Source organism: Polymorphospora sp. NPDC050346, from assembly GCF_040655695.1.
GTDB classification, from domain to species: domain Bacteria; phylum Actinomycetota; class Actinomycetes; order Mycobacteriales; family Micromonosporaceae; genus Polymorphospora; species Polymorphospora lycopeni.
On record NZ_JBFAKM010000024.1, the window covers coordinates 1 to 56,928 of the forward strand.

51 protein-coding genes (1 of these 51 only partly in view) are annotated in these 56,928 nt (G+C 73.6%); 34 read left to right on the forward strand and 17 right to left on the reverse strand.

Features of this window, described 5'->3' with window-relative positions; translation table 11 throughout:
• Window positions 1–320: 320 nt before the first annotated feature.
• On the forward strand, window positions 321–524 hold the full coding sequence (locus tag AB0I42_RS23230) for a cold-shock protein (RefSeq protein WP_007075740.1): 204 nt from the start codon (window positions 321–323) through the stop codon (window positions 522–524).
• A gap of 358 nt (window positions 525–882) precedes the next feature.
• Here the strand turns inward: AB0I42_RS23230 and AB0I42_RS23235 are convergent, their stop codons facing one another.
• Window positions 883–1,083, reverse strand: coding sequence for a hypothetical protein (locus AB0I42_RS23235; RefSeq protein ID WP_357539919.1), 201 nt, complete (start codon window positions 1,081–1,083; stop codon window positions 883–885).
• Between the two features lie 125 nt (window positions 1,084–1,208).
• Here AB0I42_RS23235 and AB0I42_RS23240 point away from each other — a divergent pair, with 125 nt between their 5' ends.
• Complete coding sequence (locus AB0I42_RS23240; RefSeq protein ID WP_357539921.1) at window positions 1,209–1,994, forward strand: trans-aconitate 2-methyltransferase; 786 nt, start codon at window positions 1,209–1,211, stop codon at window positions 1,992–1,994.
• A gap of 31 nt (window positions 1,995–2,025) precedes the next feature.
• Entirely contained in the window at window positions 2,026–3,045 is a 1,020-nt protein-coding gene (locus AB0I42_RS23245; RefSeq protein ID WP_357539923.1) for an adenosine deaminase, read from the forward strand.
• 50 nt (window positions 3,046–3,095) lie between these two features.
• Here AB0I42_RS23245 and AB0I42_RS23250 read toward each other — a convergent pair whose 3' ends face one another.
• The 3 genes from AB0I42_RS23250 to AB0I42_RS23260 form a co-directional block, all read right to left on the reverse strand.
• On the reverse strand, window positions 3,096–3,668 hold the full coding sequence (locus AB0I42_RS23250; RefSeq protein WP_357539925.1) for a hypothetical protein: 573 nt from the start codon (window positions 3,666–3,668) through the stop codon (window positions 3,096–3,098).
• A 327-nt stretch (window positions 3,669–3,995) separates the two neighbouring features.
• Window positions 3,996–5,363: a HAMP domain-containing sensor histidine kinase gene (locus AB0I42_RS23255; RefSeq protein WP_357539927.1), complete on the reverse strand. Its 1,368-nt coding sequence runs from the start codon at window positions 5,361–5,363 to the stop codon at window positions 3,996–3,998.
• A gap of 50 nt (window positions 5,364–5,413) precedes the next feature.
• Window positions 5,414–6,103 (reverse strand): response regulator transcription factor, encoded by a 690-nt coding sequence (locus AB0I42_RS23260; RefSeq protein ID WP_212817084.1) that lies wholly within the window; start codon window positions 6,101–6,103, stop codon window positions 5,414–5,416.
• A gap of 117 nt (window positions 6,104–6,220) precedes the next feature.
• Between AB0I42_RS23260 and AB0I42_RS23265 the strand changes: the two genes are divergently transcribed.
• Window positions 6,221–7,141: an ADP-ribosylglycohydrolase family protein gene (locus AB0I42_RS23265; protein WP_357539929.1), complete on the forward strand. Its 921-nt coding sequence runs from the start codon at window positions 6,221–6,223 to the stop codon at window positions 7,139–7,141.
• Here AB0I42_RS23265 and AB0I42_RS23270 read toward each other — a convergent pair.
• Complete coding sequence (locus tag AB0I42_RS23270) at window positions 7,138–8,286, reverse strand: class I SAM-dependent methyltransferase (protein ID WP_357539931.1); 1,149 nt, start codon at window positions 8,284–8,286, stop codon at window positions 7,138–7,140. The two genes, AB0I42_RS23265 and AB0I42_RS23270, sit on opposite strands and share 4 nt — an antisense overlap.
• A gap of 158 nt (window positions 8,287–8,444) precedes the next feature.
• Here AB0I42_RS23270 and thrS point away from each other — a divergent pair, with 158 nt between their 5' ends.
• Together thrS and AB0I42_RS23280 are read left to right on the forward strand one after the other, a co-directional pair.
• Complete coding sequence (thrS, locus tag AB0I42_RS23275) at window positions 8,445–10,502, forward strand: threonine--tRNA ligase (RefSeq protein WP_357539933.1); 2,058 nt, start codon at window positions 8,445–8,447, stop codon at window positions 10,500–10,502.
• 110 nt (window positions 10,503–10,612) lie between these two features.
• Window positions 10,613–11,095, forward strand: a complete 483-nt coding sequence (locus tag AB0I42_RS23280) for an HIT domain-containing protein (RefSeq protein WP_357540132.1) — start codon at window positions 10,613–10,615, stop codon at window positions 11,093–11,095.
• A 715-nt stretch (window positions 11,096–11,810) separates the two neighbouring features.
• Here the strand turns inward: AB0I42_RS23280 and AB0I42_RS23285 are convergent.
• Complete coding sequence (locus AB0I42_RS23285) at window positions 11,811–13,973, reverse strand: elongation factor G-like protein EF-G2 (RefSeq protein ID WP_357539935.1); 2,163 nt, start codon at window positions 13,971–13,973, stop codon at window positions 11,811–11,813.
• A 142-nt stretch (window positions 13,974–14,115) separates the two neighbouring features.
• Here AB0I42_RS23285 and pgsA point away from each other — a divergent pair, with 142 nt between their 5' ends.
• The 10 genes from pgsA (at window position 14,116) to AB0I42_RS23335 (ending at window position 23,763) form a co-directional block, all read left to right on the forward strand.
• Window positions 14,116–14,751 carry a phosphatidylinositol phosphate synthase gene (gene pgsA, locus AB0I42_RS23290; RefSeq protein ID WP_357539937.1) on the forward strand — a complete coding sequence of 212 codons (636 nt, stop codon included), beginning with the start codon at window positions 14,116–14,118 and terminating at the stop codon, window positions 14,749–14,751.
• Window positions 14,748–15,713 (forward strand): phosphatidylinositol mannoside acyltransferase, encoded by a 966-nt coding sequence (locus AB0I42_RS23295; protein WP_357539939.1) that lies wholly within the window; start codon window positions 14,748–14,750, stop codon window positions 15,711–15,713. Before pgsA ends, AB0I42_RS23295 begins: the two co-directional genes overlap by 4 nt.
• Before the next feature lie 43 nt (window positions 15,714–15,756).
• Window positions 15,757–16,911: a glycosyltransferase family 4 protein gene (locus tag AB0I42_RS23300; RefSeq protein ID WP_357540134.1), complete on the forward strand. Its 1,155-nt coding sequence runs from the start codon at window positions 15,757–15,759 to the stop codon at window positions 16,909–16,911.
• A gap of 54 nt (window positions 16,912–16,965) precedes the next feature.
• Entirely contained in the window at window positions 16,966–17,460 is a 495-nt protein-coding gene (locus AB0I42_RS23305) for a hypothetical protein (RefSeq protein ID WP_357539941.1), read from the forward strand.
• A gap of 171 nt (window positions 17,461–17,631) precedes the next feature.
• A complete protein-coding gene (gene pdxS / locus AB0I42_RS23310; protein WP_357539943.1) occupies window positions 17,632–18,549 on the forward strand; it encodes a pyridoxal 5'-phosphate synthase lyase subunit PdxS in 918 nt (305 codons plus the stop codon).
• Window positions 18,546–19,154 (forward strand): pyridoxal 5'-phosphate synthase glutaminase subunit PdxT, encoded by a 609-nt coding sequence (gene pdxT / locus AB0I42_RS23315; protein WP_357539945.1) that lies wholly within the window; start codon window positions 18,546–18,548, stop codon window positions 19,152–19,154. The genes pdxS and pdxT overlap by 4 nt, the downstream gene beginning before the upstream one ends.
• A 186-nt stretch (window positions 19,155–19,340) precedes the next feature.
• Window positions 19,341–20,090 carry a YebC/PmpR family DNA-binding transcriptional regulator gene (locus tag AB0I42_RS23320; protein WP_357539946.1) on the forward strand — a complete coding sequence of 250 codons (750 nt, stop codon included), beginning with the start codon at window positions 19,341–19,343 and terminating at the stop codon, window positions 20,088–20,090.
• Window positions 20,091–20,102: 12 nt separating this feature from the next.
• Window positions 20,103–21,137, forward strand: coding sequence for an aminotransferase class V-fold PLP-dependent enzyme (locus tag AB0I42_RS23325; protein WP_357539948.1), 1,035 nt, complete (start codon window positions 20,103–20,105; stop codon window positions 21,135–21,137).
• A gap of 307 nt (window positions 21,138–21,444) precedes the next feature.
• Window positions 21,445–23,001, forward strand: a complete 1,557-nt coding sequence (locus tag AB0I42_RS23330) for an MFS transporter (protein ID WP_357539950.1) — start codon at window positions 21,445–21,447, stop codon at window positions 22,999–23,001.
• A 12-nt stretch (window positions 23,002–23,013) separates the two neighbouring features.
• Complete coding sequence (locus AB0I42_RS23335; protein ID WP_357539952.1) at window positions 23,014–23,763, forward strand: TetR/AcrR family transcriptional regulator; 750 nt, start codon at window positions 23,014–23,016, stop codon at window positions 23,761–23,763.
• Between the two features lie 44 nt (window positions 23,764–23,807).
• Here the strand turns inward: AB0I42_RS23335 and AB0I42_RS23340 are convergent, their stop codons facing one another.
• From AB0I42_RS23340 to AB0I42_RS23350, 3 genes are all read right to left on the reverse strand, one after another.
• Complete coding sequence (locus AB0I42_RS23340) at window positions 23,808–25,727, reverse strand: helix-turn-helix domain-containing protein (protein ID WP_357539954.1); 1,920 nt, start codon at window positions 25,725–25,727, stop codon at window positions 23,808–23,810.
• Window positions 25,728–25,745: 18 nt separating this feature from the next.
• Window positions 25,746–26,528 carry a 3-hydroxybutyrate dehydrogenase gene (locus AB0I42_RS23345; protein WP_357539956.1) on the reverse strand — a complete coding sequence of 261 codons (783 nt, stop codon included), beginning with the start codon at window positions 26,526–26,528 and terminating at the stop codon, window positions 25,746–25,748.
• A gap of 67 nt (window positions 26,529–26,595) precedes the next feature.
• On the reverse strand, window positions 26,596–26,937 hold the full coding sequence (locus AB0I42_RS23350) for a cupin domain-containing protein (RefSeq protein ID WP_357539958.1): 342 nt from the start codon (window positions 26,935–26,937) through the stop codon (window positions 26,596–26,598).
• A gap of 274 nt (window positions 26,938–27,211) precedes the next feature.
• Between AB0I42_RS23350 and ruvC the strand changes: the two genes are divergently transcribed.
• From ruvC to AB0I42_RS23390, 8 genes are all read left to right on the forward strand, one after another.
• On the forward strand, window positions 27,212–27,742 hold the full coding sequence (ruvC, locus tag AB0I42_RS23355) for a crossover junction endodeoxyribonuclease RuvC (RefSeq protein ID WP_357539960.1): 531 nt from the start codon (window positions 27,212–27,214) through the stop codon (window positions 27,740–27,742).
• Window positions 27,739–28,341: a Holliday junction branch migration protein RuvA gene (gene ruvA, locus AB0I42_RS23360; protein WP_357539962.1), complete on the forward strand. Its 603-nt coding sequence runs from the start codon at window positions 27,739–27,741 to the stop codon at window positions 28,339–28,341. Before ruvC ends, ruvA begins: the two co-directional genes overlap by 4 nt.
• 4 nt (window positions 28,342–28,345) lie before the next feature.
• Window positions 28,346–29,410, forward strand: a complete 1,065-nt coding sequence (gene ruvB, locus AB0I42_RS23365; protein ID WP_357539964.1) for a Holliday junction branch migration DNA helicase RuvB — start codon at window positions 28,346–28,348, stop codon at window positions 29,408–29,410.
• A gap of 179 nt (window positions 29,411–29,589) precedes the next feature.
• The gene (gene yajC / locus AB0I42_RS23370) at window positions 29,590–29,922 is read left to right on the forward strand and encodes a preprotein translocase subunit YajC (RefSeq protein WP_357540136.1); all 333 of its coding nucleotides are present in this window, start codon (window positions 29,590–29,592) and stop codon (window positions 29,920–29,922) included.
• A 171-nt stretch (window positions 29,923–30,093) separates the two neighbouring features.
• Window positions 30,094–31,995: a protein translocase subunit SecD gene (gene secD / locus AB0I42_RS23375; RefSeq protein WP_357539966.1), complete on the forward strand. Its 1,902-nt coding sequence runs from the start codon at window positions 30,094–30,096 to the stop codon at window positions 31,993–31,995.
• An 81-nt stretch (window positions 31,996–32,076) separates the two neighbouring features.
• Entirely contained in the window at window positions 32,077–33,297 is a 1,221-nt protein-coding gene (gene secF, locus AB0I42_RS23380; protein ID WP_357539968.1) for a protein translocase subunit SecF, read from the forward strand.
• Window positions 33,298–33,628: 331 nt separating this feature from the next.
• A complete protein-coding gene (locus AB0I42_RS23385; protein WP_357540138.1) occupies window positions 33,629–34,147 on the forward strand; it encodes an adenine phosphoribosyltransferase in 519 nt (172 codons plus the stop codon).
• A gap of 651 nt (window positions 34,148–34,798) precedes the next feature.
• Window positions 34,799–37,219 (forward strand): bifunctional (p)ppGpp synthetase/guanosine-3',5'-bis(diphosphate) 3'-pyrophosphohydrolase, encoded by a 2,421-nt coding sequence (locus AB0I42_RS23390; protein ID WP_357540140.1) that lies wholly within the window; start codon window positions 34,799–34,801, stop codon window positions 37,217–37,219.
• A gap of 154 nt (window positions 37,220–37,373) precedes the next feature.
• Here the strand turns inward: AB0I42_RS23390 and AB0I42_RS23395 are convergent, their stop codons facing one another.
• Window positions 37,374–38,207 (reverse strand): peptidylprolyl isomerase, encoded by an 834-nt coding sequence (locus tag AB0I42_RS23395; protein ID WP_357539971.1) that lies wholly within the window; start codon window positions 38,205–38,207, stop codon window positions 37,374–37,376.
• Between the two features lie 51 nt (window positions 38,208–38,258).
• Window positions 38,259–39,143 (reverse strand): peptidylprolyl isomerase, encoded by an 885-nt coding sequence (locus AB0I42_RS23400; RefSeq protein WP_357539973.1) that lies wholly within the window; start codon window positions 39,141–39,143, stop codon window positions 38,259–38,261.
• A 283-nt stretch (window positions 39,144–39,426) separates the two neighbouring features.
• Between AB0I42_RS23400 and AB0I42_RS23405 the strand changes: the two genes are divergently transcribed.
• The 3 genes from AB0I42_RS23405 (at window position 39,427) to AB0I42_RS23415 (ending at window position 42,542) form a co-directional block, all read left to right on the forward strand.
• Window positions 39,427–40,140: an MBL fold metallo-hydrolase gene (locus AB0I42_RS23405; RefSeq protein ID WP_357539975.1), complete on the forward strand. Its 714-nt coding sequence runs from the start codon at window positions 39,427–39,429 to the stop codon at window positions 40,138–40,140.
• Window positions 40,141–40,186: 46 nt separating this feature from the next.
• A complete protein-coding gene (hisS, locus tag AB0I42_RS23410; protein ID WP_357539977.1) occupies window positions 40,187–41,515 on the forward strand; it encodes a histidine--tRNA ligase in 1,329 nt (442 codons plus the stop codon).
• Window positions 41,516–41,591: 76 nt separating this feature from the next.
• Entirely contained in the window at window positions 41,592–42,542 is a 951-nt protein-coding gene (locus AB0I42_RS23415; protein WP_357539979.1) for an acyl-ACP desaturase, read from the forward strand.
• A gap of 175 nt (window positions 42,543–42,717) precedes the next feature.
• On the opposite strand, the gene AB0I42_RS23420 is transcribed toward AB0I42_RS23415, so the two are convergent.
• Window positions 42,718–43,239: a PaaI family thioesterase gene (locus tag AB0I42_RS23420; RefSeq protein ID WP_357539981.1), complete on the reverse strand. Its 522-nt coding sequence runs from the start codon at window positions 43,237–43,239 to the stop codon at window positions 42,718–42,720.
• Window positions 43,240–43,294: 55 nt separating this feature from the next.
• Here AB0I42_RS23420 and AB0I42_RS23425 point away from each other — a divergent pair, with 55 nt between their 5' ends.
• Window positions 43,295–43,768 (forward strand): helix-turn-helix domain-containing protein, encoded by a 474-nt coding sequence (locus AB0I42_RS23425; protein ID WP_357539983.1) that lies wholly within the window; start codon window positions 43,295–43,297, stop codon window positions 43,766–43,768.
• Window positions 43,769–43,878: 110 nt separating this feature from the next.
• Window positions 43,879–45,483 carry an MFS transporter gene (locus AB0I42_RS23430; RefSeq protein ID WP_357539985.1) on the forward strand — a complete coding sequence of 535 codons (1,605 nt, stop codon included), beginning with the start codon at window positions 43,879–43,881 and terminating at the stop codon, window positions 45,481–45,483.
• Between the two features lie 29 nt (window positions 45,484–45,512).
• Here the strand turns inward: AB0I42_RS23430 and AB0I42_RS23435 are convergent, their stop codons facing one another.
• The 4 genes from AB0I42_RS23435 to AB0I42_RS23450 all read right to left on the reverse strand — a co-directional run bounded on the left by AB0I42_RS23435 (window position 45,513) and on the right by AB0I42_RS23450 (window position 48,108).
• On the reverse strand, window positions 45,513–46,379 hold the full coding sequence (locus AB0I42_RS23435) for a CPBP family glutamic-type intramembrane protease (protein ID WP_357539987.1): 867 nt from the start codon (window positions 46,377–46,379) through the stop codon (window positions 45,513–45,515).
• A 249-nt stretch (window positions 46,380–46,628) separates the two neighbouring features.
• The gene (locus AB0I42_RS23440) at window positions 46,629–47,009 is read right to left on the reverse strand and encodes a DUF5713 family protein (protein WP_357539989.1); all 381 of its coding nucleotides are present in this window, start codon (window positions 47,007–47,009) and stop codon (window positions 46,629–46,631) included.
• A gap of 131 nt (window positions 47,010–47,140) precedes the next feature.
• A complete protein-coding gene (locus AB0I42_RS23445) occupies window positions 47,141–47,344 on the reverse strand; it encodes a hypothetical protein (RefSeq protein ID WP_357539991.1) in 204 nt (67 codons plus the stop codon).
• A gap of 152 nt (window positions 47,345–47,496) precedes the next feature.
• Entirely contained in the window at window positions 47,497–48,108 is a 612-nt protein-coding gene (locus AB0I42_RS23450; protein ID WP_357539993.1) for a DUF998 domain-containing protein, read from the reverse strand.
• 145 nt (window positions 48,109–48,253) lie between these two features.
• Between AB0I42_RS23450 and aspS the strand changes: the two genes are divergently transcribed.
• The gene (gene aspS, locus AB0I42_RS23455; protein WP_357539995.1) at window positions 48,254–50,059 is read left to right on the forward strand and encodes an aspartate--tRNA ligase; all 1,806 of its coding nucleotides are present in this window, start codon (window positions 48,254–48,256) and stop codon (window positions 50,057–50,059) included.
• Window positions 50,060–50,162: 103 nt separating this feature from the next.
• A complete protein-coding gene (locus AB0I42_RS23460) occupies window positions 50,163–50,984 on the forward strand; it encodes a sugar nucleotide-binding protein (protein WP_357539998.1) in 822 nt (273 codons plus the stop codon).
• Between the two features lie 104 nt (window positions 50,985–51,088).
• Here AB0I42_RS23460 and AB0I42_RS23465 read toward each other — a convergent pair whose 3' ends face one another.
• Window positions 51,089–51,838, reverse strand: a complete 750-nt coding sequence (locus tag AB0I42_RS23465; protein WP_357540000.1) for a GNAT family N-acetyltransferase — start codon at window positions 51,836–51,838, stop codon at window positions 51,089–51,091.
• A gap of 148 nt (window positions 51,839–51,986) precedes the next feature.
• Here AB0I42_RS23465 and AB0I42_RS23470 point away from each other — a divergent pair, with 148 nt between their 5' ends.
• The 3 genes from AB0I42_RS23470 to AB0I42_RS23480 all read left to right on the forward strand — a co-directional run.
• Window positions 51,987–52,175 carry a hypothetical protein gene (locus AB0I42_RS23470; protein WP_357540002.1) on the forward strand — a complete coding sequence of 63 codons (189 nt, stop codon included), beginning with the start codon at window positions 51,987–51,989 and terminating at the stop codon, window positions 52,173–52,175.
• 74 nt (window positions 52,176–52,249) lie between these two features.
• On the forward strand, window positions 52,250–53,944 hold the full coding sequence (locus AB0I42_RS23475) for a replication-associated recombination protein A (RefSeq protein WP_357540004.1): 1,695 nt from the start codon (window positions 52,250–52,252) through the stop codon (window positions 53,942–53,944).
• A 2,573-nt stretch (window positions 53,945–56,517) separates the two neighbouring features.
• A protein-coding gene (locus tag AB0I42_RS23480) for a hypothetical protein (protein ID WP_357540142.1) crosses the window boundary here: on the forward strand, window positions 56,518–56,928 show its 5' portion. It continues 279 nt past the right edge of the window; only the first 411 of its 690 coding nucleotides appear in the window; it begins with the start codon at window positions 56,518–56,520; the stop codon falls past the right edge of the window.

Here is a 56,928-nt window from a genome sequence, read left to right on the forward strand (position 1 = left end):
TCTACTCCGCATCACAAACACTCTCTCCCTACCCCCCGCTCTTCCTTTCTGGTCTGCCGGCGCGCCCGGCGGCGCCCGTCGTGGCGTGCCGCCACCCGCCGCGACGAGACGGAAAATCGGGCCGCCGCAGGGCTCATCTCGGAGAAAATCGTCAGGTAGGCTGTGCGAAGTTTTTGCGTACGTGGTTTGCTGTTCCCCGCTGTTGGAAGACGGCGGGGGTGAGAAGTCCTCCTTCGTGGGGGCCGACTCAAGCGCCGCTGCTCGAAAACGGCCAACCGGCCGCACGGCGTGCTCGGCCGCAGTTTCAGAAGGAGATACACATGGCGCAGGGAACCGTGAAGTGGTTCAACGCAGACAAGGGCTTCGGCTTCATCACCGTCGACGGCGGGGGTGCTGACGTGTTCGTCCACTTCTCGGCGATCCAGACCAGCGGCTACCGCACGCTGGAGGAGAACCAGCGGGTGGAGTTCGAGATCGCCCAGGGCCAGAAGGGCCCGCAGGCTGAGCAGGTCCGTCCCATCTGATCAGCCGTGGCCGGCGGTCGCCGGCCACGAACTCGATCCCTGATGGGATCAGCGTCGAGCCCCGCATCGCCGTTCCGGCGTGCGGGGCTTCTCGTCGTCCGGCGTACCGCCCCCGGATGGGCACGCGCCAACCGTGCCGGCGGGCACCCCGTTCTTGTCGGCGATGCCCCGTAAATCAGTCTTATCGGATTGATCCGGGTGTTAGTGCATGATCGCTTGTGATCCGTCGCCGCCGGCCCCGGCCACCACGGTCGCGTGATCCGGAACGTCTATGTCCGGAAGCGGTACAGGCCGGTTCGCACACGTGCCCCGCCGATGCGCGGCCGCAACCGTGGGGGAGGCGCCGACCCGGCCTCGATCAGGAGGGGCGGTTGCCGCGGGCGCGCAGACCGAGGACGATCGCGGCGAGACCGGCCACGGCGACGACCGGGCCGACGACCGCCCACACCGCGCTGCCGGACATCACGCTGCCGCTGATCTCGCCCAGGCCCTCGAGTGTCCACAGGATGCCGACGGCGACCCCGAACAGACCGAGCGCCAGGGGTAGCCAGCCCTTCACGTCACGCCTCCATCTTCCGGCCACGGTGGCCGGCCGCCCCAGCCTAGATGACCGGCGGGCCGGCCGGCCCGCGCGACCGGGTGGCGGTACCCGGCCCGGTCGCGGGGCCGGCGTACGGTTCGGGAATGACCACCTGGGATCCGACGACGTACCTCCGCTACGGCGACGAGCGGGCCAGGCCGTTCCTCGACCTGGTCGCCCGGATCGACGCGGACCGGCCGAGGGCGGTCGTCGACCTCGGCTGCGGACCCGGCAACCTGACCGCGACGCTGGCCGCCCGGTGGCCGAACGCCCGGGTCGAGGGGATCGACTCGGCGCCGGAGATGGTGGATCGGGCCCGCCGCGAGGTTCCGGGCGTCGACTTCGGGCTCGGCGACGTACGGGACTGGCGACCGGCCCCCGACGTCGACGTACTGGTCTCCAACGCCGCCCTGCAGTGGGTGCCCGGCCACGAGGAACTGCTGACCCGCTGGGCCGGCGAGCTGCCGGCCGGTGCCGTCATCGCCGTGCAGGTGCCCGGCAACTTCGGCGCACCGTCCCACCGGGCGCTGCGCGAGCTGGCCGCCGAGCCGGCGTGGGCGCCGCTGGCCGGCCTGCTGCGCGAGTCGCCGGTGAGCGACGCGGCCGGCTACGCGACGCTGCTGACCGCGGCCGGGTGTGCCGTCGACGCCTGGGAGACCACGTACGTGCACCTGCTGCCGGCCGAGCCGGGCGCCGACCATCCGGTCCTGCGCTGGATGGACGGTACGGCGCTGCGGCCGGTCCGGGCCGCGCTCGACGACGAGGCGTTCGCCGCCTTCCGGCGGCAGCTGGCCGTACGCCTCGAAGCCGCCTACCCGGCCCGCGATAGCCTCGTCTACTTCCCGTTCCACCGGATCTTCGTCGTCGCCCGTACCGGCGTCGGCGGCTGACCGCCGGCGTCCCCCTGAAACGAGGAGCACCGTGACCGACCTGGCCACCTTCATCGCCGGACTGCCGAAGGCCGAACTGCACGTGCACCACGTCGGTTCGGCGTCACCGCGGATCGTGGCCGAGCTGGCCGCCCGGCACGAGGGCCGCACCCCGGTGCCGGCCGATCCGGCGGCACTCGCCGAATACTTCGTCTTCCGCGACTTCGCCCACTTCATCGAGATCTACCTGAACGTCGTCGATCTCATCCGCGACCCGGAGGACGTCCGCATCCTGACCTACGAGGTGGCCCGGGAACTGGCCCGCCAGCAGGTCCGCTACGCCGAGCTGACGATCACGCCTTACTCGCACGTGAGCCGTGGCATCCCCGCCCCGGCGTTCTGCGAGGCGATCGAGGACGCCCGCAGGCACGCCGAGGCCGAACTCGGCATCGTGCTGCGCTGGTGCTTCGACATCCCCGGCGAGGCGGGCCTGCCTGCGGCGGACGAGACCCTGCGGATCGCCCTCGAGGAGCGGCCGGACGGGCTGATCAGCTTCGGGCTGGGCGGTCCCGAGATCGGCGTACCCCGGCCGCAGTTCAAGCCGTACTTCGACCGGGCGCGGGCGGCCGGGCTGCGGTCGGTGCCGCACGCGGGCGAGACCACCGGGCCGGAGACGATCTGGGACGCCCTGCGCGAGCTGGGCGCGGAACGGATCGGGCACGGCATCTCGGCCGCCGGCGACCCCGCCCTGCTCGCCCACCTGGCCGAGCACCGGATCCCGCTGGAGGTCTGCCCGACCTCCAACCTGCGGACCCGGGCCGTCGCCTCGCTCGACGAGCACCCGCTGCGGGCGCTGGTCGACGCCGGGGTGCCGGTGACCATCAACTCCGACGACCCGCCGATGTTCGGCACCACCCTCAACGACGAGTACGCGGTCGCGGCGCGGCTGCTCGGCTACGGCCCCGACGGCGTCGCGGACCTGGCCCGCGCCGCCGTCACCGCGTCGTTCCTGCCGGTACCCGCCCAGGCCCGGCTGATCGCCGAGATCGACGCGTACGCCGCCGCGAACTGACACCGGTGGCGCCTGCCCGGTGCCGCCGGCCCCGACGGGCCGGCCGCGGCTCAGTGCCCGGCGGCCCGGCGGCGCAGCAGCGCGCCACCCATCACCGCGGCGAACAGCAGGCCGACCGCCCCGGCGGTGATCGCCAGCGGACGGCTGTCCGCCAAGCCGCGCCCGCCGGGCACCCCGGCCGGCGTGGTGACCAGCGGCGCGCAGACGACCGACTCCGCCGGCTCGTCCGGGCCGACGGTCAGCGTGGCGGCGCACGAGCCGTCCGGGGACGGGGCACCGTCCACCGTGACGTCGATGTCGACGGTCCACCGCCCCGGCGGCAGGGTGCCGTCGAGCACCAGCGAGCCCGCCGAGGTGGCCCGCATCGGCCGCGGGTCGACGGTGCCGCCGGCGAACCCGCGGGCCCGTACGGTCGCGGCGACCTCGCCGTCGGGCGGGCCGCCGCCGGCCCGGGCGACATCGAGCCGTACGGTGCCCCGGCCGTCATGGGCGATCGTCAGCCGTAGCTCGTCGCGGGCATATCCGGGGTCCTGCCAACAGGCCAGCGTCGCGATGATCGAGGCGGTGACGATCGTGATCCAGCGGGCCAGCCGGGCCGGTGAGAGGCTGCGCGTGTCGGGCATGGACTCACCTCGAACGGGTGGCGCCGACGTCGGACAGGTCGAGGGTATCCCGCCCGGTCGATGTGTGGGGTGGTTCCCGGGAACCGGTCGCTCTGCCGGCATGACATCCGCCTCGTCAACCCAGAGTTGGTGTGCGCGCGGCGGGTCCGGAGTTGGGGGGACCGGCCCGCCGCGCGCGACGTTCCATCGGACCCGGATGCGGGTGGGGTGGTCCGGGGAACATCTGGAGTGGATCGACTCCGATGCTGGCACCGGGAGTGGCCACGATGGAACACCGTTAAAACAGACCTAAGGAAGACTTGCGTCGGCCGACAGGTTTCCGGCCGGTCAGCCGTCGCCGCGCCGCTGGCGCGGCCACCGGCGTCCCGACTGGTCGCGTTCCCGGGCCAGCCGGCCGACCAGCCCGAACCGGTTGACCTGCCGGGGCTTCGCCTCGGCGTCGGCCAGCAGCATCACGACACTCGCCCCGCCCAGCCGGGCCCGGTCCAGGCTCACCGAACCGCCGGCCTGCTGCGCCACCCGGCGGGCGATGTCGAGGCCGAGCCCGGTGGAGCCGCGCCCGCTGGTGCCGCGCCGCAACGCCTTGTCCGGATCGGCGATGCCGGGGCCGGCGTCGTCGACGCGTACCGCGACGTAGCCGTCCCGGCGCGACACCGCGACCTCGAACGCGGTGCCCTGCGGGGTGTAGCGGAAGACGTTGCCGAGGACCGCGTCGAGCGCCGCGGCGAACTCGGCCCGGGGCACCGCGACCGGGATGCGCAACTGCGCGCCGGTGACCCGGTGCGGGCGGTTCTGGTCGCCGGCCAGGGCCGCCCAGAAGACCATCCGGTCGCGGACCACCTCGCTGATGTCGCACAGGTCCGGCTCGGTCTCCTGCTGCACCGTCTTGCGGGCCGTGTTGATCAGTACGTCGATCTCGCCCTCAAGGGTCACGATCGCCTGCCGGATCCGGCGGATGGTGCGCCGCCGGTCGAGTTCGGCGTCGCTGAACGAGCCGACGCTGGTGTCGTCGGAGTCCAGCGCGTCGGCGTCCAGGCGCAGCACGGTCAGCGGCGTACGCAGCCGGTGCGACAGGTCGGCGACGAGTTCACGTTCGTCGGTGCGGGAGGCGACCAGCCGGTCGGCCATCCGGTTGAAGGCGTAGCCGGCCTCGGCGAGCTCGCGCGGCCCGCTCGGCTCGACGCGCACGCCGAGGTCGCCGCCGCCGACGGCGAGAGCGGCCTGGACCAGGCCGCGCGCCGACCCGACGGCCCGGGCGGCGATCCGGTCGACGACCACGACCGAGGCGACCACCAGCCCGACGGCCAGCGCCGCCAGCGTCAGCCAGGTGCCGGTCGAGCCCGCCGAGAGCGCCGACTCCGCGACGAAGACCTCGACGACCATGATCTGGTCGCCGGCGGTGGCCCGCTCCAGCCGCACCACCCCGCCGGGTACGTCGACGACGACCGGTCCGCCCTCGCCGGCCCGCGCCACGTCCGGCGCGCCGGCCCGCGGGGTGCCACCGGTGTCGAGGCCGTGCACGACCGGCTGGTCGGCCGGGTCACCACCGGTCGAGGCGATCGCCTGCCGGACCGTGTCGGGGTCGGTGGTGACCGCGAGCGCCCCGGCGACCACCGCGCTGCGGCGGGCCGCCTCGGCGAGCGCCTCGTCGCGGGTCTCCGCCTGCAGGGTGAGCCCGAGCGGGATGAGGAACACCAGCGCGACGATGCCGGTGGTGGCCGCCGTGAGGTAGGCCAGCGCCAGCCTCAGTCCGGTGGAACCAGCCGGAAGCCGACCCCCCGCACGGTGCGCAGGTAACGCGGCTTCGCCGCGGACTCGCCCAGTTTGCGGCGGAGCCAGTACAGGTGAACGTCGATTGTCTGGTCCTCGCCGACCGACGGCTGCCGCCATACCTCCTCCAACAGTTCCCGGCGGGAGACTACCCGTCCCGGGCGGGCGGCGAGATAGGCCAGCAGGTCGAACTCCTTGCGGGTGAGCGCGAGCGGCACCCCGTCGAGGGACGCGCTGCGCTCACCGACGTCGACCCGCAGCCCGCCGACCTCGTGCACGGCCGGCTGCACGGCGCGGCTGGCCCGGCCGGCCCGGCGCAGCACGGTGGTGATCCGGGCGTCGAGGTGCGCCCCGGTGAACGGCTTGATCATGTAGTCGTCGGCGCCGGCCCGCAGCAGCCGGACGATCGCCTGCTCGTCGTCGCGGGCGGTGGCGATGATGATCGGCACGTCGGTGATGCCGCGCAGCATCCGCAGCGCGTCGGAGCCGTCCAGGTCGGGCAGGCCGAGGTCGAGCACGACCAGGTCCGGGGTCTCGGCGGCGACCCGGCGCAGGGCGTCGAGCGCCGTGCCGACCGCGTGCACCGCGTGCCCCCGGTCGGCCAGGGAGCGCAGCATCGCGCCGCGAATGACGTGGTCGTCTTCAACCAGCAGGACCGTGGCCACGAGATGACGGTACTGCCCGTGGCAAGTCGGCGCGTCCCGCGCGTTGCGCCGACGCTACCGCCGTGGCGAAAACAGGGCGTTGCGCCGGCGGTCGCCGGGCGGCATGATGCGCGGGCCATGCCATTCACCCTCTACGCGCAGGCCCGCACCGCGCTGGCCCGCGACAGCCTGGCCGGGCTGTCGGTCGGCGACGCCCTGGGCGCGCAGTTCTTCGTACCCGGCCGGCGGCCGGCCGACCTCGCCGCCGGCCGGCTGCCCGATCCGGTCTGGGAGTGGACCGACGACACCGAGATGGCCTGCTCGGTCTTCGCCGAACTGGTCCGCGCCGGCCGGGTCGACCGGGACGCGCTGGCCGCCGCGTTCGCCGACCGCTGCGAGCCCAACCGCGGGTACGGACCCGGCGCGTTCACCGTCCTGCGGCTGATCCGCGGCGGCACGCCGTGGCCGGTCGCCGCCGCCACCGCCTTCGACGGGCAGGGCTCGCTCGGCAACGGCGCCGCGATGCGGGTCGCGCCGCTCGGGGCGTACTTCGCCGACTCGGTGACCGAGACGGCGGCCCAGGCGGCCGCGTCGGCCGAGGTGACCCACGCCCACCCCGACGGCATCGCCGGCGCGGTCGCGGTGGCGGTCGCCGCGGCGCTGGCCGCGCGGGCCCGGCTGGACGGCCGGCGGCCGTCCGCCACGGACCTCGTCGCCGCCGTCGCCGCCGCCGTCGACCGGGCCAGCCCGGTCCGGCGGGGCCTCGACCGGGCCGGCACGCTGGTCGGCCGGCCGGTCGCCGAGGCCGCGTACGAGCTGGGCAACGGGTCGCGGGTGACCGCCGGCGACACGGTGCCGTTCACGGTGTGGGTGGCGGCCCGCCACCTCGACGACTATCCGGCGGCCGTGCGCGCCTGCGTCGAGGCCGGCGGCGACGTCGACACCACGGCCGCGATCGCCGGCGGGATCGTCGCCGCGCACACCGGGGTCGGTACGCCCGGCGGGGTGCCCGACGCCTGGCTCGCCGCCCGCGAACCGCTGCCGGACTGGGTCGGCTAGCCGGGCAGCCGCAGCACCCACCGGTACGCCTGCACCATGCCGGTGTCGAAGCCGGCCGCCGAACCCCACAGGAACAGCCGGAACCGGCGGTAGAGCGGCTCGCCCCAGCGGGCCACGATCTCGTCGCGGGCGGCGTCGAGCCGCCGGCCCCACTCCCGGCAGGTCAGGTAGTAGTTGTGCCGGTCGTCCTCGACCCGCAGCAGCTCGAACGGTGAACGCGCCACGTGCCGCAGGTACTGGTGCAGCAGCAGCGGCGCCGAGTTACCCGGATAGATGTAGCGCTTCATGAACGTCGACGCGACGTGCTTGCGGCGCATCGCCAGCGCGTCGAGGTAGACCCGGCCGCCGGGACGCAGCAGTTCGGCGTACTTGCGCAGCGTGGCCCGGTAGTCCGGCAGGTGCTCGGTGACCCCCATGTTGACGATCGCGTCGTACGGCCGCTCGTCGCGGAAGGCGTAGATGTGCTGGCGGACGACCCGCACCGGCAGGCGCTCCCGCTCGAAGAACCCGGTCAGGAAGCGCTCCGACTCCCGCGACAGGGTGGTGGTGGTCACGTCGACGCCACGCCGGGCGGCATGCTCGGCGAACGCCCCCCAGCCGCCGCCGACCTCCAGCACCCGGTCGCCGGGCTTGACCCCGATCACGTCCAGGGCGAGGTCCATCTTGCGGGTCATCGCGTCCTCGAGCGGCTCGTCGTCGGCGGCGAAGACCCCCTCGGTGTAGCAGCGGTGCCGGCGGTCGAGGAAGGTCAGGAAGAACTCGCTGTCCTCGTCGTAGTGGGCGGAGATGGCCCGCCGGTCGTCCTCGCGCCGGCCGCGCAGCAGCGCCCCCGGGGTGAACCGGGACAGGTAAGCCAACGGGTGGAAGTCGTTGAAGAAGGCGCGCATCCGCAGCGCCGCCGCGAGGTCGCCTTCGACGTCGAGCCAGCCCTGGAGGTAGGCGACGGCGACGCCGAACTGGTCGAGACCGGCGAGCGCTTTCGCACCCCGGTCGTCGGTGACGACGATTGTGAAGAGCGGGTCGCCGGCGCCGAAGGTGTGCGCCGGCCCGCCGGCCGGAGCCACGGCGAACGGCACCGCCGGTCGCGTGGCGAAGAACGTCTGATATCTGCGCCCGAGCGCGGTGAGCACGTCCGCGGGTGTCACGGCGCCAATGTAACGCCGGCACCGCGTCCCCGGCGGGCGAAGACACCGGGACCGATAACATCTAGTCGGCCCGGACCACCGGGTCAGCCGACCCGCACACGCCGAACGTGCCGCAGTCCCACCGACGCGGCGCCCGCGTACGACCGAAGGAGCCGTCCGTGTCCGCATCCCGTACCCCTGCCGTGGCCGACCCCGTCGTCGTCCCGGCCGGTACGACGGCGGCCGACGCGGTGGCCGCGGCCGGCCTGCCGACAGCCGGCCCGAAGGCGGTCGTCGTGGTCCGCGACGCCGACGGCCAGCTCCGCGACCTCGACTGGACCCCGGCCGACGACGCCACCGTCACCCCGGTCGCGATCGACGAGCCCGACGGCCTGAACGTGCTGCGGCACTCGACCGCGCACGTGCTCGCCCAGGCGGTGCAGGACATCTTCCCCGAGGCGAAGCTCGGCATCGGCCCGCCGATCGACAACGGCTTCTACTACGACTTCAGCGTCGCCAAGCCGTTCCAGCCCGACGACCTCGCCAAGCTCGAGAAGCGGATGCAGGAGATCGTCAAGTCGGGGCAGCGGTTCCGGCGGCGGCGCTTCGACAGCCTCGACGAGGCCCGCGCCGAACTCGCCGACGAGCCGTTCAAGCTGGAACTGGTCGACGTCAAGGGCCAGGCCGGCGACGCCGGCTACGACGCGGGCGAGGTGATGGAGGTCGGCGCCGGCGAGCTGACCATCTACGACAACCTCGACGCCGACAGCGACAAGGTCTGCTGGTCCGACCTGTGCCGGGGCCCGCACCTGCCGAACACCCGGCTGATCGGCGCGTTCCGGCTGATGCGTTCGGCCGCCGCCTACTGGCGCGGCTCCGAGAAGAACCCGCAGCTCCAGCGGGTCTACGGCACCGCCTGGCCGACCCGGGACGCGCTGAAGGCGTACCTGAAGCTGCTGGAGGAGGCGGCCCGCCGCGACCACCGCAAGCTCGGTGCCGACCTCGACCTGTTCAGCTTCCCCGAGGAGATCGGCTCCGGCCTGGCCGTCTTCCACCCCAAGGGCGGCATCATCCGGCGCGAGCTGGAGAACTACTCGCGGCAGCGGCACGAGCAGGCCGGCTACGAGTTCGTCAACACCCCGCACGTGACCAAGGGCCACCTCTTCGAGACCTCCGGCCACCTGCAGTGGTACGCCGACGGCATGTACCCGCCCATGCAGGTCGAGGGCGCCGACTACTACCTCAAGCCGATGAACTGCCCGTTCCACAACCTGATCTACCGGGCCCGCGGCCGGTCCTACCGCGAGTTGCCGCTGCGGCTGTTCGAGTTCGGCACCGTCTACCGCTTCGAGAAGTCCGGCGTCGTGCACGGCCTGACCCGGGTCCGCGGCATGACCCAGGACGACGCGCACATCTACTGCACCCGCGAGCAGATGGGCGGCGAACTGAAGTCGCTGCTGCGGTTCGTCCTCGACCTGCTGCGCGACTACGGCCTCGACGACTTCTACCTCGAACTGTCGACCCGCAACCCGGAGAAGTCGGTCGGCTCCGACGAGGACTGGGCCGAGGCGACCGAGGCGCTGCGGTCGGCGGCCGAGGAGTCCGGCCTCGACCTGGTGCCCGACCCGGGCGGCGCCGCCTTCTACGGGCCGAAGATCTCGGTGCAGGCCAAGGACGCCATCGGTCGCACCTGGCAGATGTCGACGATCCAGGTCGACTTCCAGCTGCCGCAGCGCTTCGACCTCGAATACCAGGCCGGCGACGGCAGCCGGCAACGCCCGATCATGATCCACCGAGCGCTTTTCGGGTCGATCGAGCGGTTCTTCGGCGTGCTCACCGAGCACTACGCCGGCGCGTTCCCGGCCTGGCTCGCCCCGGTGCAGGTGGTCGGCATCCCGATCCGCGACGACCACGCCGAATACCTGGCCGGATTCGTCGCCGCGCTGCGCGCCGAGGGCATCCGCGCCGAGGTCGACAGCTCCACCGACCGGATGCAGAAGAAGATCCGCACCGCGCAGCAGCAGAAGATCCCGTTCATGGCCATCGCCGGCGACGACGACGTGGCCGGGGGCACCGTGTCGTTCCGCTACCGGGACGGGTCGCAGCGCAACGGCGTACCGCTCGCCGAGGCGGTCGCCCACGTCGTCGAGGTGGTCCGGTCCCGTACGAACACCGGTCCGAGCGCCCCCGCCGTCCCGGCGGCCGCGGTGGACCCAGCCGCACCGGCCGCGCCGTGAGCGTGGCCGGCGACGAGATCGGCCCGCCCGACCTCCCGGCCGGCCCGCCCGTCGAGCCGGCGACCACCGGCACGCCGGACGGGCTGGACCGGCTCTGGACCCCGCACCGGATGACGTACATCTCCGGCCAGGACCGGCCGGAGGGCGGCTACGAGAAGCCCTCCGGCTGCCCGTTCTGCCGGGCACCGGCGCAGACCGGCGACGACAGCCTCGTCGTCGCCCGCGGCGAGACGGTATACGTGGTGCTCAACCTCTACCCGTACAACCCGGGGCACCTGCTGGTCTGCCCCTACCGGCATGTCGCGGACTACACCGACCTGGATCCCGCCGAGACCGGCGAGCTGGCGGTCTACACCCAGACGGCGATGCGGGTGATCCGGCAGGTGAGCAGCGCACACGGGTTCAACCTCGGGATGAACCAGGGCGGGGTGGCCGGTGCCGGCATCGCCGCCCACCTGCACCAGCACGTGGTGCCGAGGTGGGGCGGCGACGCCAACTTCATGCCGGTGGTCGCCCGCACCAAGGTCCTGCCGCAGCTGCTGACCGACACCCGCGACCTGCTCGCCGCCGCCTGGCCCACCAACCCCCGCTGACCGCGCCGCCGTGGGCGAAGCGACTCGCGTGGCCGCGCTGATCGGCGCCCTCACGCCGCCGCGCTGGTCAGCGCTCACGCCGCCGCGCTGATCGGCGCGCTCACGCCGGCGCGCTGATCAGCGCTCGTGCCGCCGCGCCGATCAAGGAGAAACCCGCGCCGGAGCGCTGATCAAGGACTAGTTGCGCGACAAATGCCGTGGAACGGGCATGCATTCTCCTCGATCGCGGGGCGAGGGCGACTTTCTCCTCGATCGCGACGGTTCGCCGCCGCGGAGGGGGCGTCGGTCGACGAGGGCGGTCGGGCGCGACGGTTCGCCGCCGTGGAGAAGGCGTCGGTCGACGAGGGGCGTCGACCATGCTGCGCGGGCTCGGTCGTCGAAGCCCGTAGCCGCCCCGACAGCCCTCCGCGAGCGCCAGATCGCTGCGCGCGGCGGTGTCGGCGTGGCTGCCGCCGCGATCACGGAGTAGGTGTGCCCGTCCTGCCGCTTTTGTCGCGCAATTTCTCCTTGATCAGCGCTCCGGCGCGAGTTTCTCCTCGATCAGGGCGCCCACGCCGGCCCCGGGCGCCGGGCGTGACGCCCTCCACGGCCCCGGGGCGTCGGGGCTTCGGGCGTGACGCCCTCCACGGCCCCGGGGCGTCGCGTGGCGGCCTCCACGGCCCCGGGGGCCGGGCGCGGTGCCCTCGGCCGCCCCGGGGCGGGATGGGGGGACGGGTCAGGACGTCGGGCCGGGGTGGGCGGTGCGTAGCCCGTCGGTCAGGTGGGACGGGACGGGCTCGTAGCGGGCGAACGCGCGCCGGAACGTACCCGCCCCCGACGTCATCGAGCGCAGCTCGACGGCGTACCGGACCAGTTCGGTCGCCGGGACCTCGGCGCGTACCAGGGTGGCGCCGCCGGCACTGTCCGGCTCGGTGCCCAGCACCCGGCCGCGCCGTCCCGACATGTCGCTCATGACCGAGCCGACGTAGCCGTCCGGCACCCGGACCGTCACCTCGTCGACCGGCTCCAGCAGGTTGATCTGCCCCTTCTCGGCGGCCTCCCGCAGGGCCAGCGCGCCCGCCGCCTGGAATGCCGCGTCCGACGAGTCGACGCTGTGCGCCTTGCCGTCGGTCAGGGTCACCCGTACGTCGACGACCGGGTGGCCGCTGAGCAGGCCGCGTTCGAGCTGGGCACGTACGCCCTTCTCCACCGACGGGATGTAGTTGTGCGGCACGGCGCCGCCGACGACGCGTTCGTGGAACTCGAAGCCGGCGCCGGTCGGCAGCGGCTCGACCTCGATGTCGCAGACGGCGTACTGGCCGTGGCCGCCGGACTGCTTGACGTGCCGGCCGTGGCCCTTCGAGGCGGCGGCGAACGTCTCGCGCAGCGCGACCCGGACCGGTTCGGTGTCCAGTTCGACGCCGCCGGCGCGCAGCCGGTCGAGGACCACCTCGGCGTGCGCCTCGCCCATGCACCACAGCACGAGCTGGTGGGTTTCGGGGTTGCGTTCCAGCCGCATCGTCGGGTCGCCGGTGACGAGTCGGGCCAGGTTGCGGGCCAGCGCGTCCTCGTCGGAGCGGGACCGGGCCACGACCGCGATCGGGAGCTGCGGCTCGGGCATCTCCCAGGGGGCGATCAGCAGCGGCTCCTCGCGGGCGGAGACGGTGTCGCCGGTCTCGGCGCTGCCCGACTTGGTGAGCGCGCAGATGTCGCCGGCGACGCAGTACGGCACCTCGCGCAGGGTGGCGCCGAGCGGCGAGTAGACGTGCGCGACGCGCTCGTCGGCGTCGTGGTCGGGGTGGCCACGGCTGGCGAGGCCGTGCCCGGAGACGTGCACGGTCTGTTCGGGCCGCAGGGTGCCGGAGAAGACCCGGACCAGCGACACCCGGCCGACGTGCCGGTCGATCGCGGTACGGACCACCTCGGCGACCAGCGGCCCGTCCGGGTCGCAGGTCAGCGGCGGCCGGGGTGAGCCGTCGATTCCGGTGACCACCGGCAGGTCGTGTTCGAGCGGGGTCGGGAACGCCGCGGTGAGAAGTTCGAGCAGTACGTCGAGGCCGACCCCGGTCGGGGCGCAGACCGGTACGACCGGGTAGAAGTGGCCGCGGGCGACCGCCTTTTCCAGGTCTTCGACGAGGATGCCGGACTCGATCGTCTCGCCGCCCAGGTAGCGGTCCATGAGGGTCTCGTCCTCGCTCTCGGCGATGATCCCCTCGATGAGTTCGGCGCGGGCCTCGGCGATGGCCGGCAGGTGCTCGGGGTCGGGGTCGCGGACCTGCGCCGGATGGCCCTGCGTGTAGTCGAAGACCCGCTGGCTGATCAGGCCCATCAACCCGACGGTGGAGACGCCGTCGTCGCCGAGCATCGGCAGGTGGAGCGGCAGTACGTTGTCGCCGAACACCCGCTGGCACAGGGCGACGGTCTCGTCGAAGTCGGCGCGGGCGTGGTCGAGGCGGGTGACGGCGACGGCGCGGGGCATGCCGACGGCGGCGCACTCCTCCCACAGGGTGGCGGTGGCGGCGTCCATGCCGTCGACGGCGGACACCACGAACAGTGCGGCGTCGGCGGCCCGCAGGCCGGCGCGCAGCTCGCCGACGAAGTCGGCGTAGCCCGGCGTGTCGAGCAGGTTCACCTTGACGCCGTCGTGGGTGAGCGGGGCGCAGGCGAGGGTGACGGAGCGCTGCTGGCGTACGGCGGCGGGGTCGTGGTCGCAGACCGTGGTGCCGTCGGCGACGCTGCCGGCCCGGCCGACCGTGCCGGTCGCCTCGAGTAGCGCCTCGACCAGGGTGGTCTTCCCCGCTCCGGAATGGCCTACCAGCACCACGTTGCGTATTTTGCCGGGTTCGTCCACCATCGGCGCACCGCCGGTGCCTGCCTTGTCGTGGTTCTTCTGCGCCATCGGCGCACCTCCCAGGGACGTGGTGGATGCAGGACGCATTCTGATCCCACACCCGCGACGGGGTGTAATCAACCCCGACGCGCGAAGTGGACGCCCCCGGCCGCACCACGGCGCAACCGCGGACCGTTACTGTGGGACCGCCATGGCGAAGATCTTCCAAGTGACCGCGCGTGCGGGCATGACCCGTGTCATCGAGCCGATCGCCCGCACCCTGCTGCGCTGGGGGGTGACCCCGAACGCGGTGACGGTGACCGGGACGGCCGGTGTGCTGGTCGGCGCGCTCGGGTTCGGGGCCCGCGGCCACCTGGTGGCCGGTGCCCTGATCGTCACCGTGTTCGCGCTGACCGACCTCCTCGACGGGACGATGGCCCGGATGCGCGGCGGGTCGACCCGGTTCGGGGCGTTCCTCGACTCGAGCATGGACCGGGTCGCCGACGGCGCCGTGTTCGGCGCGGTCGCCTACTGGCTGGCGACGCAGGACGACCACTGGGGCGTGGCGGCGGCGCTGATCTGCCTGGTCGGCGGCGGGCTGGTGTCGTACGTCAAGGCCCGCGCCGAGGGGCTGGGCCTGACCGCCAACGTCGGGATCGCCGAGCGCACCGAGCGTCTGATCATCGTCGGGATCGGTGGCCTGCTCAGCGGGCTCGTCGTGCCGTGGGGACTGACCGCGGCGCTGTGGTTCCTCGCCGCGCTGTCGCTGTTCACCGCCGGCCAGCGGATCGTCCACGTGTACCGGCAGGCGAGGCTCGCCGACGAGGGCGCGGACGTGAGCGGGTGAACCTCGTCGAGTTCGGCTACGCCGCCGCCTGGCGTCTGGTGCGGATGCTGCCGGCGCCGGTCGCGGCCGGCCTGTCCCGGGCCGGCGCGGACCGCGCCCACCGCAAGGGCGGCCGGGGTACGGTCCGGTTGAGGGCCAACCTGCGCCGGGTGGTCGGCCCGGCGATGCCGGAGGCGGAACTGGACGAGCTGGTCCGCGACGGGCTGCGGTCCTACGCCCGCTACTGGGTGGAGATGTTCCGTCTGCCCTCGCTGTCGCGCGAGGCGGTGCTGGCCGGGTTCCGGCTCGACGGCGAGGAGCTACTCGCCGCCGACGTGGCGGCCGGGCGGGGCGCCGTGGTGGCGCTGCCGCACGCCGGCAACTGGGATCTGGCCGGGGCCTGGGTCGCGGCGAAGGGCTGGCCGATGACGACGGTGATGGAGCGCCTGAAGCCGGAGGGGGTCTTCGAGCGGTTCGTCGCCTTCCGGCAGGGGATCGGGATGGGGATCATCCCGCTCACCGGCGGGCAGAAGCCGCCGTTCGGCGTTCTCGAGGAGAAGATCGGGCAGGGGCACGTGGTGCCGCTGCTGGCCGACCGGGACATGTCGGCGCGTGGCGTCGAGGTCGACTTCTTCGCCGGCCGCACCCGGATGCCGGCCGGGCCGGCGCTGCTGGCGCTGCGTACCGGGGCGCCGCTCTACGTGGCCTCGATGTGGTTCGAGGACGGGATCGCGCGGGCGGCGCTGGACGGCCCGCTGGAGATCCCGGACCCGGACGGCGCACCACTCGACCAGCGGGTGCGGGCGCTGACCCAGCAGGTCGCCGACCGCCTGGCGGCCGGCATCGCCCGCCATCCGCAGGACTGGCACATGCTCCAGCGGATGTGGCTGGACCAGCCGGCGCGACCCGCGCCCACGGCGACGGACGCGTCGTCCGCAGCTGGTCGCAGGGGTGGCAGCGGCCCCGCGACGACGACACCGTAAGGGGAGTGGGAGCGTGCGGCTGGCGGGATCCGGGGGCGGCAGGCTGCGCATCGGCATCGTCTGCCCGTACTCGTTCGACGTGCCGGGCGGCGTGCAGAACCACGTCATGGACCTCGCCGAGGCGCTGATCGGGCTGGGGCACGAGGTGAGCGTGCTCGCCCCGGCCGACGACGATTCGCCGCTGCCGCCGTACGTGGTGCCGGCCGGCCGGTCGGTGCCGTTCCCGTACAACGGTTCGGTGGCCCGGATCACGTTCGGCCCGGTTTCCACCGCCCGGGTACGGCGTTGGCTGGCCCGGGGCGAGTTCGACATCCTGCACGTGCACGAGCCGTTCGTGCTGAGTGTGTCGCTGCTGGCGGTGCTGTCGGCGCGCGGGCCGGTGGTGGCGACGTTCCACACCGCGATGACCCGGTCCCGGGCGCTGGCCGTGGCGCAGGGGATGCTGCAACTGGTGCTGGAGCGGATCACCGCCCGGATCGCGGTCAGCGAACTGGCCCGCAAGGTCCAGGTCGAGCATCTCGGCGGCGGCGCGGTCGAGATCCCGAACGGGGTGGCGGTGGCGAAGTTCGCCGGGGTGGAGCCGCTGCCCGGCTGGCCCGGCCCGTGCGCCGTCGGGTCCGGCGGCACCCTGGGGTTCCTGGGCCGGTTCACCGAGCCCCGCAAGGGCTTCCCGGTGCTGCGGGACGCGTTCGTGTCGCTGGCCCGCCGCCGGCCCGGCCTGCGGCTGCTGGTCGCCGGCCCGGGCGACGCCGACGAACTGCTCGGCGAGATTCCGGCCGACCTGCGTGACCAGGTGGTTTTCCTGGGGCTGGTCTCCGAGCCGGACAAGGCCCGGATGCTGCGCAGCGTCGACCTGTACGTGGCACCGAACATCGGCGGCGAGTCGTTCGGCATGATCCTGACCGAGGCGATGGCGGCCGGCGCCGCGGTGGTGGCCAGCGATCTGGACGCGTTCCGGCGGGTGCTCGACGGCGGCCGGGCCGGGCGGCTGTTCCCGACCGGTGACGCGGACGCGCTCGCCGACGCGATGGCCGAACTGCTCGACGACCCGGACCGCCGGGCCGCGCTGGCGGCGTGCGCGCAGCAGGTCGCGGCGACCTTCGACTGGCCGGTCGTCGCGCGGCGGGTGCTGGAGGTCTACGCGACCGCGATCGAGGCGACGGACGGCCGGGTGATGCACGAGGAGTGGGCCGGCTGACTCTGCCGGCGGACGGGCCGTCGCCGGGTACCCGGTCGGTCGTACGATGCCGGGATGCGGTGGGTGATCGGTGGCGTCGTCGCCCTGGTGCTGGTCTCGGCTTACCTGACCTGGACGGCGGCCCGCGTCGAGCGACTGCACCTGCGGGTGGTGGCGGCGACCCGGGCCCTGGAGGCGCATCTGCTGCGCCGGGCCGCGGCGGCGGCGGTGCTCGACGACGAGCGCTACCCGTTCGAGGTGTACGCGGCGGCGCGGATCGCGCTGGACGCCTCCGACGAGGACCGTGAGGTGGCCGAGAACGACCTGACCCGCCAGTTGCGGGCCACGACGCTGCCGGACGACGATCCGCAGGCCCAGGCCGTGATCGTCGCGAGCCGGCGGCTCGCGGTGGCCCGCCAGGTGCACACCGATCTGGTACGCGACGCGCTGGCGGCGCGCCGCCGGCCGATCGTCCGGTTGCTGCGGATGGCGCGGCGGCACCCGCAGCCGGCGTACTTCGACATCGACGATCCGACCATCAACGCCCACACCGACCTTCCGGTGCCCTGAACCCCCGGTCCGGCCTGATCTTCGCGTTCGGGCTGGAACGGTGAGGCGGGCCACAGGGCAGGCCACCGGTGGGTCGATTGGCTGTCGGCCGGCACCCGCGCGCGGCGTAGCATCGCAGCCAGTTCACTTTTGGGTAACAATCCGCCACCGCCGTGCGAGGAGTCGAACGCCGTGTCCGAGTCCGCTGTCCCCACCAGCACCGCCCCCGCAGTCACCGGCACCGCCCGCGTCAAGCGTGGCATGGCCGAGATGCTCAAGGGTGGCGTGATCATGGATGTGGTCACCCCCGAACAGGCGAAGATCGCCGAGGATGCCGGCGCGGTCGCGGTCATGGCGCTGGAGCGCGTACCGGCCGACATCCGCGCCCAGGGCGGCGTGTCCCGGATGAGCGACCCGGACATGATCGACGGCATCATCAACGCCGTCTCGATCCCGGTGATGGCCAAGGCCCGCATCGGCCACTTCGTCGAGGCGCGGGTGCTGCAGGCGCTCGGCGTCGACTACGTCGACGAGTCCGAGGTGCTCACCCCGGCCGACTACGCCAACCACATCGACAAGTGGGCGTTCACCGTGCCGTTCGTCTGCGGCGCCACCAACCTGGGCGAGGCGCTGCGCCGGATCACCGAGGGTGCGGCGATGATCCGCTCCAAGGGTGAGGCCGGCACCGGCGACGTCTCCAACGCCACCACCCACATGCGCAGGATCGGTGGCGAGATCCGCCGGCTGACCTCGCTGTCGCCCGACGAGCTGTACGTCGCCGCCAAGGAGCTGCAGGCGCCGTACGACCTGGTCAAGGAGGTCGCCGAGGCCGGCAAGCTGCCGGTGGTGCTCTTCACCGCGGGCGGCATCGCGACCCCCGCCGACGCGGCGATGATGATGCAGCTCGGCGCCGAGGGCGTCTTCGTCGGCTCCGGCATCTTCAAGTCCGGCAACCCGGCGCAGCGGGCCGCCGCCATCGTCAAGGCCACCACGTTCCACGACGACCCCGACGTGCTCGCCAAGGTGTCGCGCGGGCTCGGCGAGGCGATGGTCGGCATCAACGTCGACGACATCCCGGTGCCGCACCGGCTCGCGGAGCGCGGCTGGTGACCGGCGGCCCGAGGATCGGCGTACTGGCGCTGCAGGGCGACGTACGCGAGCACGTCCGGGCGCTGACCGAGGCCGGCGCCACCGCCGGCCCGGTCCGCCGCCCGCACGAGCTCGACGCGGTCGACGCGCTGGTGGTACCCGGCGGCGAGTCGACCACGATGAGCAAGCTGGCGATCGAGTTCGGCCTGCTCGACCCGGTCCGCAAGCGGGTCGCGGACGGCATGCCCGTCTACGGCTCCTGCGCCGGCATGATCATGCTGGCGACCACGGTCCTCGACGGCCGGCCCGACCAGCGCGGCTTCGACGGCATCGAGATGACCGTACGGCGCAACGCGTTCGGCCGGCAGGTCGACTCCTTCGAGGGGCCGGTCGAGATCGCCGGCATCGACGGCGGCCCGTTCCACGCGGTGTTCATCCGCGCCCCGTGGGTCGAGTCGGTCGGTGCCGGGGTCGAGGTGCTGGGCCGGGTCGCCGACGGCAGCCCGCAGGGGCGGATCGTGGCGGTCCGGCAGGGCTCCCTGCTGGCCACCTCGTTCCACCCCGAGCTGACCGGCGACCTGCGCGTACACCGCTTCTTCGTCGATCTGGTCCGGGCCGGCGCCTGACCGCCCGCCGCCCCGTGACACGCCCGCCGGGCACCGCGCCGGTAGGATTGGCGCGATTCGGTAGCGGCAGGCCGCTCGCAGCGGTTGGCGACCCCGACCCCAGGGGGTTCGCCCGCGGCGGTTCGCCCGGGGATGGCGCGCGACGGTGGCTGGCGCGGTGGGTTGGGGTATCGACGGAGGTCACGTATGTCCGGTCACTCAAAGTGGGCGACGACCAAGCACAAGAAGGCGGTCATCGACGCCAAGCGCGGCAAGATGTTCGCCAAGCTCATCAAGAACGTCGAGGTCGCGGCGCGGACCGGCGGCGGCGACCCGGCCGGTAACCCCACCCTGTTCGACGCCATCCAGAAGGCCAAGAAGAACTCGGTACCCAACGACAACATCGAGCGCGCCGTCAAGCGCGGCTCCGGCCTGGAGGCCGGCGGCGCCGACTGGCAGACCATCATGTACGAGGGCTACGGCCCGAACGGCGTCGCCCTGCTGATCGAGTGCCTGACCGACAACCGCAACCGGGCCGCCACCGAGGTCCGCACCGCGCTCACCCGCAACGGCGGCTCGTTCGCCGACGCCGGCTCGGTGTCCTACCTGTTCAACCGCAAGGGCGTGGTGATCGTGCCCAGCGAGGGGCGGTCCGAGGACGACGTGCTGATGGCCGTCCTCGACGCCGGTGCCGAGGAGGTCAACAACCTCGGCGAGGCATACGAGGTGATCTCCGAGCCCGGTGACCTGGTCGCGGTCCGGACCGCGTTGCAGGACGCCGGTATCGAGTACGAGTCGGCCGAGTCGTCGCTGGTGCCGAGCGTCAACGTGCCCCTCGACGAGGACGGTGCCCGCAAGGTCTTCAAGCTGATCGACGCCCTCGAGGACTGCGACGACGTGCAGAACGTCTACGCCAACTTCGACGTCTCCGACGAGGTCATGGCCGCGGTCGGCTGACGGGGCCGGACGATGGACCTGGCGGCGGCCCGCGAACTGTGGCAGCCCGAGCCGGGCTGGCTCAACACGGCCAGCTACGGACTGCCGCCGCGGCCGGCCTGGGACGCGATGCAGGCGGCGCTCGCCGACTGGCGGGTCGGCCGTACGTCGTGGGAAGGCTGGGACGAGTCGGTCGGCCGGTCCCGGGCCGCCTTCGCCGGACTCGTCGGGGTGCCCGCCGCGGACGTGACCGTCGGGGCCGCCGGTTCGCAGGTGCTGGCCCCGCTCGCGGCGGCGCTGCCGGACGGCGCCCGGGTGCTGGTGCCGGTCGAGGAGTTCACCTCCAACCTGTTCCCCTACCTGGCGCAGGCCGGGCGGGGAGTGCGGGTCCGCACCGTACCGGCCGCCGAACTCGCCGGTTCCGTCGACGCGTCGACCGACGTGGTCGCGTTCAGCCTGGTGCAGTCCGCGACCGGGGCCGTCGCCGCGTACGACGAGATCGTGGCCGCGGCCCGGGCACACGGTGCGCTGGTCGTCGTCGACGCGACCCAGGCCTGTGGCTGGCTGCCGTTCTCGGGTGCCGCCGCCGATGCCGTGGTGGTCAGCGCCTACAAGTGGCTGATGGCGCCACGGGGCGTCGCGTTCGGCTACTTCGCGCCCGGGTTGCGCGAGCGGATGACCCCGTCGGCCGCCGGCTGGTACGCCGGGGCGGCGGTCCACGAGTCCTATTACGGCCCGCCGCTGCGGCTGGCGTCCGACGCCCGCCGGTTCGACATCTCACCGGCCTGGCTGAACTGGGTCGGCGCCGCGCCCGCGCTGGAGTTGCTGGCGGAGATCGGGGTGGCGGCGGTGCACGCGTACGACGTGGACCTGGCCAACCGGTTCCTGGTCGGCCTCGGCCGTCCGCCGGGGGACAGCGCGATCGTGACCGTCGACGTGCCGGGCGCGCAGGAGCGGCTGGCGGCGGCCGGGGTGCGTGCGGCGGTCCGTGGCGGCCGGGTCCGCGCCTCGTTCCACCTCTACTCCACCGTGGACGACGTCGACCTCGCCCTGTCCGCACTGACCTGACGGCCTCCGCGCCCGGGTGCCGGCCACCCGCCACCCGCCGTCCGCCGTCCGCCGTCGGGCCGAATTGTCGGAGTTGCCGGTGGGGCTCGTCGTTGATCTGAGCGGCAGAGCCCTTATCCGCCAGCCGTAGGGTCCCTCCCGCTCAGATCAATCTCGTGTGCCGGCGCCGCTGGCGCCGTCCGGCGCGGCGTGTGGTGCCGGCGCGGGTGAGCGCGGTCACAATCGAAACGGTACCGTTCCGTATCGCTAACCCCAGACCTACGCTGATCGCGTTACGAGACTGTTCCGTATCGTTTTTGGGGGACGCATGCGACCGGACGAGAACAGCGGACATCCCAGGCGGTGGGCGATCCTCGGCGTGCTCGTGGTCAGCCTGCTGGTCGTCGTACTCGACAACACGATCCTCAACGTCGCCCTGCGCACCCTCGCCGACCCGGTCCGCGGCCTCGGCGCCACCCAGGGCGAACTCGAATGGTCGATCAACTCGTACACCCTGGTCTTCGCCGGGCTGCTGTTCACCTTCGGTGTCCTCGGCGACCGCTACGGCCGCAAGCGGTTCCTCCTCCTCGGGCTGGCCGTGTTCGGCCTGGGCTCGCTGCTGTCGGCGTACGCCCAGGACCCCGGCCAGTTGATCGCCGCCCGGGCGCTGATGGGCGTCGGCGGCGCCGCCATCATGCCGGTCACCCTCTCGATCATCTCGAACGTCTTCGACCCCCGCGAACGGCCGCGCGCGATCGGCCTGTGGGCCGGCGCGGTCGGCATCGCCGTCGCCATCGGCCCGATCCTCGGCGGGCTGCTGCTGGAGCACTTCTGGTGGGGCTCGGTGTTCCTGATCAACGTGCCGGTCACCGCCGCCGGCCTGATCGCGGTGGCGCTGCTGGTGCCCGAGTCGCGCGATCCCCGGCCGGGGCGGATCGACGTACCCGGGGTGCTCCTGTCGGTCGCCGGCCTGGTCGCGCTGACGTACGGCATCATCGACGGCGGCGAGCACGGCTTCGGCCGGCCGACCGTGTGGATCTCCCTCGTCGGCGGCGTGCTGCTGCTGACCGCGTTCGTCCTGCACGAGCGGCGTACGCCGTTCCCGGCACTGGACGTACGCCTGTTCCGGGTGGCGCGCTTCGCCGCGCCGACGGCCGTGGTGGGGCTGGTCTGGTTCGCCAGCATGGGCGTGATGTTCTTCAGCGCCTTCTACCTCCAGCTCGTACGCGGCTACAGCCCGCTGACGACCGGGCTGCTCTTCCTGCCGTTCGCCGTCGCCCAACTGATCTTCGCCCCGCGCAGTGCCGCGATGGTCGCCCGGTACGGTGCCCGCGCCGTCTGCGCCACCGGGCTCGGCCTGGTCGCGCTCGCCATGGCCGGGTTCGTCCTCCTCGACGAGCGGACCCCGATCTGGCTGTTCAGCGTGCTCTTCCTCCTCCAGGGCGCCGGCATGGCCAACATCATGCCGCCGGCCACCGAATCGATCATGTCGGCGCTGCCCCGGGAGAAGGCCGGGGTCGGCTCGGCGGTCAGCAACACCGTGCGGCAGGTGGCCGGCGCCCTCGGCGTCGCCGTCGTCGGCTCCGTCCTGGCCGGGATCTACCGGGCCGAGATCGCCCCGGCCGCCGCCGACCTGCCGGCCGGCGTACGGGAAGCGGTCAGCGGGTCGATCTCCGGCGCGTACGGCGTCGCCGACCGACTCGGCGCGGCCGGCGGTGCGGTGACCGCCGCGGCCGATGCCGCCTTCGTCTCGGCGATGCACGTGGCGGCCGTCGTCTCGGCCGTGGCCGCCGTGCTCGGTGTCGTCGCCGCACTGCGCTGGATCCCGGGCCGCCGGGCCGAGCCGGCGCCGGCCGGTGACCAGGAACTCGTCGACGTGTCCTAGGCTCGGCACTCGATGCCCGCTCCGATGCCCGACGACCGCGCCGCCGCCCGGCCCGCCGACCGTTCCGGAACCGCCCGGCACCCCGACCGGCCCGGGACCGACCGGTCCGGGATCACCCGGCCACCCGAGGCGCCGGGGGCGCGGGCGGGCGCACGACCGCCGGGCCGGCCGCGCAGCAGCCGCGCCGACGAGGCCATCGTCGAGGCGGTCCTCGACCTGCTCGCCGAGGGCGGCAGCGTCGAGACGCTCTCGGTCGAGGCGGTCGCCGCCCGGGCCGGCGTCGGCAAGGCCACCATCTACCGCCGCTGGCCGGGCAAGGACGCGCTGCTGGTCGACGCGCTGCGCACGCTCAAGGGTGCCCCGGCCGAGCCGGTCGGCGACTCGGTCCGCGACGACGTGGTGTCGCTGCTGGAGGTCGTCGGCCAGCACACCGACGAGCGGGCGGCGCGGATCATGACCTGCCTGGCGCCGCAGTTCCACCGCACCCCGGAGCAGGACCGGCTCTACCAGGAGATCATGGAGCCGCGCCGCGAGGTGCTGCGCCGGGTGCTGCGCCGCGGCGTCGCCACCGGCGAACTGCGCCCCGATCTCGACGTCGAGCTGGCCGTGGCGATGCTGACCGGCCCGGTCCTGCTGCACCGGGTCGTCCGGCCGCTGCCGAACCTCGACGACACCGACCTCGCCGTACGGGTCGTCGACACCCTGCTGGCCGGCATCGCCGGTCCGGCCGCCGGCCGGACCGGGCCACCCGGCGACGCCTGACGATCCGTCGGCCAAACCGCGGCTCGCCCCGGGCCGCCGCCCGGTCAGGTCGTCGGGGTACGCAGCCGGTGCAGGCGCAGCGCCAACTGCACCTCCAGCGCCCGCTCGGGCCGCTGCCAGTCCGGCCCGAGAAGCTGCCCCACCCGGTCCAACCGCTGCGTCACCGTGTTGACGTGCACGTGTAACTGCTCGGCCGCGCGGGCCAGGCTGCCACCCACCCCGAAGTACGCCTCCAGCGTCTTGACCAGCGCCGTACCCCGCCGGGCGTCGTAGTCGACGACCGGGCCGACGGTGTCGGTCAGGAACCGGGTCACGTCCCGGTCGGCGTCGTCGCCGACGGCGCCGAGCAGGAGCCCGACGAAGCCCAGCTCACTGGTGCTCGCCCCCTGCCCGGCCCGGCCGAGCGCGGCCAGGGCGGTCAGGCACCGGTCGGCCTCGCGGAACGCCACCGCCAGCGACGCCGGCCCGGTCGACGGGCCGCTCGCCCCGGCCGTCACCGGCCGCCCGGTGATCCGGGACAGGTCGCGGGCCACCGCCCGGGCGCAGCCGCCGGCGTCGCTGCCGGGCAGCATCAGCACCACCCGCCCGTTGCGGGCCGCGGCCAGCCCGCCGCGGGTCGACGCGTACGTCGTCGCCCACGACACCACCCGCTGCCGGGCCGACCCGGTGCCGGCGATCGCGTCGTCGCCGACGGCGACCAGCACGTGCGGGTCGTCGAGGTCCACACCGAGGCGGCGGGCCCGGCCACGCAGTGCCTCGGCGTCGTGCACCGGCCGGGCGATCAGGTCGTCGAGCAGTTCGCCGCGGACCCGGCTCTCCGCCTCGGCGACGGTGCGCCGGAAGAGCAGCAGCAGCGCGGTCACCAGCGCCGCCCGCTCCAGGATCCGCTGGTCGGCGTCGACGAGTTCGCTGTCGGGACGCAGCACCAGGGCGCCGAGGTTCTCGGTGCCGGCGACGACGGCCGCGTACCACAGCGGGCCCCGCCGGACGCTGCGTCCCTCGGTGCGCGACGCGGCGACCGCCTCCACGATCGACGGCCGGTCCGGCTCGTCGATCCGGCCGACCCGGGCGATCTGCCGGCCGTCGGCGTCCAGGGCGAGCAGCGCCCCGCCGAGTACGTCGGTGACGGCCGCGGCCACGTCCTCGACCCCGCCGCCGCGCAGCACCAGCGACGTCATCCGGTCGTGCGCGGCGGCGGCCCGCTCCACCGACGCGCTGTGCGCCCGGATGGTGGAGTTGGCCGTCGACAGCTCCTCCAGCGCGGCCCGGGTCTCGGCGAGCAGCCGGGCGGTGTCGATCGCGACGGCGGCGTGCGCGGCCAGCGACACCAGCAGCGCCACCTCCTCGCGGGCGAACGGTCGCGCGGTGCGGTTGGCGGCGTAGAGCACCCCGATCACCCCGGAGCCGAGCCGCAGCGGTACGCCGAGGATGGCGACCAGACCCTCCTCGCCGACCCCGGCGTCGATCTCACCGGTGTGCCGGAACCGGGCGTCCTGCCCGTAGTCGGCGGTCACGTACGGGGTGCCGGACTGCGCCACCAGGCCGCCGAGGCCGGCGCCCATCGGCAGCCGCAGCCGCTGGAAGCGCGCCGACACCGAACCGTCGGTGACCCGCATGTAGGTGTCGCCGCGGTCGGGGTCGTTGAGCGTCATGTACGCCACGTCGGCGCCGAGCAGGTGCCGGGCCCGGCGCACGATGGCGTGCAACACCGCGTCGACGTCGCGCAGCCCGGCCAGGTCGGAGGCGGTGTCGTAGAGGCCGGACAGCTCCACCTCGCGCCGGCGGCGGCGCTCCAGCAGGCCGCGTACCCGCAGCGCGACGAGCTTGGCGGCCTCCAGGTCGGCGAGTCGGTCGGCGGGCAGCCCGGCCTCGCGGGCGGCCACGACCGGTCCCTCGAACTCGACCGCCGCGGCCTCGCGGGCCAGCAGTTCCAGGAACTCGATCGGCGAGGTCATGATCCCCATTGTGGTGGACCGGCCGACTCAGTTCGCCGTCCAGCCCCCGTCGAGCGCCAGGGAACTGCCGGTGATGAACGAGGCGGCCGGGGTGCACAGGTAGGCCATCAGCTCGGCGACCTCCTCCGGCTCGACCAGCCGCTTGATCGCCGCCCGGGCCAGCATGATCCGCTCGACGACCTCGGTCTCCGGGATGCCGTGGCTGCGGGCCTGGGCGGCGATCTGGCCCTCCACCAGCGGGGTACGGACGTACCCGGGGTTGATGCAGTTGGCGGTCACCCCGTGCGCGGCGGCCTCCAGCGCGACGACCTTGGACAGCCCCTCCAGCGCGTGCTTCGCCGTCACGTACGCCGACTTGTACGCCGAGGCCCGCAGCCCGTGCACCGAAGAGATGTTGATCACGCGGCCCCAGCCGGTGGCGTACATGTGCGGCAGGGCCCGACGGACCAGCAGGAACGGCGCCTCGACCATCACCTTCTGGATGTAGGCGAACCGTTCGGCCGGAAACTCCTCGATTGGGGCGACGTGCTGCAACCCGGCGTTGTTGACCACGATGTCGATGGCGGGGTCGAGCCGGTCGACGGCACCGGGTTCGGCGAGGTCGATTCCCTCGGCGCGGCCGCCGGTCAGCGCCGCGACCTCCTTGGCCGCCTCGACGTTGCGGTCCACCACGACCACCGCCGCCCCGGCGGCGGCCAGCCGTACGACGCACGCCCGGCCGATGCCGCTGCCGCCCCCGGTCACCAGGGCGGTACGCCCCGACAGGTCGAGCTGCACGGTGTGGGGGACCGCCACGGGTTCTGCCGTCATGGCGCATGAAGTTACGAGCATCACGCCCGGCGGCACATGGTCGGCGGGCACATACTCGGCGCCGAACCTATGTGGCCGCCTGCCCGCGAAGTCCTTCGGCGGGACCGAAGAAGACCAGCACCGTCAGGTCCTCGGTCACGTCGACGAACCGGTGCTCCTCGCCGGCCGGCACGAACACCACCGACCCCGGACCCACCGGTGCCGCCCCGTCCGGCGTGACCAGCCGGGCGCGCCCTGCGGTCACCACGTACACCTCGTCCTCGGTGTGCGGGTTCTGCCCGTCCGTCCCGCCCGCCGGGATCCGGTACGTACCCAGCGACATGTCCGGAACCCGCAGGTGCTCCTCGTACCGGCTGGACGTCCCGTCCGCCGGCGGCACCCACCGGCCGGCCCCCTCGATCACGTGCATGACGGCGTCGCCTCCCCGGTCCTGTTCATGATCGGTACGGTAGGGCGGCGCCCGGCCGGGCACGACGGCCAACCGGCGACCGGTGGCCTGTGGCGGGTGTGTCGTCGCACGGTGGTGTCGTACGCACGCAGTAGGGTGTCGAACACACGTACTGCCGGAGGTGGGCCCCGAGCCGGGCCCGGCGGGGGCCACCGGCGGGGACAAACGGGCGTGCGGGTGAGTACGGGCGTATAGGTCAGTGCGGGGCTCGACGGCAGAGCGGGGAGGAAAACGGGTGCGGGTGCTCGGCGTCGACCCGGGGCTGACCCGGTGCGGAGTCGGCGTGGTCGAGGGGGTGCCCGGCCGGCCGTGCACCCTGGTCGGCTACTACGTGGTCCACACCGATCCCGGCGACGACCTGTCGCTGCGCCTGTTGCACCTCGACCGGGCGCTGACCGACCTGGTCGCCGAGCACCGGCCGGAGAGCGTCGCCGTCGAGCGGGTCTTCAGCCAGCACAACACCCGCACCGTGATGGGCACCGCCCAGGCCAGCGCCGTCGCCGTCCTGGCCGGGGCACGGGCCGGCCTGCCCGTGCAGACCTACACGCCGAGCGAGGTCAAGGCCGCCGTCACCGGCTCCGGCCAGGCTGACAAGGCCCAGGTCACCACCATGGTCACCCGGCTGCTGCGGCTGGACGCGCCGCCCCGACCGGCCGACGCCGCCGACGCGCTGGCGCTGGCCATCTGTCACGTCTGGCGCGGCGGGACGCGGTCCCGGCTCGCCGCCGCCGCGGCCCAGGCCGCCCGCAGGGGAGGAACCCGATGATCGCGAGTGTCCAGGGCGTCGTCGCCGCCGTGTCGCCCGACGGGGCGGTGGTCGAGGTGGGCGGGGTCGGGCTCGCCGTGCAGTGCGCCCCCGGCACCCTGGCCAACCTGCGGGTCGGGCAGCCGGCCCGGCTGGCCACCACCCTGGTCGTACGCGAGGACTCGCTGACGCTGTACGGCTTCGCCGACGACGACGAGAAGCAGCTCTTCGAACTGCTCCAGACCGCCAGCGGTGTGGGCCCCCGGCTGGCCCAGGCGGTGCTGGCCGTGCACAGCCCGGACACCGTGCGGCGGGCCATCGGCGGCGGCGACACCGCCACCCTGACCAAGGTGCCGGGAATCGGCAAGAAGGGCGCCGAACGGCTGGTCCTGGAGTTGCGCGACCGGGTCGGCCCGGTCCCGGTCGGCCCGGACGGTGCGGCCGGGGTCACCGCCGGGGCCTGGCACGACCAGGTCCGCCAGGCGCTGGTCGGCCTCGGCTGGACCGCCTCCCAGGCCGACCAGGCGGTCACGGCGGTCGCCGAGACCGTCGACGGCCCGACCCCGCCGGTGCCGGTCCTGCTCAAGCAGGCCATCCGCCTGCTGGGCCGGACCAGGTGACCCGATGAGCGACGCCGAGGGGCTGGTGTCGGCCTGGGCGACCGACGCCGAGCATGACGCCGAGGTCAGCGTCCGCCCGAAGCGGCTGGCCGACTTCATCGCCCAGCACCGGGTCCGCGACCAGCTCGAACTGCTGCTCAAGAGCGCCATGCGCCGGGGCTCGCCGCCCGACCACATCCTGCTGTCCGGGCCGCCCGGGCTGGGCAAGACGACGCTGGCCAACATCGTCGCGGCCGAGCTGGGTTCCGGCATCCGGATCACCAGCGGCCCGGCGATCGAGCGCTCCGGTGACCTGGCGGCGATCCTGACCAGCCTCACCGAGGGCGACGTCCTGTTCATCGACGAGATCCACCGGATCGCCAAGCCGGCCGAGGAACTGCTCTACAGCGCCATGGAGGACTTCCGGGTCGACGTGGTGGTCGGCAAGGGGCCGGGCGCGACCGCGATCCCGCTGGACGTGGAGCCGTTCACGCTGGTCGGCGCCACCACCCGGTCCGGCCTGCTGACCGGCCCGATGCGCGACCGGTTCGGGTTCGTCGCCCACCTCGACTTCTATTCGCCGGCCGACCTGGAGGCGCTGTTGCAGCGGTCGGCCCGGATCCTCGGGGTGCCGATCACCGACGACGCCGCGGCCGAGGTGGCCGGCCGGTCCCGGGGCACGCCGCGGATCGCCAACCGGCTGCTGCGCCGGGTCCGCGACTTCGCCGAGGTACGCGCCGACGGCGTGGTCACCCTGGAGACCGCCCGCGCCGCCCTCCAGGTCTACGACGTCGACGACCTGGGCCTGGACCGGCTCGACCGGGGCGTGCTGACCGCGCTCGTCGACCTCTTCCGGGGTGGTCCGGTCGGCCTGTCGACGCTGGCCGTCGCGGTGGGGGAGCAGCCCGACACGGTCGAAGAGGTGTGCGAACCGTTCCTCGTCCGCGCCGGCCTGCTGGCGCGTACGCCGCGCGGCCGGGTGGCCACCGAGGCGGCCTGGAAGCATCTCGGGCGTACGCCGCCGTCGGGTTCCTTCGGGGCGCCGCCCCAGTCCGGGCCCGACCTTTTCAGCTCCGGCCAGCAGGCGTGATGTGTTCGTGATCTGCACCAAGTTCGGTGTTTACAGGCACAGCGACTAGACTCGCCGCGGTCCGCACAGGATGTGAAGTCATTCCTCCGCTCCGGCGCCCCCACGCTGGTGGTCGAGGCCAATGGGAAGGTCGTAGCGTGCATTTGGCAGCAGAGTCCGGCGGTGGCGCCGGCAGTTTCATGCCGATCCTGATGATCGCCCTGCTTTTCGGCGTCATGTATTTCATGATGATCCGTCCGCAGCAGAAGCGGCGCAAAGAGGCTGAGCAGATGCAGTCCGCGCTCGGCCCCGGCGATCAGGTCGTGACCATCGGCGGCCTGCACGGCACGGTGGCGGCCGTCGACGACGACACCGTCACCCTCGAGCCGTCGCCCGGCGTGCAGCTCCGCTTCGCCCGTCCGGCGATCGCCCGCGTGGTGAACAGCGTCGACCGGCCGGAGGAGATCGAGGAGACGCCGGAGCCCGAGGCCGAGAACACGGCCAGCACCGGACCGGATCTCCGCAAGGAGTGACCCGCGACCCCGCCGACGGGGTCGCGAGAACATCGAAGATACTAGATAATCGCGCCGGTCGGCCTGCTGGCCGGCGCGCAAGATACCCGTCGCCGGCCAGGGTGTGCCGGCGCGCCACCACCCGCCGCCCACCACACTCAGCGGCCGACCGCGCAGGGAGACACGACAGCCGTGGCACCACCTCAGGGACAGATGCGGCCCGGGCGGCAACTCGCCGTGCTCGGCCTCATCTTCGCCATTCTCTATCTCCTGGTGTTCTTCGCTGGCGCGAGCGGAGGTCTGAAGGAGCGGCTGGAGCCCCGGCTGGGGCTCGACCTCATCGGCGGCACCCGCGTGACGCTCGAGGCGATCACCCCAGACGGCCAGGACCCGCCGGCGGAGAACCTCGAAGAGGCCCGCAACATCATCGAGAGCCGGGTCAACAGCCTCGGTGTCTCCGAGGCCGAGGTGGTCACTGAGGGTAACCGCAACATCGTCGTCTCCCTGCCCGGCCAGAACCGCGATCTGTCCGAGGTCGGGGCAGCGGCCGAGCTGCGGTTCCGCAAGGTCCTCAAGGTCACCGACGGCGGTGGCGGCGTCCCGGCGCCCGCGCCGAGCGGCACCCCGGAACCGAGCGGCTCGGCCGACCCGGCCCCGTCCGGCTCCGCCGACCCGTCGGCATCGGCGTCGCCGTCCGCGTCGGCCAGCGCCGCCGGCCAGGGCGGCATGGCCCCCGCGCCGACCGCGTCGGCCACCCCGTCGGCGGAGGCCACTCCCGAGCCCACGCCCGCGGTCTCCGCACCGTCGGTCGAGGATGCCGAGACCAACGAGGAACTGCTCGCCGCGGTGCGGGCCAAGCTCGGCGCGAATTCCTGGGCCGCCGCGGAGCAGCTCCAGGCGCCGGCCCAGCTCGGCCAGGACGAGGTCCTCGACGCCGCTCTCGCGCCGTTCGCCCAGCTGACCGGCCGCGAGGTCGGGGTGCTGCCGCCGGCCTTCCAGTTCAACGTGCCGACCATCGGCTGCCTGCAGCTCGAGGAGCGGCTGCCCGGTTCGATCCGGGACGAGGGCCAGATGGCGGTGGCCTGTGAGGGCCAGGTCAAGTACCTGCTCGACGTGGCCAAGGTGCTCGGCACCGACGTCAACGACGCCAACGCCGTCCTCGACCAGACCACCAGCCAGTGGGTGGTCAGCCTGAACTTCACCGGTTCGGGCCAGAGCAAGTGGACCAACCTGACCCGCGAGGCGTTCAACAACGAGGGCCAGGCCTGCGAGCAGGCGGCCCTCGGCCAGGACGGCAAGTGCCGGGTCGCGGTCGTGCTCGACAACGACGTGATCTCCTCGCCGGAGATCCAGGGCGTGCTCACCGGTGACTCGCAGATCACCGGCCAGTTCACCAGTCGCGACGCCAACGAACTCGCCAGCAACCTGCGCTTCGGTGCGCTGCCGATCACCTTCGAGCCGCAGGAGGCCCAGGCCGTCTCCGCGACGCTGGGCAGCGAATACCTGCGCGCCGGTCTGCTCGCCATGGGCATCGGCATGGCCCTGGTGGCGATCTACGCATTCTTCTACTACCGGCTGCTCGGCACCGTGATCTTCCTGAGCCTCATCCTGTCCGCGCTGCTGGTCTTCGGCGCGCTGATCGTGCTTGGCCGACAGATCGGCTTCACCCTGACCCTCGCCGGCATCGCCGGGTTCATCGTCTCACTGGGTGTCGCCGCCGACTCGTTCGTCATCTACTTCGAACGATTGAAGGACGAGATCCGGGAGGGCCGCAGCCCGCGCAGCGCGGTGCCGCGCGCCTGGGTCCGGGCCCGCCGGACCATCATCTCGGCGAACGTGATCACGATCCTCGCGGCGGTGGTGCTCTACATCGTCTCGGTCGGTGTGGTGAAGGGCTTCGCCTTCGCGCTGGGCCTGGCCACCATCCTCGACCTGGTCGTGGTCTTCCTTTTCCGGCACCCGATCATGACGATGTTCGCCCGGACCAAGGCGTTCCTGTCGCCGCGGGTCAGCGGTCTCGGCCGGATCCTGGAGCAGGACGACGAGGCGGAGCAGCCGGTCAAGCCCGGCGCCCCGCGCACCAAGGAGGCCTGACGTGTACGGGCCCAGCGAGCGAACCATCCAGGTCAGTGCCGCCGTGCCGAAGGCCGGTGCAGAACGAAACGAGGTAGCGGCATGAGCGGCCGCAATGGTCTGGCAAGCCGCCTCTACCGGGGCGAGGCCGGCCTCAACATCGTCAACCGCCGCAAGGTGTGGTTCTCGGTCGCCGGCGCACTCGTCCTCGTGGCGATTCTGAGCTTCGCGGTTCGTGGCTTCAGCCTCGGCATCGACTTCCGGGGCGGCAACGAGTTCCAGGTCCCGGCCAGCATCGGCACCATGGAGCGGGCCGAGACCGCGGTCGAGGATGCCCTGGGCAGCCTCGAAGGGCTCGCCGAGGCGCCCGAGGTCGTCTCGGTCCAGCAGGTCGGCAACGCGACGAGCGGCTCCTACCTGATCCGCACCGGCGAGCTGTCGCCGGCGAACTCCCAGGAGGTCCAGGACATCCTGGCCGAGGAGTTCAGCCTGCCGGTCAGCGAGATCAGCTCCAGCCGGGTCAGCGGTGCCTGGGGCGCCCAGGTGAGCGAGCGGGCCCTGCTCGGTCTGCTGGTCTTCATCGCGGTCGTCACCGTCTACCTGATCCTGCGGTTCGAGTGGCGGATGGCGGTCGCCGCCGTCAGTTCGCTGCTGCTCGACCTGATCCTGACCGCGGGTGTCTACTCGCTGGTCGGCTTCGAGGTCACCCCGTCGACGATCATCGGTTTCCTGACCATCGTCGGTTTCGCGCTGTACGACGTCGTCGTGGTGTTCGACAAGGTCCACGAGAACACGCGCGGCATCACCGGTGGCAGCACCAGGACGTACGCCGAGTCGACCAACCTGGCGGTCAACCAGACCCTGATGCGGTCGATCAACACCAGCGTGGTGGCCCTGCTGCCCGTTGGCGGTCTGCTCTTCATCGGGGCCGGCCTGCTCGGCGCCGGCACGCTGAAGGACCTCGGCCTCGTGCTCTTCGTGGGTATGGCGGTCGCCGTCTACTCGTCGCTCTTCTTCGCCCCGCCGGTCCTGGTGACCTTCAAGGACTACGAGCCGAAGATCCGGGCGCACACCGAGCGGGTTCTCTCCCGTCGGGCCGCCGTCGCCCGCGGCGACGTGGGCCCGAAGGGCGCCGGCCGCGCGGCCAAGAGCGCGAAGACCCCGGCGGCGGTCGCGCCGGCCGAGGAGACCGAGGTGGCCGCCCTGGCCGGGGCGGCGCCGAAGGCGGGCGCCCGGCCGGCGGGCAAGCGGTCCTCCGGTGGGGGTGGCCGCAGCAGCGGCCGTCCCGGTGGCGGCAACCGCCCCGGTGGCAAGCGCCGCTGACCCACGCACCAGAACTGAAACCGGCGTCCGGCATGCTGTCTCGTACGGCGTGCCGGGCGCCGTCTTCGATGCCAGAGGGAGCGCTGTGACCGAGCGGAGCGAGGGAACCATTGGGCTCAGTGGTGTTCACGGTGGTGCCGAGCGGAGCGAGGTGACACCGTGACCGAGCGGAGTGAGGGAACCGTTGGGCTCGGTGGTGTTCACGGTGGTGCTGAGCGGAGCGAGGTGACCTGTGACCGAGCGGAGTGAGGGAACTGTCAGGCTTGGTGGCGCGGCCGCTGACGCGGTGGCGCGGGCCGGCACCGAACTGCGGGGCGACAGCGGCCCGGAGATGGCGCGCCTGGTGGCGAGCCGGGTCCTGGACGTACCCGACTTTCCCAAGCCGGACGTCCTCTTCAAGGACCTGATGCCGCTTTTCGCCGACGGTGCCGCCTTCCGCGAGGTCGTCGACGGCATCATCGCCTATCACGACCGGGACTCCTTCGACGTCGTGGTCGGCATCGAGGCCCGCGGCTTCGTGGTGGCGGCGGCGATCGCGTACGCGGCGGGGACCGGTGTCGTACCGGTGCGCAAGGCGGGCAAGCTGCCCCGGGCCGCGTACGCCGAGTCGTACGCCCTGGAGTACGGGGAGGCGACGCTGGAGGTGCACCAGGACGCGTTCGCCGCCGGGCAGCGGGTTCTGGTCGTCGACGACGTGCTGGCGACCGGCGGTACGGCGCGGGCGACCCTCGATCTGGTGGAGCGGGCCGGTGGCACGATCGCCGGGTTCACCGTGCTGTTGGAGTTGTCGTTCCTCGGCGGCCGGGAGCGGTTGTCTCCCCGGGCGGTACATGCCCTGCTGACGGTCTGATCCCACCGGGTGCCCGTACGGCGGAAGTGTCCCCGGGTGCCCGACCCGCTGGCCGAGCGAACGGCGTCGGGTCTCCCGGACGGGTAGGATGGGCCTTCTGACCAGGTGGGGAGTGATCTGTCTGGCCAGGAGCAGGTGGGCGGTCAGTCAGGACCGGGCGGGAAGTTGGCCAGGACCGGGCGGGAACCGTTCCACCCGGCTAGCGGAGGAAGGCACCGGCCGGTTACGGTCGGCTGATTCGGGCTGGTCGGCCGGATACCCGGCTGGCTCATTTTCCGGCGAGGTGTGAGGAGGCCGGTGTCCCACGACGTCGCCCCTTCGGTGGAGGACACGGTGCACCCGACTGGCGAGGACAACGCCGCCGCAAACGGATCGGGCGAGGTGGGCCAGGTGGCCGCCCCGGCCGACGAATTCGAACTGTCATCTGAGCGGGCGCCGCGTGGCGCGGCGTCCGACCGGACCACGGGCCGGGCCGACGGCGAGGCCCTGACGAACGGCCACGGGCCGGCGGCCGACGCGTCGGCGGGCCGTGGCCCGGCCGCCGGTGCGCTGTCCGGCACCGCCGTGCCCGCCGGCACGCGTTCCGGTGCCGTTCCGTCCCCGGCCTCGACGGCGAACCCCACCGGCCGGGCGGCCAACGGCACCGGCCAGGTGGCCAACGGCACCGGGCCGGCGGGCAACACCCCGGCCGCCAACGGCACGGGCCGCAACGGCGACCCGGCCGGCGGGGTCGTGGTGGCCTTCCCGACCCCGGGCACGTCGCCCGGTCCGGCGACCGACGACCCGGAGTCGCAGTCGTCGAGCTTCGGCCTGGTCGGCGCGCCCACCGGCCGGCGGGTTCGGGCCCGGCTGGCCCGGTTCAACGCGCCGTGGCAGACGCCCCAGGTGAGCGAGGTGCTGGAGCCGCTCATCGCCACCCACCGGGCGTCGCATCCCAAGGCCGACGCCCGGCTGCTCCAGCGCGCCTTCGACATGGCCGCCCGCTGGCACTCCGGGCAGTACCGCAAGTCCGGTGACCCGTACATCACGCACCCGCTCGCGGTGGCGACGATCCTGGCCAACCTGGGCATGGACACGACCACGCTGGTCGCGGCGCTGCTGCACGACACGATCGAGGACACCGACTACGGCCTCGACCAGATGCGGGCCGACTTCGGCGGCGAGGTGGCGCTGCTGGTCGACGGGGTGACCAAGCTCGACAAGGTCAAGCTCGGCGACGCGGCGAAGGCCGAGACCATCCGCAAGATGGTGGTCGCGATGGCCAAGGACCCGCGGGTGCTGGTCATCAAGCTCGCCGACCGGCTGCACAACATGCGCACGCTGACCTTCCTGCCCCGGCCGAAGCAGGAGCAGAAGGCGAAGGAGACGCTGGAGATCCTCGCCCCGCTGGCCCACCGGCTGGGTATGAACACGATCAAGTGGGAGCTCGAGGACCTGGCGTTCGGCACGCTGTTCCCGAAGCGGTTCGAGGAGATCAACCGGCTGATCGGCGAGCACCAGCCGCAGCGGGAGGCGCTGCTGCGCCAGGTGACGCAGAAGGTGCAGGTCGACCTGAAGGCCGCCAAGATCAAGGCGGAGACGACCGGGCGGCCCAAGCACCTCTACTCGATCTACCAGAAGATGATCGTCCGGGGTCGGGACTTCAACGACATCTACGACCTGGTCGGCGTCCGCATCCTGGTCGACACGGTCCGCGACTGCTACGCGGCCCTCGGTGTGATCCACGCGAACTGGCAGCCCGTGCCGGGCCGGTTCAAGGACTACATCGCGATGCCGAAGTTCAACATGTACCAGTCGCTGCACACCACCGTGATCGGCCCGACCGGCAAGCCGGTCGAGATGCAGATCCGGACGTACGCGATGCACCGCACCGCCGAGTTCGGCATCGCCGCGCACTGGAAATACAAGGAGAAGAAGGGCGCGACGATCGTCGGCCCGCCGGCGCACATCGACGAGATGACCTGGCTGCGGCAGCTGCTGGACTGGCAGCGGGAGGCGAGCGACCCGAGCGAGTTCCTCGACGCGCTGCGGTTCGACCTGTCCAGCCAGGAAGTCTACGTCTTCACGCCGAAGGGCGACGTGATCCCGCTGCCGACCGCGTCGACGCCGGTCGACTTCGCGTACGCGGTGCACACCGAGGTCGGGCACAAGTGCATCGGGGCGCGGGTCAACGGCAAGCTGGTGCCGCTGGAGTCGACGCTGTCCAACGGCGACGTGATCGAGATCTTCACCTCGAAGTCCGACACCGCCGGCCCGACCCAGGACTGGCTCGGGTTCGTCAAGAGCCCGCGGGCGCGTACGAAGATCCGGCAGTTCTTCAACAAGGAGCGCCGCGAGGAGGCGATCGAGGCCGGCAAGGACGCGATCGTCAAGGCGATGCGCAAGCAGGGCATGCCGTTGCAGCGGATGCTCAGCTCCGACAACCTGATGACGATCGCCCGCGACCTGCACCTGCCCGACGTGGCGTCGCTGTACGCGGCGGTCGGCGACAGCCAGGTGTCGGCGCAGTCGGTCGTCCAGCGGCTGATGGCCGGCTACGGCGGCGAGGAGGGCGCGGCCGAGGACCTGGCCGAGACCGCGATCGCCACCCGCCCGCCGCGCAGCCGGGTGACCGGCCATGACCCGGGTGTGGTCGTACGCGGGGTCAGCGACGTCTGGATCAAGCTGGCCCGGTGCTGCACGCCCGTACCGCCGGATGCGGTCTTCGGGTTCGTGACCCGGTCCGGCGGGGTCAGCGTGCACCGCGACGACTGCGCCAACGCCGAGGACCTGAAGGTCCAGGAGGAGCGGATCGTCGAGGTGAGCTGGAAGCTGACCTCGGCGTCGACGTTCCTGGTCGCGATCCAGGTCGAGGCGCTCGACCGGCACAAGCTGCTCGCCGACGTCACCCGCGTGCTGTCCGAGGAGCGGGTCAACATCCTGTCCGCGACGGTCACCACGACCCGCGACCGGGTGGCGGTCAGCCGGTTCAGCTTCGAGATGGCCGATCCGAAGCACCTGGGACACCTGCTGGCGGCCGTACGCAAGGTCGACGGGGTCTTCGACGCCTACCGGGTCACGTCGGGCGCCTGAGGCCGTCTGGCGGCCGGCGCCGACCTGACCGGAACGACCCGGCGGGCGCCGACCCGGCGGAAACGAGAAGATCGGAAACGGGAAAGAGCGGAAACGAAAGATCGGCGCGATCCCCGCGGGGATCGCGCCGATCTTTCGTCGGTGGTACGGGTCGTCAGCCGGCGGTGAGCGTCAGTGACTTGATCAGGACCTCGGTCTTGGGGTGGCCGCCACCGGCCGACTCGGCGAACGCGTTGTCGTGCCCGTCGGCGCCGACCTTCTTCACGATGTCCATGCCCGCCGTGACGGTGCCCAGGACGGTGTAGTCCGGGGACAGTTCGCTGTCGCCGTAGACGATGAAGAACTGGCTGCCGGTGCTGCTCGGCTCGCTGGTCTTCGCCATCGCGATGACGCCCTCCGGGTAGGCGGGGCGCTTGTCGACCGGCAGGTTCTCCTCGGCGAACCGGTAGGTCGGACCGCCGGTGCCGTCGGTCTCCCGGTAGCCCTCACCGGTCGCGCTCGGGTCACCGCACTGGAGCACCTGGAGCCCCTCGGTCACCAGCCGGTGGCACTTGGAGTTGTCGTAGAACCCGGTGGTCGCCAGGTGCTTGAAGCTGGCCGCCGTGCACGGCACCTTGGTCAGGTCGAGCTTGGCGCTGATCGGCCCGAGGTTGGTGTCGAACGTCAGCGTCTCGGCGCCCTTGGCCGGCACCTCGGTCGGCGGCAGGCCGACGTCCTTGGTCTGCGGGCTGCGCATCTCCGCCGGCACCTCGATCCAGTCGCAGGCGGCGGTGTCGGCCGACGGCGGGGCCGTGGTGGTCTCCGGCTCGTCGCCGCCGAGGTTGGTGACCAGCAGCACCGTTCCGGTGATCACCACCAGAAGGGCCACGCCGGCACCGACCGAGGCCTGGATCTGGCGACGCTTGCGGGCGGCGGCGGCACGCTGGGCCATCTCCTTCTCGAGCCGGGCGCGCGCGGCGGCCCGTTGCCGCTCCTTGGTCGACGTCACGGTCGCTCCTCCTGGAACTTGTTTCTGCGCGCGGGGCGTGCGCGGGGCTGGTCAGGACTGGCCGGTGGCGCTCGGCGAGGCCGTGGGCGGCGCGTCGGTCAAATCGGGCGCCGGCGGGGCGGTCGTCACCTCGCCGACGGTCAGGCTCTGGATCAGGACGTCGGTCGCCGGCTTGACCTTCGCGCCCATGCCGTTGTCCACCGTCTCCATTTTGCCGATCGTGTCGACGACATCCTGGCCGGCGGTGACGCGGCCCACGATGGGATACATGGGTTCGGCCGTGGTGTAGTCCCGGAAGAAGATCAGGAACTGGCTGCCGTTGGCGCCCGGCGGGGTGCCCATCATCGCCACCGTGCCGGCGGGGTACAGCGGGGGAGCGTCCGGGGCCGGGCTCGCCGACACCGCCGGGGGCACGTTCTCGTTGAAGAACGTGTACGACGGGCCGCCCGCCCCGGTGCCGCTGTGGTCACCGCAGAGCAGCGCGCCCTCCTCGGTGATCTCGTGGCAGGTGGTGTTGTCGAAGAAGCCCTGGCCGGACAGGTGGGCGAAGCTCGCACCGGCGCACGGCGCGTTGGTCAGGTCGAGGTCGACCGTGATCGGCGCGCCCTGGTTGGTGGTGACCGTCATCGGCCGGGTGCCGCTGGTCGGCACGTCGGTCGTCGACGGGGTCCCGACCTCCTTGAGGCTGGGGTTGTTCGCCGCGTTCTGCGGGGTCCAGGTGCAGACCTCCGGCGGGCCGGCCTGTTCCTCCTCGGGATCGCGGTCGAAGCCGCCGAGCGCCCAGAACGAACCGACAACGATCAGCAGCAGCGCGGCCGCCGCACCGACACCGGCCTGGATCCGGCGGCGCCGACGCAGGCCGGCGGCCCTGCGGGCCATCTGCCGATCGAGCTTGGCACGCGCCAACTTGCGCTGCCGGTCCTTGCTGGAAGCCACCCGCGCTCCCCTTCCTCTTACCTCGATCCGGTGGCGACGGCGTCGCCTCGACCCGGTGGCGGCGTCGTCGCCGCATCGTCGGGCGTCAAGTGCGCCACGCCACACGCCCGCCAGAGTGTACGGGTAGTCACTAAGAATTTGGTGTGCGAGGTAGCCGAATGTTATCGGGCCTCACCTTCGACGCCCGCCACGACCGCCGCCGGGGCGGGTTCGGCGCGGAACCCGGTGGCGGCTGCGGCTAGGCTCGACCCGTCGACAACCGTTGTAGGAGGAGGGGCCGCACGTGCTCGTCGCCGGCTTTCCCGCGGACGCCTTCGGCACCAACTGCTACGTGGTGGCCACCGCGCCGGGGGAGCAGTGCGTGGTCGTCGACCCCGGGATCGGGGTGGTCGACCAGCTCGACGCGCTGCTCGCCGAGCACCGGCTGCACCCGGCCGCCGTGCTGCTGACCCACGGCCACCTCGACCACACCTTCTCGGTGACACCGGTCTGCGGTGCCCGCGGCATCACCGCCTACGTGCACCCGGCAGACCGTGAGCTGCTCGCCGACCCGGGCAAGGCGCTGTCGATCGACCCGGCCCAGCTCTTCGGCGGCCGGCTGCCCTACACCGAGCCCGAGGACGTCGCCGAGCTGACCGACGGCGCCACCCTGACCCTGGCCGGCCTGGAGATCACGGTCGACCACGCGCCGGGCCATACCGGCGGGTCGGTGATGTTCCGGTTGCCCGGCGCCGGCTCGTCCTTCGAGGCCGAACAGCTCTGCCTCACCGGTGACGTGCTCTTCGCCGGCTCGATCGGTCGCACCGACCTGCCGGGCGGCAGTCTCCCCACGATGATGCGGAGCCTGCGCGACAAGGTGCTCCCGCTCGCCGACGACACCGTCGTACTGCCCGGCCACGGCCCCGCCACCACGATGGGGCGCGAGCGCGCGACCAACCCGTACCTGCGTCAGGTCATGACGGGCGGCCAGGCCGCCGGACCGGCGCGGGGTCTCTAAGAACTTTCCGGCGCCGCGCCCGGCGCGGCGCCGTCCGAGGAGAATCATGAGCAAGCCCAGGCCGATCTCCGGCTTTCCCGAATGGCTGCCGCCGCAGCGGATGATCGAGCAGTACGTCGTGGACCGCATCCGCGACACCTTCGAGTTGTACGGCTTCGCGCCGCTGGAGACCCGGGCGGTCGAACCGCTGGACCAGTTGCTGCGCAAGGGCGAGACGTCCAAGGAGGTCTACGTCCTGCGCCGGCTGCAGGAGGATCCGGCCGGCGCGACCGACGACGACGCGCTCGGCCTGCACTTCGACCTGACCGTGCCGTTCGCCCGGTTCGTGCTTGAGAACGCCGGCAAGCTGCAGTTCCCGTTCCGGCGCTACCAGATCCAGAAGGTGTGGCGCGGCGAACGGCCGCAGGAGGGCCGCTACCGCGAGTTCCTCCAGGCCGACATCGACATCGTCGACCGGGACACCCTGCCGGCCCACTACGAGGCCGAGATCCCGCTGGTGATCGGCGACGCGCTCGGCGGCCTGCCGATCCCGCCGGTCCGGATCCAGGTCAACAACCGCAAGGTCTGCGAGGGCTTCTACCGCGGGATCGGGCTGACCGACCCGGAGGCGGCGCTGCGGGCCGTCGACAAGCTCGACAAGATCGGTCCGGCGAAGGTGGCGGCGCTGCTGGCCGAGACCGCCGGGGCGAGCGAGGCGCAGGCCAAGGCGTGCCTGTCGCTGGCCGAGATCTGCGCGCCGGACGCGTCGTTCGCCGACGCCGTACGCGCGCTCGGGGTGACCCACCCGCTGCTGGACGAGGGCCTGGCCGAGCTGGTCGCGGTGGTGGAGACCGCCGCCGCGCACGCGCCCGGCCTGTGCGTGGCCGACCTGCGGATCGCCCGTGGCCTCGACTACTACACCGGCACCGTCTACGAGACCCAGATGGTCGGATACGAGAAGTTCGGGTCGATCTGCTCCGGCGGCCGGTACGACAACCTCGCCAGTGCCGGCGACACCCGCTTCCCCGGGGTCGGGATCTCGATCGGGGTGTCCCGGCTGCTCGGGCTGCTCTTCGGCGCCGGCGAGCTGACCGTGTCGCGCGACGTGCCGACCTGCGTGCTGGTGGCGCTGCCCGACGAGGAGCGGCGGCGCGACTGCGACCGGATCGCGGCCGGGCTGCGGCGGCGCGGCATCCCGACCGAGGTGGCGCCGACGGCGGCCAGGTTCGGCAAGCAGATCCGGTTCGCGGAGCGGCGCGGCATCCCGTACGTGTGGTTCCCGGGTGCGGACGGTGCCGGCGACACGGTCAAGGACATCCGGTCGGGGGAGCAGGTCGACGCGACCGCCGACGACTGGTCGCCACCCCCGGCCGACCTGCGGCCGCTCATCAGTTGAGCCGCCGGTTGCCGTGATGGCCGAACTCGACCTACGGTACCGTAAGTTACGCCACCGTAGGTAGGGAGAATCGATCGTGCCGTCCACCCGTACGCCGCTCAGCCAGGAAGCCCTGCTCATCGAACTGGAGCCGGTCGTCGCCACGAACCTCGACCGGCACCTCGGGCTGGCCAAGGAGTGGTTCCCGCACGAGTACGTGCCGTGGAGCGACGGGCGCACCTTCGACGGCGTGCTGGGCGGCGAGGCGTGGTCGCCCGCGGACTCCACCATCCCGGAGGCGGCCCGCACCGCGCTGATCGTCAACCTGCTGACCGAGGACAACCTGCCGTCGTACCACCGGCAGATCGCCACGCTGTTCGGCCAGGACGGGGCGTGGGGGACCTGGGTGCACCGGTGGACGGCGGAGGAGGGGCGGCACGGTACGGCGATCCGCGACTACCTGACGGTGACCCGGGCGGTCGACCCGGTGGCGCTGGAGCGGGCCCGGATGGTGCACATGTCGGCCGGCTACTCCAACCAGCACGACGACGAGGTGCTGCACTCGCTGGCGTACGTCTCGTTCCAGGAGCTGGCGACCCGGATCTCGCACCGGAACACCGGCCGGGCCACCGGCGACCCGCTCTGCGAGCAGCTGCTGGCCCGGGTCGCGGCCGACGAGAACCTGCACATGGTCTTCTACCGCAACCTGCTGGCCGCGGCGTTCGAGTTCGCGCCCAGCCAGGCGATGCGGGCGGTCGCCGACGTGGTCGGCGACTTCCAGATGCCGGGCAACGGCATCGACGGCTTCGCCCGCAAGTCGGTGCAGATCGCCCTGGCCGGCATCTACGACCTGCGGCAGCACCGCGACGACGTGGTCAACCCGGTGCTGCGGCAGTGGGACATCTGGAACGTGACCGGCCTGGACGCCGACGGCGAGCTGGCCCGCGAGCAGTTGGCCGAGCACGTGTCCGAGTTGGACTTGGCGGCGACCCGGTTCGAGGAGAAGCGCGCCGCCCGGGAGGCCCGCATCGCCGCAAGATCCGCCTGACCAGTCGCCAAGATCCGCGTGATCAGGGACTGAATCGCGCGTGTCGCCGGCGCGTCGGGGTGCGAACTCCCTGATCACGCGGATCTTGCGCCGGGCCGCGCCAGCGCGGGGCGCCGGCGCCAGCGCGGCGGCGCCGGGGCGGCGGCGGGCGCGGCCCGGGCGGCGCGGGGGCGGGTCAGGCGGGTGGGAGTTCGAAGACCAGGCAGCTCGAGGTGGCCTGGGCGACCAGGCGGCCGGCGGCGTCGGTGAGCCGGGCCTCGGCCAGCGCCACCCGCCGGCCGCGCTGCACCACGACGCCCTCGCAGGTGAGCAGGCCGGAGGCGACCGTCGCCGGCCGGACGAACTTCACGTTGAGGTCGAGCGAGGTGTAGCCGTACCCGGCGGGCAGGGTGGTGTGGACGGCGCAGCCGGCGGCGGTGTCGAGCAGGGTGGAGATGATGCCGCCGTGCACCGAGCCGAGCGGGTTGTAGTGGAACTCCTGCGGGGTGAGGGTCACCCGGGCCCGCCCCTCGTCGGCCGTCATGCCGTCGGCGCCGATGGTGTGCATGATCGGCGGAGCGGGCACCTCGCCCCGGATCATCGCCTGGATGGTCTCCAGGCCGGCGCGCCGGCCCAGCGTCGCGGCGGTCGCCGCCGGGTCGGTCCACGAGAAGGTACGGGTGCGGGCCGGCGCCGGACCGGTCTGGGTCTGCGTCATGGACGCAGCCTCGCAGCAGGTTGCTGAGTCTGTCAATGAGACCTAGCCTGGCGGGGTGAGACCCGCCGCACTCGACTGGGAAATCGACAACTGCACCATCGGCCGCGCCATGGCGATCCTCGGCGAGCGGTGGACCGTCGTCGTGCTCCGCGAGGTCTTCAACGGCGTACGCCGCTTCGACGACATGCGCGAACGCACCGGCATCCCACGCCAGGTGCTCACCAACCGGCTCGCCGGCCTGGTCGGGCAGGGCGTGCTGCGCCGCGAACCCTACCGGGAGCCGGGCGCCCGGCTGCGCCACGAATACCGCCTCACCGACAAGGGACTCGACCTGTGGCCGGTGCTGGTCGCCGTACTCGAATGGGGTGACCGCTACCTCGCCGACCCCGAGGGGCCGCCGCTGGAGACCGCGCACCGCGACTGCGGCGCGCCGGTGCGCGCCGTCCTGCGCTGCGCCGCCGGCCACGAGGTCGCCGACCCGCGCGAGGTGCTGCCCCGGCCCGGCCCCGGCGCCCGCCGCCGCGCCTGACCGAAACCGCGCGGGTCCGGGCCGCCGTACCCACTTCCGGGCTGCTCACGGGCAGTTCCGTCGATCACTTCCGGCCGCCGGTGACGGCACCGCGCGGTACGGTGCGGCCGATGAGTGCCACCGAACCGGTCCGCCCGGCGGCGCCCCCCTCGGCCTGGGCGCCGCTGCGCGTCACCGCCTTCCGCAGCCTGTGGCTCGCCGTGCTCGGCAGCAACATCGGCGCCTGGATGCAGACCGTCGGTGCCCAGTGGCTGCTCGTCGACGAACCCGGTGCCACCACGCTCGTCGCCCTCGTCCAGACCGCGAGCATGCTGCCGGTCCTGCTGCTCGCCCTGCCGGCCGGGGCGCTCGCCGACACCTTCGACCGGCGGCGCCTGCTGATCGCCGTACAGGCGTTCCTGTTCGTGGTCGGCGTCGCCCTCACCGCCCTGACCGCCGCCGGCCGGATGCCGCCCGCCCTCCTGCTCGGCCTGACCTTCGCCCTCGGTGTCGGCCAGGCGCTGACCCTGCCCGCCTGGCAGGCCGTCATCCCCGAACTCGTGCCCCGCCCGCAGTTGCAGTCCGCGTCGGCGCTCGGCTCGATCAGCATCAACCTGGCCCGTGCGGTCGGCCCGGCGATCGCCGGCGTACTGGTCGCCCAGGCCGGCGTCGCGGTCGTCTTCGCGGTCAACGCGGCCTCGTTCCTGGTCTTCACGCTGGTGCTGCTGCGCTGGCGGGCACCGCGCCAGGCCGGCGGCGACCACCCGGAACGCTTCCTGGCCGCGCTACGCGCCGGCGGCCGATATGTACGGCACTCGCCGGTCGTCCGCCGCATCCTGCTGCGCGCCACCCTGTTCATCGTGCCCGGCACCGCGCTGTGGGCGCTGCTGCCACTGATCGCCAGCGTCCGTCTCGGGCTCGGTTCCAGCGGGTACGGGCTCCTGCTCGCCGCGCTCGGCGTCGGGGCCGTCGCCGGGGCGTTCGTGCTGCCCCGGCTGCGCGCCTGGCTGTCCGCCAGTCAACTGCTGCTCGCCGCCGGCCTGGTCTTCGGGGCGGCGCTGCTCGTCGTCGGCGCCGTACCCCGGCCGCTGCTTGTCACCATCGCCCTGGTGCCGGCCGGGATGGCCTGGCTGACCGTGCTGTCCAGCGTCAACGCGTCGATGCAACTGTTCCTGCCCGGCTGGGTACGCGCCCGCGGCATGTCGATGTGGCAGATCGTCTTCGCCGGCGGGCAGGCCCTCGGCGCACTCGCCTGGGGCGCCCTGGCCCAGGCCACCGACCTCGTCGTCGCGCACGTGGCGGCCGGCGCGCTGATGCTCGTCGGCGCCGCGACGGTCCGCTGGTGGCCGCTGCGCGAGGTCGGCCACCTCGACCGGGCGCCGGCCGTCTACTGGCCGGAGCCGCACCTCACCCCCGACCCCGACCGGCGGCTCGGCCCGGTCCTGGTCACCGTGACCTACCCCGTACAGCCCGAACGGGAGGCCGAGTTCGTCGCGGCGATGCAGTTCGTCCGCCGTTCCCGCCAGCGCACCGGCGCGACCCACTGGGGCCTCTACCGGTCCGGGGAGCGGCCGGACCGGTTCGTCGAGGTCTACCGGGTGTCGTCGTGGGACGAGCACCTGCGCCAGCACGGCGGCCGGATGACCGGCGCCGACCAGGCGGCCGAGGAGCGGGCGCGGGCCCTGGCCGACGGCGAGCCGGAGGTCACCCACCTGCTGCCGGCCCGGCCCGCCTGAAGGGGCGGCCGGACGGCCGCCGTGACGGGTCAGCCGAACAGCAGCGGCAGCAGGCCCATGCTGTTCACCGCGCCATGGACCACGATCAGCACCCACACGTTGCGGTAGCGGGCCCACAGGTAGCCGGTCAGCAGCCCGAAGCCGCCGTTCCAGGCCAGGATCACCGCGAGATTCTCCCCGAACGGGCCGTCACCGAACCGGTGCACGTGCATCGCGGCGAACAACAGCGCGGTCGCCACGATCGCCGGCCACCGGCCGAGCAGCACCTCCAGCCGGGTCTGCAGGAACACCCGGTAGAAGATCTCCTCCGTCACGCTCGCGGTCAGGAACGTGAACACCGCCGCACCGGCCAGCACCGCCGGGTCGTACGCCTCGTAGCCGGACATGTCCCGGTCGCCGGAGAGCGGACTGTAGTAGAGCAGGTATCCCCAGGCCAGCACGGCCGGCACCGCGCCGAACAGGTACCAGCGGCGGGGGAGCAGCGCCCGGTGCGCGGCGGCCGGGGACGGGGCCGGCCACCGGCGCAGCACCAGCCAGCTCACGCCGATCAGCAGGAGGACCTTGACCGGGCCGTAGAACAGCCCGCCGTCGGGCAGCGCGAAGACGACCACCGCGACCACCGGGAACACCAGCGCGATCAGGGTCAGCCCGACGGCCTGGCGGCGGTACACCGCCCGCTGGTCGGGGTCGATCGGCGGCAGGCCGGGCAGCCGGGGCGGGACGAGCCGGGTCAGCAGCATCGCGGCGAGTACGGGGACGACCACCGCGGCCAGCGGGATCGGACCGGCCTCCTCGTCGGCCGAGGTCCGCAGGTCGGTGCGGCCGGACAGCAGCAACACCACGGGTACGGCGGCGAGCAGCAGCAGACCGGCGGCGGTCAGCACCTTGGTACGCATGTTTCCAGCGTGCTGTCCAGGGAAGCCCGGAGAATCCCTCGGCGCGACGATCGTCGACTACATCCTTGGAGGGACCGCCCTGCCCGGTCCGGCGTGTCGAGTGCGCCAGCCGCAGACGATCACAGCCGGAGGGACGCCGCCTGCCCTGGGAGCCGGGTACTGCTGTCGCGCCGCCCCGGCGGGGTACTGCTGTCGCGGTCCACAGCGAATTCGGCGTAGCCACAGCGAATTCGCTGTGGCCGCCACCGCTCACCAGTCCCGGGCGGCCACCAGCTTCTCAGTGTCCGCGTCGCTGAACCCGTAGGCCGACGCCACGAACCGGAAGTCGCCCGCGATCTCCTCGCGCGCGACGGTCTCGATCTCGCTCCCCGCTGCCTCGAAGTCGGCCTCCAGCAGGTTGAACTCCTCCGTCGCCGCCTCCGTCAGCACGTACAGGGCGGCCAGGTCGGAAGGCCGCTCCGCCTCGATCCGCTCGCACAACCGCAGCAGGATCGCCCTGCCCCTGTCGACGACATGATCCGGAAAGTACGGGTCCGCATACATCCCGTGCAGAAAGTCATGCTCTGTCACCTGTTGATTCGTGACCGGCACGGTGCCCACATCCCTTCGACGCCTGGACGCGCCGATCATGCCCCACCCTCTCCGCGATCTTGCGGTTGTCTCCCCCATCTGCGGCTTTCGTCCGGCGACAAGTGCAAGATCGCGGCGTACGCGTGGGGGGCGGCACCGCGCGGTGCCGCCCCCCACGCGGGTGGAACGGGTCAGCGGCCGAATCGCAGACGGTTCCGCTTCGGCTTGCGCCCGAACAGGCGTTGAGCCTGGTCAGCCGCGTTGTGCATCAGCCGGGTCGCCTTCGACGAGCCACGCCGGGCCTCCAGCGTCTGGCTCACCTTCCGGACCCCGGCCGCCGCCACCGGAACAGCGACCGCGACGACCGCCCAACGACGTACCGCGTTGCGGATCATGACACCTGCTCCCTTCGCTCGCCGGCGTCATGATTCGAGCTGAGCGGGGTGATTCGCTCGCTCAGAACCCGCTCCCTTCGCTCGCTCATGACACCTGCCGTGCAGTTGGTTCGACGTGTCCTGACCGGTTGCGTACCCGGGACGGCGCCCGGCTAAGCGGAACCGCGCGACTTCGTGGTCCGCACCACGGGTCGGGAACGGCGGCTGTCGAGCACGACGACGAGCGGCCACAGCGCCTGGGCGCCGGCCGCCACCCGCTCGGCGAGGCCGGCGTACCCGCTGCCGCCGAGACCGGCGACGAACCAGCCGACCAGGGCCAGCAGCACCACGGCGGCGCTGACCGCGACCGCCGGGCGCAGCGTCGGGTGCCGGGGCGTATCCCGGCGGAAGCCGAGCGCCGGCCACAGGCCGAGGGCGCCGAACGCGACCGCGGCCGCCACCCCGTGCGCGGTCGAGGTGCCGGTCGCGGGTTGTGGGAAGGCGGCCACGAGTACGGTCGCGATCCCGCCCAGCGCGAGCACGCCCCGACCGGCGGCCGGCACCGGCCGCAGGCCGCACGCGGTGACGAGGTGGCAGATCCCGAGCCCGGCCAGCGCGACCGTCATGATCCAGCGGTCGGTGGCGCCGAGGGCGGCCAGTGCGCTGATCGTGCCGGTGGTCGGGTCGTAGCCCTGTTGCCGGCCGGCGGCGACGGTCCAGCCGCCGATCAGCAGGACCGGGGCCGCCGCCGACGAGGCAATCCCCCACCAGGGCACCGCGCACACCACCCCACCGTACGGCGGGGCGACCGGCCTGCCGCGGTGACGGTCGGGGGCGACGGCGCGGCGACGGCGGGGTGGTGGCGTGCGGACGGCGGGACGGCTGAGAGAATGCCGGTGCAGCCCGCAACAGTCGAAGGAGACGCCTGCCGTGATCCGTACCCATGACGCCGGCACCCTGCGCGCCACGCACGCCGGCACGACGGTGACGCTCGCCGGGTGGGTGGCCCGCCGGCGCGACCACGGCGGCGTGATCTTCGTCGACCTGCGCGACTCGTCCGGCGTGGTGCAGGTCGTCTTCCGCGAGGAGATCGAGACCGCCCACGCCCTGCGCAACGAGTACTGCGTACGGATCACCGGCCAGGTCGACCGCCGGCCCGAGGGCAACGACAACCCGGAGCTGGCGACCGGCGAGATCGAGGTGACCGCTTCCGAGTTGGTCATCCTGTCGGAGGCCGCCCCGCTGCCGCTGCCGGTCGACGACCACGTCGACGCCGGAGACGACGTACGCCTCAAGTACCGCTACCTCGACCTGCGCCGCAGCGGCCCGTCGCGCAACCTGAAGCTGCGGTCGCGGGCGAACCACATCGCCCGCACCGTGCTGCACGACCGCGACTTCCTGGAGATCGAGACCCCGACCCTGACCCGGTCGACGCCGGAGGGCGCCCGCGACTTCCTGGTCCCGGTCCGTCTCCAGCCCGGCACCTGGTACGCCCTGCCGCAGTCGCCGCAGCTCTTCAAGCAGCTCCTGATGGTCGGCGGCATGGAGCGCTACTACCAGATCGCCCGCTGCTACCGCGACGAGGACTTCCGCGCCGACCGGCAGCCGGAGTTCACCCAGCTCGACATCGAGATGTCGTTCGTCGTCCAGGACGACGTGATCGAACTCGGTGAGGCGATCGTCGGCGCGCTCTGGAAGGACCTGGCCGGCCACGAGATCAGCACGCCGATCCCGCGGATCACCTGGCACGACGCCATGGACCGGTACGGCTCCGACAAGCCCGACCTGCGCTACGGCGTGGAGCTGACCGAGCTGACCGACTACCTGCGCGGCACCGAGTTCCGGGTGTTCGCCGGTGCGATCGACGCCGGTGGCTACGTCGGTGCGGTGGTCATGCCGGGCGGGGCGGGCCAGACCCGCAAGGAACTCGACGGCTGGCAGGACTGGGCCAAGGCGCGGGGCGCCCGTGGCCTGGCGTACGTGGTCCTCGACGCCGAGACCGGCGAGCCGCGCGGCCCGGTCGCGAAGAACCTGTCGGCGGCGCACCTCGGCGGTCTCGCCGACGCGGTCGGCGCCAAGCCGGGTGACGCGGTCTTCTTCGCCGCGGGCGCCGACCGGCGGGACGCGCAGGAGCTGCTCGGCGCCGCCCGGATCGAGATCGCCAAGCGGGCCGGCCTGGTCGACGAGGGCGCCTGGGCGTTCTGCTGGGTCGTCGACGCGCCGATGTTCGAGAAGACCGACGACGGCGGCTGGACGGCGGTGCACCACCCGTTCACCTCGCCGAACTCCGACTGGCTGGACCGCTTCGAGGAGGCGCCGGACCGGGCGCTGGCGTACGCGTACGACATCGTCTGCAACGGCAACGAGATCGGTGGCGGCTCGGTCCGTATCCACCGGGGCGATGTGCAGCGCCGGGTCTTCGACCTGCTCGGCATCAGCCCGGACGAGGCCGCCGACAAGTTCGGCTTCCTGCTGGAGGCGTTCAAGTACGGCCCGCCGCCGCACGCCGGCATCGCGTTCGGCTGGGACCGGATCTGCATGCTGCTCGCCGGTGCCGACTCGATCCGCGAGGTGATCGCCTTCCCGAAGACCCGGGGTGGCTTCGACCCGCTGACCAGCGCCCCGACCCCGATCACCGCCCAGCAGCGGCTGGAGGCCGGCGTGGACGCCAAGCCCAAGCCCGCCGCCCCGGCGGCCGGCACCACGGGCGTGGCCGCCCCGGTGGAACCCTCCTGACGCCGAAGATCCGCGTGATCAGGGGCCGCGTCGCGCGTGTCGTCGGCGCGGCGTGCGTCGAACTCCCTGATCACGCGGATCACGGCGCGGTCGGGCGGGCGACGTGACACTGCTAGTCGTCGGCGCCACCGGGCTGCTTGGCGGCGAGGTGTGCCGGCAGGCGGTCGCCGCCGGCCGCCGGGTCGTCGGCACCCACCACCGCACCGCCGGTGCGGTGCCGGACGTCACCTGGACGCCGCTCGACGTACGGGACCGGTCCGCCGTGCTCTCCCTCGCCGGTCGGGTACGCCCGACCGCCGTGGTCAACACCGCCTACCGGTACGACGACTGGGCGGTCACCGCCGACGGGGCGGCCCACGTGGCGCTGGCCGCCGCGTCGGTCGGCGCCCGCCTCGTCCACGTGTCCAGCGACGCCATCCACGGTGGACGGTCCAGGCCGTACACCGACGACGAACCGCCCAGCCCGGTCTTCGCGTACGGGGCGGCGAAGGCGGCGGCCGAGACCGCCGTACGGCTGGTCGACCCCGGTGCGCTGCTGGTGCGTACCTCGCTGATCGTCGGCGACGAGAACAGCGAGCAGGTACGCCTGTGCCTGGCCGCCGCCACCGACGGCGGGCCGCGGCTGTTCGCCGACCAGATCCGCTGCCCGCTCGGCGTCGAGGATCTGGCGTCGGCGGTGCTCGAACTCGTCGACCACCCGGTCGCCGGCCCGCTGAACGTGTGCGGGCCGGAGGCGCTCAGCCGCGTCGAACTCGGTGTCCTGGTCGCCCGCCGCCACGGGGTCGACCCGGCGCGGCTGCGGACCGGCACCATCGCCTCGTCCGGGCGGCCGAGCCCGGCCGAGGTACGTCTCGACCCGGCGCGGGCGGTCGCCCTGCTGAGGACCCGGCTCCGGCCGGTGAGCACCTACCTGACCCCCGGCTAGCCCTCCCGGCCCGCCGGGCCGGCGCCCCGGCGGGCCTCCCGGTGATCCGCGTGATCAGGGAGTTCGCGCCCCGACCCGCGCGTCGTACTCCCTGATCACCGGGATCAGAGGGAGAGGGAGGTGCGGGGGAGGGCGCCCGTGTAGCCGAGCCGCCGGTAGAGCCGGATCGCGCCGACGTTCTCCACGTACACGCCGAGGCTCGCCCGCCCGTACCGGTCGACCAGCCGGCGGGTCAGCGCCGTGGTGAGCGCACCGCCCAGGCCCCGGCCCTGGGCGTCGCGGGCGACCGCGAGGGAGGCCAGGAAGCCGACGTCGCCGCGGCTGCGGTCGGCGCCGCAGGCGACCAGCCGGCCACCGGCGCGGATGCCGTACCAGCCGGCGACCCGCGCGTCGCCGGGCCGGGTGGTGCTGTCCGGAAGGACGTCGTCGAGCAGTTCGTCGATCGCGTCGTGGTCGGCGGCGGTGAGCGGCACCACCGCGTCCTCGCCGGGACACGCCGACGGTGGCGCCGCCGTGTCGAGGAAGAGCCACCGGCCGATCCGGGTGAAGGCCAGGTGCGGCGCCAGCACCGGCGTCGGCACGTCCGGCAGGTGCAGGTGCCGGGGGCGCGGCACCGGACCGTCCGACCCGGTCGAGGCGAAGAACCTGGCGGCCCGGACCCCGTCGCCGAGGGCGTACCCGACCGGTCCGCCCGGACCGGCGCCGAACCACACGACGGTGTCCGTACCGAGCCGGAAACCGGTGACGCCGCCGCCGGCCGGGTCCCCGGCGGTCGTCAGCCGTACGTAGGTGTGGTCGCCGGCCGCGGCCAGCACCTCGGCCCGCCCGGCCAGCGGTTCCCCGGTCCTGGTCACCGACCCACCGTACCGACCGGGTCCGGCCCGCCCGGCCCGACGTCGTGCCTGATCACGGTGGTCGATGCGGCGGCGGAGATTGGCGGCGGTCGCCGCTGGGTACTTCCGGCGCCGACCCACTGGGAAACCCCCTCTCGGAGGAAATGTCATGTTCGCCATCGCCGCGGCTGTGGTCTTCGGTTTCGCACTGCTCCTCGACCTGCTGAGCACCGACTTCGGTGCGCCCGACCTGTTCAACTGGAACACCCTCGTACTCATCGGACTGCTCCTGGTCGCCCTGCATCTCGGCGGGGCCGGCGCCGGCGGCCGGCGGTGGAGCCGCCGAGGTCGCCGCTGACGGCCGTTCGCAGGTCACCGGCCCGGCTTCGGCGTCTTTTCGGCGCCTGTCGCCGGGCCGGTACTGTCTTCGTGATGGAGCCCGACGGTCTTTTCCCGCTCGCCGACCCCGGTGGCCCGCGCGGTGCGCAGCCCGGTGCCGGCGACGGGTTCACCACCCCGGGCGCCGACTCGCCGCTGCCAGTCCGGATGCGACCGGCCACGATCGACGAACTCGTCGGCCAGCAGCATCTGCTCGCGCCGGGGTCGCCGCTTCGGCAACTCGTCGGCGGCGCCGCCCCGATGTCGGTGATCCTGTGGGGGCCGCCCGGCTGCGGCAAGACCACGATCGCGCACCTGGTCGCGGCGGCGACCGACCGCCGGTTCGTGGCCATGTCGGCGCTGTCGGCCGGGGTCAAGGACGTCCGGGCGGTGATCGACACGGCCCGCCGCCAGCGTCGCGCCGGCGGCCCGCCGACCGTGCTGTTCATCGACGAGGTGCACCGCTTCAGCAAGACGCAGCAGGACTCGCTCCTCGCCGCCGTCGAGGACCGTACGGTGACACTGCTGGCGGCGACCACCGAGAACCCGTACTTCTCGGTCATCTCGCCGCTGCTGTCGCGGTGCGTGCTGCTCACCCTCCAGCCGCTCGACGACGCCGCGGTCCGCGACCTGCTGCGCCGCGCCGTCACCGACGGGCGCGGCCTGGCCGGCGCCGTCACCCTGGCGCCCGAGGCCGAGGACCACCTCGTACGTCTCGCCGGCGGCGACGTACGCAAGGCACTGACGGCGCTCGAGGCGGCGGCCGGCTCGGCGGCCGCGACCGGGGCGGCCGAGATCGACCTGGCCACCGCGGAGCGCGCGGTCGACGTGGCCGCCGTGCGCTACGACCGCGACGGCGACGCGCACTACGACGTGACCAGCGCCTTCATCAAGAGCATGCGGGGCTCCGACGTCGACGCGGCACTGCACTGGCTGGCCCGGATGCTGGTCGCCGGCGAGGACGCCCGGTTCATCGCCCGGCGCATCGTGATCTTCGCCAGCGAGGACGTCGGGATGGCCGACCCGACCGCGCTCAGCGTGGCGACCGCCGCCGCGCACGCGGTGGAATACGTCGGCCTGCCCGAGGCGCAGCTCAACCTCGCCCAGGCGGTGATCCACATGGCGACCGCACCGAAGTCCAACTCGGCCACCTCGGCGATCGCCGCCGCGATCGGCGACGTACGGGCCGGCCGGGGCGGGGCGGTGCCGCGGGCCCTGCGCGACGGCCACTACGCCGGCTCGAAGGGGCTGGGGCACGGCATCGGCTACCGCTATCCGCACGACGACCAGCGCGGTGTCGTGACCCAGCAGTACGCCCCGGACGAGCTGGCCGGCGTCGACTACTACCGGCCGACCGAGCACGGCGCGGAGCGGCCCGTCGCGGCCCGGCTGCCGGTGCTGCGCCGGATCGTGCGCGGCCTGCCGCCGCCCGCCCGTGGTCCCGCGCCGGCGACCGCCGGGCGCACCGCCGAGGCACGGCGTGACCCCGGCACCGACGGCTCGGCGGCCGTGGCCGGCGGGTCCGCCGGTGACGGCCCGCCGCGGGCCACGCCCATCGACGGACCGCCACCCGCCGGGGAGCCACCCGCCGGGGAGCCGCCCGCCGGTGCCGCGCCGGCTGCCGCCGACGAGGTGGCGGTTCCCGCCAATGGTGTGGCGGCCAGGAACGATCCGGCGGGCGGGCAGGCCCGGCCCGGCAGCACATCCGACGACGACGGCAGGACCCCTGCCGGGGAGGCTCACCAGTGAGATCGCGCGGTTCCGAGCGGCCCGAAGACGGCTCCGACGAGGGCCGGGACGCCCGGCCCAAGGGCCGGCGGTGGGGTCGTAACCGGCCCGAGCCGGCCGAACCGGAGCAGGTGTCCGGCGAGGAACTCGGCTGGATCGCCGACCTGCGGACGGCACGTGAGCAGCGCGCCGACATCGGCCCCGGCGGCGCCGAACCGACCGGCCCGCGGGGTGGCGCGCCCGAGCCCTTCCCCGGCGACCTGCCACCCGCCGCCCGGCGGGGCGAGGCGGCCCCCGATTCCCGGTCCGAGCGTGGCGAGCCGGCCCCCGATCGCCGGTCCGCCGCCGGTCCGGCGCCGGCCGGCCGCGCCGCCCCGGACCCGGATGCGACCCGGACGTGGTCGATACCGCCGGGATCGATACCGCCGGGATCGATGCCACCCGCGTCGGCGCCACCGGCCCGGCCCGGCGATGGACCGGCGCACCCCGATGCCCGGCGTGCCGCGCCGGCTGATCCTCGACAGGCCATGCCGACCGACCCTCGGCGTCCCGACCCGGCTGATCCTCGACAGGCCATGCCGACCGACCCTCGGCGTCCCGACCCGGCTGATCCCCGGCAGGCCATGCCGACCGACCCCCGGCAGACGGCTCCGGGCGCTCCTCGCCAGGCCGACCCCCGGCAGACGGCTCCGGGCGCTCCTCGCCAGGCCGATCCCCGGCAGACGGCGCCGGCCGATCCCCGGCAGGCCGGTCCGGCCGGCCCGCCGCCGGGCACCGGCGCCTGGCCGCCGACCGCCGCCCGGCCCGGTCCGCCGCCGGGACCGCCGCCCGGTCGACCCGCCGCCGAGCCGGGTACGCAACCACCCGCCGGCCGGGCAGTGCCGCCGACCGGTCCGGTGCCGCCGCCCGCCGCCGAGGGGCCCGGAACGCGGTCCGGTGGCTTCGTGCCGCTGCGGGCCGCCGGCACCGACCCGGACGGAACCGGACCGGTCGTACCCAGGAGCGGCAACGCCCCACCGGTGCCGCCACCCGCTCCTCCACAGCAGACCCCGGGTGCCGCCCGGCCACCGGCCGGGCCCGGGCCACGGGGCCGCGAGATACCCGACTTCGAGGCGGGTCGCGAACCGTTCGACGCGTTCCGGCGGGCCGAGCGCCCGCCGGCGGACGAGCCGACCGGCGGCGGGCGCCGTCGGGCCCCCGAGCCGGACGGCGGGGGCGACGCCCCCACCGCCGGCTGGCCGCAGACGCCCGCCCGCGGCGGGCCCGGCGGGCCACCGCCGGGAATCGCCGGTCCGGCCGGCGGCCCGGTACGCCCCGAAACCCGGCCCGGGCCACCCCCCGGCGACGCCCGGCCCGACGACCGGCCCGGCGACCCCCGTGCGGCCTATCCGGGCCGGCCCGGCGACCGCACCGGCGATATCGCCGGAGGCCGGCACGGTGACCGGACCGGTGACATCGCGGCGGGCCGGCACGGCGACCGCACCGGCGACGTCCTCGCGGACGGTACGGGGCGGCGGGGGGACCGGACCGGCGACATCCGCGGCGGCGACGTCCCGCCGGCCGGACGCGTCCCGGTACGTCCCGCCGAGCCGGGTACCGGTGCCCGCCCCCCGTCGGCACGCGTACCCGGGCACGCGCCCGCACCCGACGGGGCGACCGACCGGCGCGGGACGGGAACGGCCTCGGTGCCGCCGCCGCCCGGCACCGCGGCGGTGCCCCCGCCGCCCGGCGGTGCCGCGATTCCGCCGCCGGTCGGCGGCGCGCCGGGAGCGGCCGGCTCAGCCTCGGTCGTGCCGCCCGCCGGGACCGCACCGGTCCGGCCCCCGGCCGGTAGCGCGTCGGTACCACCCGCCGGTAGCGCGTCGGTACCACCCGCCGGTAGCGCGTCGGTACCACCCGTGGGGGGCGCGGCCGTACCGCCGGCCGGTAGCGCGGCCGTACCGCCCGCCGGCCGGTCGACCGTCGGCCCGCCACCGGCCGACCGGACCGCGTCCGCGGCGCCGGTCCCACCGCACGCCCGGCCGGCGCACGGTGAGCCGCACCGGCCGTACCCGGGGGAACCGGCCGCCGACGACCGGGCGCGCCGGTCCGAACCGGCCCCGCCCGGTGCCGGCCCGGTGCCGCCGGCCGAGGGTCCACCCCGCGCCGCGGCGGTGGTCCGTGCCGCGGCCGTGCCACCCCCGCCCGGTCCGAACAGGCCCGGCTCGGACCGGCCTGGCCCCGACCGGCCCGGTCCCGACCACCCCGGTCCGAACAGGCCCGGCCCGGACCGGCCTGGCCCCGACCGGCCCGGTCCCGACCGGGCGGGCCCCGACCGGCCTGGCCCCGGCGGACGGCCGGACGGGCCCGCGCCGGTCGACCCCGGTGCCTTGACGTCGCTGATCTCCACGGTGCCGCCGCTGCGTACGGCGTCCGCCCCGGTCCGGCCACCGGCCGGTGACCCGGCAGCCGGCCGGGCGGCCCCGCCCGGCTCCGCCGTCGCCCGGCCCGACGACCCGGCGCTGCGGGGGTACGCCCCGCCGGCCGACCGGGACGGCGGATTCGACGACGACGAGGACGGGGACCGCCCCGGGGCCCGGCGGCCGGGAGCCGGCATGTTCCGGGGCGCCCGGTCGGAGATCCGCCGCCAGATGCGGGAGCAGCGGCGGCTGCGGCTGGCCGCCCTGATCATGGTCAGCCTGCTGGTGCTCGGCGCGCTGCCGCTCTACTTCGGTATCCGGGCGGCGACCCGCGACCCGGTCTTCAGTTCCCTCGACGCGCTCGCCGTGCCGGCGTGGGCGTCGACGTCGGTGCAGGACGGGGTCGACGGCAGCCGGTGGTGCTTCATCGAGTGCCGGTTCCGGGAGCGGACCGTGCAGTCCGAGCGCGGCTCCGAGGAGACCGCGACGGTCTACGAGAAGGCGCTCACCGACGACGGCTGGCGGCCGTGGACGCCGGAGTTCTGCCCGGACCAGCCGGTCGAGGGGAGCTACACCTGCTGGCGGCGCGACGAGCTGACGCTGGAC

Bases quoted from the DNA above. Each gene is read 5' to 3' on its own strand.
- AB0I42_RS23230 (WP_007075740.1), top strand. From the start codon at position 321: ATGGCGCAGGGAACCGTGAAGTGGTTCAACGCAGACAAGGGCTTCGGC.
- AB0I42_RS23240 (WP_357539921.1), top strand. From the start codon at position 1,209: ATGACCACCTGGGATCCGACGACGTACCTCCGCTACGGCGACGAGCGG.
- AB0I42_RS23250 (WP_357539925.1), bottom strand. From the start codon at position 3,668: ATGCCCGACACGCGCAGCCTCTCACCGGCCCGGCTGGCCCGCTGGATC.
- AB0I42_RS23265 (WP_357539929.1), top strand. From the start codon at position 6,221: ATGCCATTCACCCTCTACGCGCAGGCCCGCACCGCGCTGGCCCGCGAC.
- AB0I42_RS23280 (WP_357540132.1), top strand. From the start codon at position 10,613: ATGACGTACATCTCCGGCCAGGACCGGCCGGAGGGCGGCTACGAGAAG.
- AB0I42_RS23285 (WP_357539935.1), bottom strand. From the start codon at position 13,973: ATGGCGCAGAAGAACCACGACAAGGCAGGCACCGGCGGTGCGCCGATG.
- pgsA (WP_357539937.1), top strand. From the start codon at position 14,116: ATGGCGAAGATCTTCCAAGTGACCGCGCGTGCGGGCATGACCCGTGTC.
- AB0I42_RS23305 (WP_357539941.1), top strand. From the start codon at position 16,966: ATGCGGTGGGTGATCGGTGGCGTCGTCGCCCTGGTGCTGGTCTCGGCT.
- AB0I42_RS23320 (WP_357539946.1), top strand. From the start codon at position 19,341: ATGTCCGGTCACTCAAAGTGGGCGACGACCAAGCACAAGAAGGCGGTC.
- AB0I42_RS23325 (WP_357539948.1), top strand. From the start codon at position 20,103: ATGGACCTGGCGGCGGCCCGCGAACTGTGGCAGCCCGAGCCGGGCTGG.
- AB0I42_RS23330 (WP_357539950.1), top strand. From the start codon at position 21,445: ATGCGACCGGACGAGAACAGCGGACATCCCAGGCGGTGGGCGATCCTC.
- AB0I42_RS23335 (WP_357539952.1), top strand. From the start codon at position 23,014: ATGCCCGCTCCGATGCCCGACGACCGCGCCGCCGCCCGGCCCGCCGAC.
- AB0I42_RS23340 (WP_357539954.1), bottom strand. From the start codon at position 25,727: ATGGGGATCATGACCTCGCCGATCGAGTTCCTGGAACTGCTGGCCCGC.
- AB0I42_RS23345 (WP_357539956.1), bottom strand. From the start codon at position 26,528: ATGACGGCAGAACCCGTGGCGGTCCCCCACACCGTGCAGCTCGACCTG.
- AB0I42_RS23350 (WP_357539958.1), bottom strand. From the start codon at position 26,937: ATGCACGTGATCGAGGGGGCCGGCCGGTGGGTGCCGCCGGCGGACGGG.
- ruvA (WP_357539962.1), top strand. From the start codon at position 27,739: ATGATCGCGAGTGTCCAGGGCGTCGTCGCCGCCGTGTCGCCCGACGGG.
- ruvB (WP_357539964.1), top strand. From the start codon at position 28,346: ATGAGCGACGCCGAGGGGCTGGTGTCGGCCTGGGCGACCGACGCCGAG.
- yajC (WP_357540136.1), top strand. From the start codon at position 29,590: ATGCCGATCCTGATGATCGCCCTGCTTTTCGGCGTCATGTATTTCATG.
- secF (WP_357539968.1), top strand. From the start codon at position 32,077: ATGAGCGGCCGCAATGGTCTGGCAAGCCGCCTCTACCGGGGCGAGGCC.
- AB0I42_RS23385 (WP_357540138.1), top strand. From the start codon at position 33,629: ATGGCGCGCCTGGTGGCGAGCCGGGTCCTGGACGTACCCGACTTTCCC.
- hisS (WP_357539977.1), top strand. From the start codon at position 40,187: ATGAGCAAGCCCAGGCCGATCTCCGGCTTTCCCGAATGGCTGCCGCCG.
- AB0I42_RS23420 (WP_357539981.1), bottom strand. From the start codon at position 43,239: ATGACGCAGACCCAGACCGGTCCGGCGCCGGCCCGCACCCGTACCTTC.
- AB0I42_RS23430 (WP_357539985.1), top strand. From the start codon at position 43,879: ATGAGTGCCACCGAACCGGTCCGCCCGGCGGCGCCCCCCTCGGCCTGG.
- AB0I42_RS23435 (WP_357539987.1), bottom strand. From the start codon at position 46,379: ATGCGTACCAAGGTGCTGACCGCCGCCGGTCTGCTGCTGCTCGCCGCC.
- AB0I42_RS23440 (WP_357539989.1), bottom strand. From the start codon at position 47,009: ATGATCGGCGCGTCCAGGCGTCGAAGGGATGTGGGCACCGTGCCGGTC.
- AB0I42_RS23445 (WP_357539991.1), bottom strand. From the start codon at position 47,344: ATGATCCGCAACGCGGTACGTCGTTGGGCGGTCGTCGCGGTCGCTGTT.
- AB0I42_RS23470 (WP_357540002.1), top strand. From the start codon at position 51,987: ATGTTCGCCATCGCCGCGGCTGTGGTCTTCGGTTTCGCACTGCTCCTC.
- AB0I42_RS23475 (WP_357540004.1), top strand. From the start codon at position 52,250: ATGGAGCCCGACGGTCTTTTCCCGCTCGCCGACCCCGGTGGCCCGCGC.